The sequence below is a fragment of the Geomesophilobacter sediminis genome (assembly GCF_016458275.1).
GTDB classification, from domain to species: Bacteria; Desulfobacterota; Desulfuromonadia; order Geobacterales; family Geobacteraceae; genus Geomesophilobacter; species Geomesophilobacter sediminis.
Window position 1 is genome coordinate 1 of the sequence record NZ_JAEMHM010000010.1, and the last position, 57,161, is coordinate 57,161.

Genomic DNA, 57,161 nt, shown 5'->3' on the forward strand with positions numbered 1-57,161 from the left:
CTTCTACGCAGACGTCAAGAAAAAAATGACTGTACTGAACAACTTTTTTAAAGCAAAAAGCTAACCGGACAACACTGCCCCGGCCCCCCTTTTTCAAAGGGGGCCGGGGGAGTAATGGAACTATTTTTCCGTCTCGATGAGCAGCTCTTCCAGGATCTTGATCATCTCGTTAACTTCCTGCTTGGTAACGGTCAGCGGCGGAACGAAACGGAGCACCTTCTCCTGGGCACAGTTGAGCAGCAGGCCGCGCTCCAGGGCTTTCTTGACGATGTCCCCGCCCGCGATGTTCAGCTCTACTCCGATCATCAGGCCGATGCCGCGCACTTCCTTGATGCAGGAGTACCGCTTGCCGAGGGCTTCCAGCTCGCCCATCAGGTACTCGCCCATCTCCTCGCACCGGTTCAGGATTCCCTCTTCGAGGATCGCCCGCACCGTTGCGACACCGGCCGCGGTGACCAGCGGATTACCGCCGAAGGTGGAGCCGTGGGTCCCGGGGGTGAACGCCTCCGCGATCTTGTCGGTGGCGAGCATGGTCCCGATCGGAGCGCCGCCGGCCAACGCCTTGGCGAGCGTCATGATATCCGGGGTAATGCCGAAGTGCTCGTGGGCGAAGAGCTTGCCGGTCCGCCCCATCCCGACCTGGACCTCGTCGAAAATGAGGAGCAGGCCGTTTTCGTCGCAGATCTTCCGGACTTCCTGGAAGTACTCCGCGGACGGGACCACCACGCCCCCTTCACCCTGGATCGGCTCCAGCATGATGGCGCAGGTCAGCGGGGAGACCGCGTCGCGCAGGGCCTTGGCATCGTTGAACGGCACGTGCCGGAACCCGTGCAGCAGCGGGTCGAAGAATTTCTGGACCTTCTCCTGCCCGGTCGCGGACACGGTGGCCATGGTCCGGCCGTGGAAGGAGGAAATCGCGGTGATGATTTCGTAGCGGTCCGCGCCGTACTTCTCCCGGCTGTAGCGCCGGGCCAGCTTGATCGCCGCCTCGTTCGCCTCCGCGCCGGAGTTGCAGAAAAACGCCTTGTCCGCGAAGCAGTGGCTGCAGAGAATTTCCGCGAGCTCGATCTGCTGCGGGATGTGGTAGTAGTTCGAGCAGTGGATCAGCTGGGAAGCCTGGTGCTGAAGCGCCTTTACCACCGAAGGATGGCAGTGCCCCAGGTTGTTGACGGCGACCCCGGCGAGGAAGTCGAGGTATTTCTTGCCGTCCGCGTCCCAGAGGGTGCACCCTTCGCCGCGGACCGGGACCAGGGGATACCGCCCGTAGGTCTTCATGATGTACTTGTCCGCTTTGGCAATCCATTGTGCTGAGTTCATTTCTATGTCCTCCAGGGGGTCAGGGAACGGTAGTCGGGGATCGGGGGAAAACCGATCCGGATCCGCGCTCCGTGGCCGCGCTGTTTAAGGCCTTTATGTCCTGCCTTCCGGGAAAGAAACCAACAAAGTCCCCCATGGTGAAGGGGGCAGATAAGGACCGGTTACGCCAATATCTCGGTGCCGATCCCGACGTTGGTGAAGATCTCGAGCAAGATGGCGTGCTCGATGCGGCCGTCCACGATATGGGCCTTCTTCACCCCGGCGCTCAGGGCGTCGGTGCAGCAGGTGACCTTCGGGATCATTCCGCCGGTGACGGTGCCGTTTTCGATGAGGGTCGGGACGTCGCTGAGCGCGATGCTGGAAAGGAGATCGCCGCTCTTGCTCTTCACCCCCGACACGTCGGTCAAAAGGATCAGCTTTTCCGCGCCGAGCGCCGAGGCGACCTTGCCGGCCACGAGATCGGCATTGACGTTGTAGCTCTCCCCTTCTCGACCGACCCCGATCGGGGCAATGACCGGGATGAATCCTCCTCGTTCGACGGCGGTCAGAAGCGCCGGGTTCACCTCGACCACGTCACCGACGAAGCCGATATCCACCTGCTCCACACTCCCGTCTTCCTTTTTGACCTGCTTGAGCATCTTCTCGCAGATGAGCAGGCTGCCGTCCTTGCCGGACATCCCGGCCGCACGCCCGCCGTGCTGGTTGATCAGCCCCACCACTTCGCGGTTCACCTGACCGGTGAGCACCATCTCCACGACCCCCATGGTTTCCGCGTCGGTCACGCGCATCCCCTGGACGAACTCGGAGACGATGCCGTAACGCTTGAGGGTTTCGTTGATCTGCGGCCCGCCGCCGTGGACGACCACGGTGTTGATCCCGATGTATTTGAGCAGGATGACGTCCAGGGCGAAGGATTTGCGGAGCTTCTCTTCCGCCATCGCGTGGCCGCCGTATTTTACGACTATGGTTTTCCCCGAGAAGCGCCGGATGTACGGAAGCGCCTCCATGAGGGTACTTGCCTTTTCGATAAGTTTTTGCATGAACGGCCTCAATGAGAGCTGGCTATAGAAAGTCGCTAATATAACAGATGGGGTAGCGATTAATCAACTAAAAGAGGGGCGGTGCAGGGTTGTAAACGGAATCAGGAGGCGCCTTCGACGGAGGTGGGAAGGTCGATGACGACGCGGGTGCCGATCCCCGCCTCGCTTTCGATGTTGATGCTCCCGCCGTGCTTGCGCACGAACTCGCGGGCGTAGAAGAGTCCGAGACCGAATCCCCTGATCTGACCGGCCTTTTCGGCATCGACCTGGTAGAACTTCTCGAACACCTTGGGGATTTCCTCTTTGTCCATCCCGATCCCGTGGTCCTCGACGGTGATCTGGCAGCTCGCCCCCTGGTTGGAAACGGTGATCAGGTAGGTCCCCCCCTCGCGCGAGAACTTGACCGCGTTGTCCACGACCTGCTCCAGCGCGAACATGATCAGCTCGCGGTCCAGCAGCAGCGGCGGGACCTGTTCGATGTTCCAGGTCCCCTTCACGCTCGGCTTGACGCCGCGCTCGGCAACATGCTTCACCAGTTCCGGGATCATGGCGGCCAGGTCGCACGGCTCCCGGCGGAGCTCCCGTTCGGTGTCCATCACCTTGGAGAAGGCGAGGAGGTCGGTGACCAGGCTGCCCAGGTAACAGGCTTCGTCGGAGACCAGGCGGAGATTCTCACGGTCGGTCGGGCTGTCCGGGTCGTAGACCCCCGAGGCGAGGTTCTGCATGAAAAGCGAGATGACCGTGATCGGGGTGCGCAGCTTGTGGGAAATGAGGGAAAGGAAGCTGTTCTTGAGCCGGTCCAGGTTCTTGAGGTTCGCGATCTCTTCCTTGAGCGCCTTTTTGACCAGCGCTTTTTCGACCGCGCTCCTCAGTTGCAGGAGGTTGAGCGGCTTGGTGATGAAGTCGTCCGCGTCCTCCTTGAGGGCGTTCAGGATGATTTCCTTGTCGGCGTACCCGGTCATGATAAGGACGACCAGGGTCGGCTCGCGCTCCTTGAGTTTCCTCAGGAGCTCGATCCCGTTCACCTTCGGCATCATCACGTCGGTGAGGATGACATCGATGCCGCCCCGCTCGAAGATCCGGAGCGCCTCGTCACCGTCGCCGGCCTGGACCGTATTGTAGTCGTGGAGCGCACGCGCGCAGAGGTCGCGGATGACCGATTCGTCGTCGACGATGAGGATGGTCTTGGTCTCCCGCTCGAGGCGCTGGGACAGATCAGCCTGTTGGGTGAGTTGCATGCGCGCTCCGACTGCTTCGTTGATCCCGCTCCCGCGGGGAGAGGGCCATTACCTCCCTCTCCTTCAAGGAGAGGGGCGGGGTGAGGATGGGGTTCGTCCTCGTTCCCAGGCTCCAGCTTTGTAACCGATCTTGGAAGCTGGAGCTTCCGGAAGAAATTGCGTTCCCAAGGCTGACCTTGGGAACGAGAGTTGTGGTAATCGGCCTGTGTTACCCGATGATCCCGTACACCGCTTCCAGGGCCTCGCCGAGCTGTTCGGGACGGGTGCCGCCGGCCTGGGCGAGTTCCGGCTTGCCGCCGCCGTTGCCGCCGATGATCGGGGCAACCTGGCGGATGATGTCGCCGGCCTTGAAACGGGAGGTGAGGTCGGAGGTGACCGCCACGAGGAGGTTCGCCTTCCCGGCCTCGCCGCAGCCCAGGGCGATCACGCCGCTGCCGATCCGCTCCTTGAGCGAATCGGAGAGCTCGCGCAGCCCCTTGGCATCGCTTCCCTCGATCTTCACGGAAAGGACCTTTACCCCGTTCACCTCGCGGGCCTGCCCCAAAAGATCGGAAGACTTGGACGCGTTGATCCTGGCGGTGAGCGCCTCGACCTCGCGCTGCAGCTCACGCTGGCGCGCGACAAGCTTCTCGGCCTTCTCGACGACGGTGCCCCCTTCGGACTTGAACAGGGCGGACAGGGCGCGCTGCTCGTCTTCCAGGCCGTGGACATAAGATACGGCCCCGGTCCCGGTGGTGGCTTCGATGCGGCGCACCCCGGCGGCGATCCCCTGCTCGGAAAGGATCTTGAAGAGCCCGATCTCGCCGGCGCCGTGGACGTGGGTCCCGCCGCAGAGTTCCTGGCTCACTTCCCCCACCTTCACCACGCGGACGGTGTCGCCGTACTTCTCGCCGAAGAGCGCGGTAGCGCCGGCGGCGAGCGCCTCTTTCACCGGCATCTCGCGGGCGATGACTTCGTCGTTTTGCATGATGAAGCCGTTCACCAGGGTCTCGACCCGGCGGATTTCCTCGGCGGTCATCGCCGAGAAGTGGGTGAAGTCGAAGCGGAGGCGATCCGGGGCGACCAACGAGCCGGCCTGCTTGACGTGCTCGCCGAGCACGGTGCGCAGCGCGGTCTGGAGCAGATGGGTCGCGGTGTGGTTGCGGGCGGTCGCGGCGCGCAGCGCGGCGGCGATGGTCAGATCGGCGGCGTCGCCGACCCGCAGGGTGCCGGAGGTCACCTTGCCGCGGTGCACGATGAGGTCGGTGAAGGGACGCGCGGTCCCGGTCACTTCCAGGTGCCCCTTGCCGGTGGAGATGGTCCCGGTGTCGCCCGCCTGGCCGCCGGACTCGCCGTAGAACGGGGAGAGCGCGGTGATGACCTCGACCTCGTCACCCTCGTTGGCCTCCTCGACCGTGGTGCCCCCTTTGAGGAGCACGGCGATCTGCGAGTAGGCGGTCTGCTCGGTGTAGCCGACGAACTGGCTCCGGATCCCGTTGCCGTGGAGTTCCTTGTAAACCGAGGCCAGCCCTTCTTCGCCGGAACCCTTCCAGTTTTCGCGCGCCTTCACCCGCTGCCGCTCCATGGCCAGGGCGAAGCCGTCCTCGTCCAGGGTGAACCCCTCGGCGTCGACGATGTCGGCGGTCAGGTCGACCGGGAACCCGAAGGTGTCATAAAGCTTGAAGATGACCTCGCCGGAGATGACCGTCTCGCCCGCTGCCTTGAGACGCGCGGTCTCCTCGTTGAGGATGGCGAGGCCGCGGTCGAGGGTCTCGGCGAAACGCTCCTCCTCGGCCTGGATCACCTTCTTCACGTAGTGCTCGCGCTCGATGAGCTCCGGATAGGCGTCGCCCATCATCTCCTTCACCGCGTCGACCACCCGGTAGAGCACCGGCTCGGAGACCCCCAGCATCTTGGCGTGGCGCGCGGCGCGGCGCATGATGCGGCGCAGGACGTAGCCGCGCCCTTCGTTGCTCGGGAGCACGCCGTCGCAGATCAGGAAGGTGACGGCGCGGGCGTGGTCGGCGATGACGCGCATGGAGACGTCATCCTTGTCGCTGTTGACGTTTTCGCGGTACTTCTTGCCGGCCAGCCGCTCGATGTGACGGATGATCCCCTGCAAGAGGTCGGTATCGTAGTTGGAGGTCACCCCCTGCATGACGGCGGAGATGCGCTCCAGCCCCATCCCGGTGTCGACCGACGGCTTGGGAAGGGGAGTGAGGGTGCCGTCCGCGGAGCGGTTGAACTGCATGAAGACGTTGTTCCAGATCTCCATGTAACGGTCGCAGTCGCAGCCGACGGCGCAGTCCGGGCTGCCGCAGCCGGTGCCGGGACCGTTGTCCCAGAAGATCTCGGTGCAGGGACCGCAGGGACCGGTGTCGCCCATGGCCCAGAAGTTGTCCTTCTCGCCGAAGCGGTAGATCCGCTCCAGCGGCACCCCTTCCTGCTTGTGCCAGATGTCGGCGGCCTCGTCGTCATCGGTGTAGACGGTGACGTAGAGCCGGTCCTTGGAAAGGCCTAAGTCCTTGGTGAGGAACTCCCAGGCAAAGTGGATCGCTTCCTTCTTGAAGTAGTCGCCGAAGGAGAAGTTGCCGAGCATCTCGAAGAAGGTGTGGTGCCGGGCGGTCCGGCCGACGTTCTCGAGGTCGTTGTGCTTGCCCCCCGCCCGGACGCATTTCTGCGAAGAGACGGCGCGGATGTAATCGCGTTTTTCCAGCCCGAGGAAGCAGTCCTTGAACTGGTTCATGCCGGCGTTGGTGAAAAGAAGGGTCGGGTCGTTCTTCGGGATCAGGTTGGAGCTCTCCACCAGGGTGTGCCCCTGGGACTGAAAATACTGGAAGAACCGCGCCCGAATCTCTTTGCCTGTCATAGAAACCTCAGATCATAGTGGAATTAAGCTTAAGCTCTTTGCTGATCGCGCCCAGCGCGAAGCCGCGGCGCATTAGGTAGCTCACCACCCGCCGTTTTTCCTTGTCGGTGGCGGCTTGCGGGTCGAACCCGGAAAAGCGCCGGGCGATGAGGGCCGCCAGGGTCTCCTGCGCGGGAAACTCCTCCTCCAGCTCGCCCAGGGCCTCCCGGATCACGCTTTCGGCCACCCCGCGCATCTTGAGTTCGCGGCGCAGCCGCTCCCCGACGTAGCGCCCCCCCCGCAAGGCCCCCTCCGCGAAGATCCGGGCAAACCTCAGGTCGTCCAGGTAGGAAAGTTCCTTGAGCCGGGCGACGGCGCCGTCGATCCCGTCGGCGGGATACCCTTTCGTCTTCAGCTTGCGGCGCAACTCCGCCTCGCTGTGGTCCCTGAGGGCCAGAAGGCGCAGCCCCGCGTCGAAGGGGGTGGTGGACATCTAGTATTTCTCGATCACCGGCTCCTCGGCTTCGGGCTGCTCCTCGGCCTTGACGAAATCGTCCCAGCTCGAGTCCGAGGTGGAGGAGATCCCGGAGACCTTCAGGGCGAAGTCGTCCGGGTTCGAGGACTGGCGCACCGCCTCCTCGTAGGTGATCAGCTTGTGGGTGAAAAGCTGCATGAGCGACTGGTCGAAGGTCTGCATCCCGTAGGTGGTGAAACCCGCGGCGATCGCCTCCGGGATCTGCTTGGTCTTCTCCTTGTCGTCGATGCAATCCCGGATCCGTGCCGTCCCCATCATGATCTCGACCGCCGGCACGCGCCCCTTCCCATCGGCGCGCGGCACCAGGCGCTGCGAGACGACCCCCCGGAGGATGCCGGAGAGCTGCATCCGCACCTGCCGCTGGTGGAACGGCGGAAAGACCGAGATGATGCGGTTCACCGTCTCGGCCGCGTCCAGGGTGTGCAGGGTGGAGAGAACCAGGTGACCGGTCTCCGCAGCCATCATCGCGGTCTCGATGGTTTCGTAGTCGCGCATCTCGCCGACCAGGATGACGTCCGGGTCCTGGCGCAGCGCCCCGGTGAGCGCCTTGCCGAAGGTCAGGGTGTCGAAACCGACCTCGCGCTGGCTCACCAGGCTCTTCTTGTCCTTGTGCAGGTATTCGACCGGATCCTCGATGGTGATGATGTTGCAGGTCCGGTTCTCGTTGATGTAGTCGATCATCGATGCGAGCGTGGTCGACTTGCCGCTGCCGGTGGTCCCGGTGACCAGGATCAGCCCGCGCTGTTCCAGGGCGAGCTTCTTCAGTACCTGCGGGAGGTTCAGCCCCTCCAGTGACGGCACCGTGATCGGGATGGCGCGGAGCACCATGGCGACGGTGCCGCGCTGGGCGAAGACGTTCACGCGGAAACGCCCGAGCCCCGGGACCCCGTAGGCGAGGTCGACCTCGAACTGCTCCTCGAAAATGCCCTTCTGGCGCGCATTCATGATGTTCAGCGCCATGTTGCGCACCCCTTCCGCCGTAAGACGCTCCGCGTTCGGGATGGCGCGGAGCTTCCCGTCGATGCGCACGATCGGGGGGACGCCCGCCTTTAGGTGGACGTCCGACCCTTTGGCCTTCACGGCCACGGTCAGGATTTCGTTGAGTTCCATTTTTTTGGCCTTTGGCCGTTAGGCCGCCGGAGCCGCCTCCGGAGCGAGCAGTCGACCCCTGATCTCCTCGGTGATCTCCGGGTGCTCCTTCAGGAATACGCGGGAGTTCTCGCGCCCTTGCCCGATCCGCTCCTTGCCGTAGGAGAACCAGGCGCCGCTCTTGTCGATCACCCCGCGCTCCACCGCGAGGTCGAGGACGTCCCCTTCGCGGGAGATCCCCTCACCGTAGAGGATGTCGAATTCCACTTCCTTGAACGGAGGTGCCACCTTGTTCTTGACGACCTTGACGCGGGTGCGGGAGCCGATGACGTCGTTCCCCTGCTTGAGCGAGGCGATCTTGCGGATGTCCATGCGGACCGAGGCGTAGAATTTCAGCGCGTTGCCGCCGGTGGTGGTCTCCGGGTTGCCGAACATGACGCCGATCTTCATCCGGATCTGGTTGATGAAGATGACGCAGCAGTTGGACTTGGAGATGATGCCGGTCAGCTTGCGCAGCGCCTGGGACATGAGGCGGGCCTGGAGCCCCATGTGGGAATCCCCCATATCGCCTTCGATCTCCGCCTTGGGGACCAGGGCCGCGACCGAGTCGACGACGAGGACATCGATGGCGCCGGAGCGGACCAGGGTCTCGGCGATCTCGAGGGCCTGCTCGCCGGTGTCCGGCTGGGAGACCAAAAGGTCGTCGGTTTTCACGCCGAGCTTCCGGGCATAGCCGATGTCGAGGGCGTGCTCGGCGTCGATGAAGGCCGCGATCCCGCCGGTTTTCATCGCCTCGGCGATGATGTGCAGGGCCAGCGTGGTCTTACCCGAGGATTCCGGTCCGAAGATCTCGATGACGCGGCCGCGCGGCACACCGCCGACCCCGAGGGCGAGGTCGAGGGAGAGCGAGCCGGTCGGGATGGAGGCCACGTCCGGCAGCGCTTCTTCGGTACCAAGCCGCATGATCGCGCCTTTGCCGAACTGTTTTTCTATCTGGCTGAGCGCCAGGTCTATTGCCTTTTCACGGTCTTGCATGGGAAGGTCTCCTTGTTGGCTCACATTAGGCCAGCTATGACATGTAACACATCTGTTCCAGGCATTTCAAGCACATCCGTTGGAAATCACTCCCGGTTCCGGGAATGGTGCCACCCACGCCAATCGGTTCAACCGAAGCGCCTTTCGCTGCTTTAGGCCTGTGCCTTGTTTTACCTGTGGGAGCGCCATTCCTGGCGCGAATTCCGCTGGCGATTCGCGCCAGGAATGGCGCTCCCACCGGGTAAGCCGCGCGAACTCTGAACTCTGAACTCTGAACCTAGAACAGCTCCGGCTGGTGGGTTTCCTGCTCCAGGGGGAGGATCAGGTAAAAGGAACTCCCCTGGTTGCTGTCGGCCCATACCATGCCGCCGTGCGCCTCCACCATCCCTTTTACGATGGCGAGCCCCAGGCCCGCTCCCTTGCCGGCCAGGTTCCCCCAACCGCTCGAATGATGCCGGATGTCGCCGATCTCGTAGAAGATCTCGAAGATCCGGCGCAGTTCCTCCGGAGGGATGCCGATCCCGTTGTCCTTGACCGCGACTTCCATGAAACAGCGCCCGCCGGAGCGCGCCACGAAGCCGGGATTGAACCGCTCCAGGTCCTCGCGGCGCCGGGCCAGATCGTCCGGGTCGAGCACCCGCCCGGTCACCACGATCTCCCCACCTTCCGGGGAGAACTTGATGGCATTCAAAAGGAGCTCGCTGAAGACCCGCTCCAGATATTCCACGTCCCCCTCGAAGAAGGGGAGCTGGTCCAGTTCCCGGATGTGCAATTTCTGACGCCGCCCGCTGAGCAGGGGTTGGTACTGCTCCTTCAAGAGCTCGATGAGTACCTGCAGGTGCATCGGGGTTTTGTTGAGCTCGCCGCCGCGCGCCTCCAGCTTGATCAGCTTCAAAAGGTCGGTGACCAGTTCCTTCAGGCGCAACCCGCCGTCGCGCACCATCTCCAGGACCGCCCGGTTCTCCCCTTTCTCCACCGCCAGAAGGTGCTCGGCCCCGGAGATGATGGAAGTGAGGGGGGTGTTGAACTCGTGGGAGACCATTCCCAGGAACTGGTTCTTCATCCGGTCCAGCCGACTCAGCTCGAAGTTCGCCTGCTCGACCAGGGTAAGGTTCTCGCGGAGCTTCGACTCGGAAATCGAGAGGTTGTGGCTGGTCTTCTCCAGGAGGCGGTGCGACCGGAGCAGCTCGGTGCTCTTCCAGTTCAGCTCCTCGAACAGGCGCGCCTTCTCCAGGGCGCTCCCCATCTGCCGCCCCACCGCCGACAGGAACCGCAGTTCCTCATCCGAGTAGGTTCGCTCCGTCTCGTGGAGCAGCTGCATCACCCCGATGCGCACCTTGCCGGCCAGAAGCGGCACCTCGGAGAGGGCGGTCCATCCCGATTCACGCAGCTCGGCGGGAAGTCCAGCGCTCTCCCGCTGGGTCACCTCGAAGGAAATCCGGCTCTTGGAGATCCCCTCCCCCAAAAGCTGCACCAGCGGCTCGCTCACTCCCAGGGCGCAGGCCTCGCCCAGATGGCGGTCTTCCCCCTCGAAGAGGCGCACCGTCCCTCCGGTCGCCCCGAGGAGGTCCATCACCTCCCGCAGGGTCCGCTCCACGACCGCGGAAAGCTCCTCGCCGCCGTGCATCCCGGTGAGGATCGCGTTGAGCAGGGAGAGCTCGCGGTTGCGCTGCCGAACGGCCTGCTCGGCGGCGAGCTTCTCGGTGACGTCCCGCATGATGCAGTGCACCACCCGCTCGTTGTTGAGCGGGATCACCCGGGCGTCGATCTCGGCCTGGAAGCTCGTGCCGTCCTTGCGGCGCAAGGTGAGCCCCACCGCGTCGGCCCGCCCCCGGCGCCGAAGCCGGATCACCAGGGCGCGGAACTTGTCGTACTCCTCGGGGGGAACGAGGTCGGTCATCTTGAGGGCGTTCAACTCCCCCTTGCTGCAGCCGAAGAGCTCGGCCCCCTTCCGGTTCATCTCCTCCAGGGCGCCGGTGTCGGCGTGGAAGACGAAGATGGCGTTGCCCGCCCCTTCCAAAAGGCTCCAGTAGCGCCGCGCCGACTTTTCCACCTCGTCCTGCATCTCGTCCAGCTCGTGCCCCAGGCCGGCCCGGGCTTCCTTTTCACGGCGCCGCTGGCTGAAGACAAGCTTTCCGATCGCCCAGGCAAGCGCCAGGGTGGAGATGGTCAGAAGCCACCCCGGAAACATCAGGAAGTGCCCGACCAGCAGGATCAGGAGGTTGAGCAGGATGAAGAGCGTAAGCGGCGCCACGGTTCAAAGCTCCCTTCGATCGATGCGGTCGGCGTCTCCTCGTGAGACGGTTTACCCCTTCAGGGTGAGCAGACGCCGACGTAAAAGGTTGAGTGCGGTGTAGGTGGTGAAGACGCGGACCCGCTCGCGATCACCGGGAAAAAGGTAACCCCTGGCCTCGCAATCCGCGGCGTCGGCCAGGGCAATGTACACGGTTCCTACCGGTTTTTCCGGCGTCCCCCCGTCGGGCCCGGCGATGCCGGTGACCGAAAGGGCGAGGGTGCTCCCGCTGTTGAGTCGGGCTCCCTGCGCCATGGCGCGGGCGACTTCGGCGCTTACCGCCCCTTTCGCCTCGATCAGCTCCGCGGGGACCCGGAGCAGGCGGGACTTGGCGGCGTTGCTGTAGGTCACCGCCCCTTCCAGGAAATAGGCCGAGCTGCCGGCGCGGGCGGTGATGCGCGCGGCGATCAGGCCGCCGGTGCACGATTCGGCCAGCGAAAGGGTGGCGCCGGTTTCCAGGAAGAGCCGGGCCAGTACCTCGTCGATGGTGTCCTCGTCCTCCGCGATCAGGTACTCGCCGACCCGCTCCCGGACCAGCGCTTGGGCCGCATCGACCGCGGCGCTGCTTTCGGGAACGCCGCGGAGGATGATGTGCACCTCGGGGAACTTGAAGCAGTAGGCAAGCTCCACCCCGGGAGGAAGCTGGATCCCCTTGATCAGCGCCCCGGCCTCGGCCTCGGGGAGCCCGAACAGCTTGAGCACGCGTCTTGGGAGCGCGCCCGGGTCGCCGAAGGCTTCGATCAGGGCAGGGATGACGGAATCTTCCAGGATCCGCTCCATCTCGTACGGGACCCCGGGCATGAAATACGCGGTGGCCGCCTCGATGGCGACGGCAAACCCGAGGGCGGTGCCGAGCGGGTTGTCGAGCAGCCGCGCCGTCTGGGGGAGGAAGGTCTGCCGCTCGTTTTCGGCGTGGAGCTGCCGGTTCATGCGCCGGGCAAAGGCCTGCAGGTGAGCCAGGGCCTCGGGGCGGGAAGCGAGCGTGGTCCCGGCGGCATCGGCCGCGGCCGCGGCGGTGAGATCGTCCTCGGTGGGACCGAGCCCCCCGGTGACGATGACCGCGGCGTTGCGCCGGGCCAAGAAGAGGAGCGCCTCGGCAATGGCGGCGCGCTCGTCCGGGACGCTTTTGGTCTCCCGGACCCGGAAGCCGCGCGCGAAGAGGCGTGCCTCGATGTGGGCCGCGTTGGTGTCGACGATCTCCCCGCAGAGAAGTTCGTTTCCTATCGAAAGGACCGCGAGGTTCGGGAGGGTGGCGGTCACAGGTACCTCATGACGAGATGGGTGGCGGCACAGGCATAAAAGCCGGCGGCGACGTCGTCCAGGACCACGCCGTAGCCCCCTTTGAGGTTACGGTCCAGCCAGCGTGCCGGCTGTGGTTTCAGGATGTCGAAGACGCGGAAAAAGAAAAAGCCGCAGAGCACGCTGACGACCGAGACCGGGACGCCGGCCATGGTGAAGAGGTATCCCGCGACTTCGTCGATGACGATCTTGCCCGGATCGTGCTCGCCGAAAACCAGCTCGGCTTCCCCGGCCACCCAGCAGGCGAAGACGGTGAAGGTGACCGCGGTCAACAGGTAGATCCAGAGCGGCAGCGGCGAGAGGATGAGGAAAAACGGTATGGCCCCCGCCGTCCCGAAGGTTCCCGGGACGATGGGAGCGAGGCCGGTGCCAAACCAGGTAGCCAGGAGGACGATGCAGCGCTTCATCCGTTCTCCCTTCCCACGATCCGGTACACCTCGAGCAGGGGGATGCCCCTCTCCAGGGCAATGCGGCGGCATTCCTCGTATTCCGGCGCCACCCGTCCGTTGCCCAGCACCTTCACCCGCATCTTGCCAAGCGGAGTCTCCCGCTCCTCGACCCGGCGCGGGATCACGATCCGGCGCGCCGGATAATGGCGCAGCCCGATGGCGGTCGATTCGGCGAAGATGATCCCGGAGAGCCGATCCAGGTCCGCCTCCCGGGCGATCACGGTGAGCTTCGTCGCCGGACGGTTCTTTTTCATCTGGATCGGGGCGAGCGCCACGTCGAGCGCCCCCGCTGCCAAAAGCCGCTCCATGACGTAGCCGAAAACTTCGGCCGGCATGTCGTCGATGTGGGTCTCCAGCACCAGGACCTGCTCGGTTTCCGCAGTCGGCATCCCGAGCACCAGCCGGAGCAGGTTGGGGAGGTCCGGGAAATCCTTCTCCCCGGCGCCGTAGCCGATCTTTTCCACGGTGAACCCGGAGGGGGGACCGAACCCCTCGGCAAGCGCGGCGACGATGGCCGCGCCGGTCGGGGTCACCCGCTCTCCCGGCCCGATGGGACCGGTGACCGGAATCCCCTGCATGAGTTCGGCGGTGGCCGGGGCGGGAACGGGAAGAAGCCCGTGCGCCGTCTTCACGAAACCGCTCCCGTAGGGAAGCCCGGACGCCTTTACCTGTTCCACCCCGAGGTATTCCAGACCGATGGCGGTCCCCACGATATCCACGATGGAGTCGATCGCCCCCACCTCGTGGAAATGGACCCGCTCCAGATCGACGCCGTGCACCTTCGCCTCGGCCTCGGCCAGCCGCAGGAAAATCCGGCCGGCGCGCGCCTTGACGCCGTCGGGGAGCTGCGAGTCCTCGATGGTCCGGGCGATATCGCCGTAGTGGCGGTGCGGCTGGTCTTCCTGTTCCAGGATGACCCGGAAGGAGCTCCCGCCGATGTGGTGCCGCTCGGTCCGTTCCGATTCCAGCCGGTAGCCGGTGTAAGGGAGCGGGGCGAGCCCGTCTCTCAGCACGTCTAGGGGGAGCCCGAGATCGATCAACCCGGCCACGGTCATGTCACCGGCGATCCCGGCAAAGCAGTCCAGATACAACGTTTTCATAGAGAACCTGTTCAGAGTTCAGAGTTCTGAGTTCTGAGTTCGGAGTTGAAAGCTGGGGCACAACTTTGAACTCGGAACTTGGAACTCTGAACCGAATTTACCTTCGGTTGATGAGGCTCGCCGCGTAGGCCGCGCCGAACCCGTTATCGATATTGACGACGGTTACCCCCGCCGCGCAGGAGTTGAGCATGCCGAGAAGCGCCGCCACCCCCTGGAAAGAGGCCCCGTAGCCGACCGAGGTCGGCACCGCGATGACCGGCTTGTCCACCAAGCCTCCCACCACCGAGGGGAGCGCCCCTTCCATCCCGGCGACCACGATCAGCACCGACGCCTCCGCCAGGACCTTACCCTTGGCGAGCAGCCGGTGCAGCCCGGCCACCCCGACGTCGTAGAGCGCCGCCACCTCGTTTCCCATCAGTCGGGCGGTAAGGAGCGCCTCGGCGGCCACCGGGATGTCGGAGGTCCCGGCGCAGACCACGAGCACGGTGCCGGCGCCGCGGATCTCGATCTCGTGCTGCTCGATGGTGAGGGCACGGGCCTCGGGATGGTAGACCGCCTGGGGGAACTGCTCGCGCAGCTTGGCCCCCTTTCCCGGGGTGACCCGGGTGGCAAGGATGTTCCCCCCCTTGGCGAGGAGGGCGGTGATGATGGTCCTCATCTGCGGGACGGTCTTCCCCTGCCCGAAGATCACCTCGGGGAAGCCCTGGCGCAGGGTCCGGTGGTGGTCCACCGTGGCGCAGTCGAGCTCCTCGAAGGGGAGGTGCTTCAGGCTCTGCAGCGCCTGTTCCACCGGCAAGGTCCCATCCTTCACGCCGGTGAGTATCTTTTCAATACTATTTAACTGCATGGAATAACTCTCTATTCAGACACCGCCATGACTGAGCCGGCGCACTGTATGCACTTGATAGAAAAATGCCGTAAAGGCTAACACAGATGAGCCCGATTGGCTGCAAAAAAGTGTTCGTTTTCGGAAGGAAAAGCCGCTGCAAACAAATGCTCACCGTCCTCCCTGGCAAAGGGCTCCGCTCTCACTGTGGGAGCGACATTCCTGTCGCGATTGACCACTCCTGATCGCGACAGGAATGTCGCTCCTACAGGCAGTATGAAGCCGCGCCCGGAAGGGCGCTCCCACAGGGAAAGGCGAAGTTCTCCAATCCCCCTGGAAGTGCTCCACTTTTACTGGATCCGCTCCAGGTACCTCCGCACCTCGAGGGCCAGTTCGGGGGAGTCCAGAAGAACCGAGAGCTCGTTGTTGTGCCTGAGCGCGGCCTGGGTGAGGTTGTGGCTGCCGATGACCACGTAGCGGTCGTCGATGGCGATGGCCTTGGCATGGGTGACCCGCCGGCCGCGGGGATTGACCACCCGCACTCCGCCCCGGGCGAGCGCCTTCAAGGCGGCCTGGTTCTCCATCCCGATCTGGTCGGCACCTTCCAGGATCACGGTCACGTCGACCCCGCGGCGCGCGGCGCGAATCAGCTCGGCGGCTAGCTGCCGGGGGAGGTTCCCCGGCTTGTCGCCTATTTTGAAAAGGTAGTATGCGCAGATGACGCTCCGCCTCGCCTGGCTGATTCGCCCGGCGAGGACGGAGGAATATTGGTCGTTTTGCAGCAGGAGGACGCGCGCCGGAAGGTCCTGCGCGCAGAGGGGGAGCGGCACCAGCAGAAAGAGGAGGAGCGCCGCGCGACGGAGCCCCTTTTTCAACTGAAGAGGTCCATCATCTTGGAGAAGAAGTTCTTGCGCATCGGCGTGGCGTCTTCTCCGCTGATCCTGGCGAACTCCTCGAGGAGATCGCGCTGTTTCTGGTTCAGGTTGGTCGGGGTCTCCACCTTGGCAATCACCAGGTGGTCGCCGCGGCCGTATCCCTGCAGGGCCGGAACGCCCTTGCCCCGCATCCGGAAGATGGTGCCGGACTGGGTCCCTTCGGGGATTCTCAGGTTCACCCGGCCGTCCAGGGTCGGCACCTCGATCTCGCAGCCGAGCGCGGCTTGGCTGATGCTGATCGGGATCTCGCAGATGACGTCGTTGTCCTCGCGGCGGAAGATCGGGTGCTCGCGCACCGAGATCACCACGTAGAGGTCGCCGTTGGTCCCCCCCTTGGTCCCCTGCCCCCCTTCGCCGGAGAGCTTGAGGCGAATGCCGGTCTCCACGCCGGGCGGGACCTTGACCGAGATGGTCTTCTTGTCGCGGACGCTCCCGGTCCCTCGGCAGGCGGGGCAGGGGGTCTCGACGACCCGCCCTTCGCCGTTGCAGTGCGAACAGGTCTTGCTGACGCTGAAAAAGCCCTGCTGGAAGCGGACCTGGCCGGCGCCGCGGCAGGTCGGACAGGTTTTGGGCTCGGTCCCTTCCTTGGCGCCAGAGCCGTTGCAGGTGGTGCAGCGCTTGGCATAGGGGATGTCGATCTTCTTCTCCACCCCGAAGGCGGCCTCCTCGAAGCTGATCTCGAGGTTGTACTGCAGGTCGTCGCCGCGCCGGCCGCGGCTGCCGCGCGGGCGGGCACCGAAGACGTCACCGAAGATGTCGCCGAAGATATCCCCGAACGGGGAGCCGGCCCCGAACCCGCCGGAGGAGAAGCCGCCCCCGCTCACCCCGGCATGGCCGAACTGGTCGTAGCGGGCCCGCTTTTCCGCGTCGGAGAGGACCTCGTACGCTTCGCCGATCTCCTTGAAGCGTTCCTCGGCCTCCTTGTCCCCCTGGTTCTTGTCCGGATGAAACTTGACCGCAAGCCGCCGGTACGCCTTCTTGATCTCGGCGTCGGAGGCGTTCCGGTTCACCTCTAGAGTCTCGTAGTAATCCTGCTTATCCCCGTTAGCCAAATCGAATCCTTTTGTAACGCAAAGAGCAGCGCCTCGATTTCAAGACGCTGCCCGTGCGTGGTTTGGGTTGCTACGGCCCTTCGCAAGAAGGGTTACTTCTTCTCGTCTTTCACCTCTTCGAAGTCGGCGTCGACGACTTTCTCGCCCTTGGCGCCCCCTTCGGCTTCCGGGCCGGCCTGCGGCTGCTCGGCACCAGCCTCGCCCGGCTTGGCTTTCGCGTAGACCGCTTCGGCCAGCTTGTGGGAAGCCTCCATGAGAGACTCGCTCGCCTTCTTGATCTCGTCCGGGTCGTTTCCTTCCAGGGCCTTCTTGAGGGCGGCGACGCCGTCTTCGATCTTCTGCTTCTCGGCAGCGTCGATCTTGTCGCCGAACTCCTTGAGGGATTTTTCGGTCTGGTAGACGAGGCCGTCGGCCTGGTTGCGGGCTTCGATCAGCTCGCGCTTCTTCTTGTCGTCGGCGGCGTGCGCCTCGGCCTCGCGGACCATCTTCTCGACCTCTTCCTTGGAAAGACCGGAGGAAGCGGTGATGCGGATGGACTGCTCTTTGCCGGTGCCGAGGTCCTTCGCCGAGACGTGGACGATGCCGTTCGCGTCGATGTCGAAGGTGACTTCGATCTGGGGGACGCCGCGCGGTGCGGCCGGGATCCCGGAGAGCTCGAAGTTGCCCAGGGTCTTGTTGTCGGACGCCATTTCGCGCTCGCCCTGCAGGACGTGGATGGTGACCGCCGGCTGGTTGTCGGCCGCGGTGGAGAAGACCTGGGACTTGCGGCACGGAATGGTCGAGTTCTTGTCGATCAGCTTGGTCATGACGCCGCCCAGGGTCTCGATGCCGAGGGAGAGCGGGGTCACGTCGAGGAGCAGGACGTCCTTCACGTCGCCGCGGAGCACGCCCCCCTGGATGGCGGCGCCGATGGCGACCACCTCGTCCGGGTTGACGCCGCGGTTCGGGGTCTTGCCGAAGATGTCCTGGACCTTCTTCTGGACCGCCGGCATGCGGGTCATGCCGCCGACCAGGATGACTTCATCGATGTCGGAGGGGGAGAGCCCGGCGTCCTTGAGGGCGGTCCGGCAGGGACCTTCCAGCTTGCCGATCAGCTCGGCGCAGATCTGCTCCAGCTTGGCCCGGGTGAGCTTCATGGTGAGGTGCTTCGGACCCGAGGCGTCGGCGGTGATGAACGGCAGGTTGATGTCGGTCTCAAGCGACGTGGAGAGTTCGCACTTCGCCTTCTCGCCGGCTTCTTTGAGACGCTGCAGGGCCATTTTGTCGCCGCGCAGGTCGATCCCCTGGTCTTTTTTGAATTCGTCGGCGATCCAGTCGATGATCTTCTGGTCGAAGTCCTCGCCCCCCAGGAAGGTGTCGCCGTTGGTTGATTTGACCTCGAAGACCCCTTCGCCAAGCTCCAGAATGGAGATGTCGAAGGTACCGCCGCCCAGGTCGAAGACCGCGATCTTCTCGTCTTTTTTCTTGTCCAGGCCGTAGGCCAGGGCGGCCGCGGTCGGCTCGTTGATGATACGGAGCACGTTCAGGCCGGCGATCTTGCCGGCGTCCTTGGTCGCTTGGCGCTGGGAGTCGTCGAAGTAGGCCGGGACGGTGATGACGGCATCGGTCACGGTCTCGCCGAGGTAGTCCTCAGCGGTCTTCTTCATCTTCTGGAGCACCATCGCCGAGATTTCCGGCGGAGAGTACTTCTGGTTGCGCACCTCGACCCAGGCGTCGCCGTTGTCGGCCTTGACGATCTGGAACGGGGAGATGGCGATGTCCCTGCGGACCGCTTCGGTATCGAATTTCCGCCCGATCAGACGCTTGATGGCGAAAAGGGTGTTCTCCGGGTTGGTGACCGCCTGGCGCTTGGCCTGCTGGCCGACCAGACGCTCGCCGCTATCGGTCATGGCCACCATGGAAGGGGTGGTGCGGCTCCCCTCGGCGTTTGCTATGACAACCGGTTCCCCACCTTCCATAACTGCGACGCAGGAGTTGGTGGTACCGAGGTCTATACCTATAACTTTGCTCATGTAATGTTCCTCCTATGGTGGTAGCTGCAAGCGAAAGCTAGTCATCCCCTTTTGGAAAAACAAGGGGACGGTGAAAAAAAACGTTCTACGCTCGGCGTTCGACGTTTTGACCGATCGGGAAAGCAGCAGAATCAACCTCTTCGCTGCCCCAATCTCACGTTGTCCGGTGCTGTAAAGCGCCTCCAACGTCGAACGCCGAACGTCGAACGGGTTCTTTATTTCGGCGCGATCGCCACCGACACCATCGCCGGGCGCAGCAGGCGCTCGTTGATCAGGTACCCCTTCTGGAACTCGGCGACCACCGTGTTCGGTGCCTGCTCGGTGCTGACCACCTGGGTCATCGCCTGGTGCAGCGCCGGGTCGAACGGGGTTCCCGGCGGGGTCTCGATCGGGGTGACCCCGTGCTTCTTGAGCGCACCGAGGAGCATGGAGAGGGTGAGTTTCACCCCTTCGATGACCGGGCTCTCATCCTCGACGTGCGCCAGGGCCCGCTCCAGGTTGTCCACCGCGGGAAGGATCTCCATGATGAACGACTCGTTGCCGTACTTGAGGATCTCCTCCTTCTCGCGGCTCGCCCGCTTGCGGTAGTTCTCCAGATCGGCGCGTTCCCTCAGGAACTTGTCCCAGTTGGCCGCGGCCTCCTGCTCTTTCTGGGCCAGCGCCTCTTCGAGTTCCTTTATCCGCGCGGCCCCTTCGTGCGGGGGTTCCAGTTCCAGCACTTCCTCGTGCTCCCCGGGCTCGGCCGTAAGGTTCGGGTCCTTGGTTACTTCCATCAGCTTTCTCCTTTTCTATCTATTCAACTTCCAGCAATCTGCTGATGAGCTTCGCGGTGTAGTCGACGATCGGAATGACCTTGCCGTAGCCCATGCGGGTCGGGCCGATCACGCCGAGGACGCCGACGGTGTCCTTGCCGGTCATGTAGGTCGAGGCGATCAGGCTCATCCCCTCCATCCGAAGCAGCGGGGAATCGGCCCCGATGAAGATCTGCACCCCCTCCGCCTCAAGAGAGCGGTCCAGCAGATCCAGGAGCAGGTTTTTCTGCTCGAAGGCGCGGAAGATCTCCCGCATCTTCGCGGTGTCGGCGAATTCCGGCTGGTCCAGGATGTTCGCCTGGCCGTCCAGGAAAACCTCGCGGTCGTCGTCTCCGAGCACCTCCTCAGAAAGCTTCAGTGCCCGGGCGAAGAGGGAATCGTAGCGCGCCTTCTCGCTTTGCATCTCCTGCAGCAGCCGCTCCCGCACCTGGGCGATGGTGAGGCCGTGCAGCAATTCGTTCAGGTAGTTGGACATCCGGACCAGGTCTTCCTGGAGGATTTCCTGTTCGGTCTGGATCAGGCGGTTTTGCACCGCCCCGCTCTGGGAGACGAGAATGGCCAGGATGCGGTGGCTCCCCAGTTTCACGAACTCGATCTGCCGGTAGACGTGCGCCGCGAACCGGGGCGCCATGACCACCCCCATGTAGCTGGAGGTCGCCGATAAAAGCCGGGAGGTCTCCTTGAGGACGTCGTCCACGTCCTTGCCGGTGAAGTTGCACCGCTTCAGGATCTCTTCCTGGTTCCCCTGCTGGAGGTTGCCGGCGGAAAGGATGGAGTTCACGTAGAAACGGTACGCCTTGTCGGTCGGCACGCGCCCGGCGGAGGTGTGCGGAGAGACGAGAAATCCCATCTCCTCCAGATCCGCCATGACGTTGCGCACCGTCGCCGGGGAAAGCGAAATCGGGTGACTGCGCGTGATGGTCCGACTCCCGACCGGCTCCGCCGTCGCGATGTAGTCCTCGATCACCGCCTGCAGGATCTGCTTACTTCGTGCGGTAAGCTGCTCGTCCATATCCACGTCACCATCCAAAGGGCAGATTAGCACTCAAAAGTCCAGAGTGCTAACCCGCTTAAGTTAGCAATCGACCTATTTTTTGTCAAGGGGGTTGGGTCAGGGATTTCCAAGGCTTTACAGAAACTCGGCGAAGACGGTGTTGGCGAGAATGACGGCCTTCGGTGCCAGGCGCAACCGGTCGCCGTCGCGCTCCAGGAGGCCGCGCTCGATGAGGCCTTGCGCCCGATCCAGGTAAGGGGCCAGCGGACCGGCTCCGAAGCGGCCGGCGAGCTCACCGACATCCACCCCGGCCAGAAGCCGCAGTCCCAGGAAAAAGCTTTCGGCAAGGGCGTCTTCCAGGGTGAGGGGGATGCGGTCCCGGGTCGGCAGGATCCCCTGGCTAAGCGCGTCGCGGTATTGCTCCGGGGAGGGGGCGTTGCTCCAGCGCTCGCCGAGCCCGTCGGTATTGAGAAAGGAGTGCGCGCCGGCGCCGAAACCGAGGTAGCTTGCGCGGCGCCAGTAGACGCTGTTGTGCCGGGACTGCCGTCCCGGTCGGGCGAAATTAGAGATTTCATAATGCTCGTAGCCGGCGCCGGTCAAAAGCCGCGCGGTCGCCTCGAACATCTGCGCCCCCTCGTCCTCCTCCGGCAGGGGAAGCTCGCCGCGCCGCTCCAGGGCGGCAAAAGGCGTTCCCTCCTCGACGGTGAGGGCGTAGGCGGAGATGTGTTCGGGGGCCAGGACTGCGGCGGTGCGCAGCGCCGTCTCCCACTGGGCCAGGCTCTGTTCCGGAAGCGAGTGGATGAGATCGATGCCGAGGTTGTCGAACCCGCCGCAACGGGCGGCATCCACCGCGTCCAGGGCCTCGCGCACCGAATGGATCCGCCCCAGGCGGGCGAGGAGCCGGTTCTCGAAGGCCTGGATGCCGATGGAGATGCGGTTCGCCCCGGCGCTGCGAAAGCCGCGGGCCCGGTCGACCGAAAGGGTGCCGGGGTTGGCCTCCAGGGTGATTTCGGCATCGGGTTCCAGGCGGAAGAGCCGGTCCGCCGTCTCGATGACCCGCGCGAGGTCGCTGGGCTCCATGAGCGACGGGGTACCGCCGCCGAAATACATCGTCGGAACCTGTACCGGTCGGGAGAGGGTGCGGGAGACCGCCTCCAGTTCCCGGACCAAAAGCTCCGCATATTCGGCAGGAGAAAACCGCCGCTCGGCGCGGGAGTTGAAGTCGCAGTAGAGGCATTTCTGGACGCAGAACGGATAGTGCAGGTAGAGCGAGATGTGCATGCCGGTCATTGAAACACATCGGGCGCCGTAAACACAATGACAAAGGACGGATTGGACGGATCCGGCGGATCGGATCGATCCGTCCGATCTTGCTTTAATGATCTTCTTGAAATCGCCCTCTCATCCTATTACACTACCGCTTTCAATGACGCGGGAGGGACCATGGATCGCAAGATAAAAGCGGCAGCCGTGCAGTTCACCATCGCCCTGGGGGAGATCGAAAAGAACCTGGAGCAGGCCAAAAGCGCGCTGGCCCGTCTGGCAAAACAGCAGGTCGAGCTGGTGGTTCTCCCGGAAATGTGGGCCACCGGCTTCTCCTACAAGGATCTCAACCGGCTCGCCCAAAAGACGCCGGAGGTGGTCGCCGAGATCGCCCGGCTCTCTGCCGACTACGGCATGGTGATCGTGGGAAGCCTCCCGGAGCCGCACGGTGAGAAGGTCTACAACACCTCCTACGTCGCCGACCGCGGCCAGATCGTCGGCAGCTACCGCAAGATGCACCTTTTCTCCCTCATGGGTGAGGACCGCTCCCTCGACGCCGGCGACGCCGCCGTGGTCGTCCCGACCAGCGTCGGCAGCATCGGCCTCATGATCTGCTACGACATCCGATTTCCGGAACTCGCCCGGCGCCTCACCCTCGACGGGGCCTCGATCATCGCGGTCCCCGGGGAATGGCCGAAGCCGCGCCAGGACCACTGGCGCACCATTCTCCGCGCCCGTGCCATGGAAAACCAACTTTTCGTCATCGCCGCCAATGCCTGCGGCGTCACCGGCAAGCTCGACTTTTTCGGGGACAGCCTGGTGCTCGGGGTGAAAGGGGAGATCCTGGGCGAGGGGGGATACGAGCCGGGCGAGGTGGTGGCCGAGCTCGATCCCGCCGAGATGCTCAGCTGGCGCGGCCAGATCACCTGTCTGAAGGACCGGCGTCCCGACTGTTACTGACGCAGCCTTCGCGCGGCGTGCACTTTCTTTCCTGTTGACTTAGTTTTGCGGAAGGCCTATTTTTCTGTATTTGTACACACTTTTAGCGGAGGTACGCATCCTTGGGCATGCTCGCTTCGACCGGCCTGGTCGTTAAACTGGTCCTCGGCATTTTGCTTTATTTCTCCGTCGTCTCCTGGGGAATCATCTTCTACAAGCTGCTGCAGGTCTACCGCGCCAACAGCGCCTCCCAGCACTTCCTCGAATTCTTCTGGAAAGCCAAACGCTTCGACGCCATCGCCACCCAGCTGGACCGGTTTGAAAACTCGCCGCTGGCGGTCCTTTTCAACGAGGGTTACGGCGAGCTGAAAAAGCTGCAGGAAAAGGTGGTGGAAAAATCCGATCCCAGCGTCATCAGCACCGATCTGGGGGGGATCGACAACATCGCCCGCGCCCTGCGCCGCGCCACCACCAGCGAGATCACCCGCCTGGAGAAATATCTCACCTTCCTCGCCACCACCGGCTCCACCGCCCCGTTCATCGGGCTTTTCGGGACCGTCTGGGGGATCATGACCGCCTTCCAGGGGATCGGCCAGGCCGGATCGGCTTCGCTGGCCACCGTCGCCCCGGGCATCGCCGAAGCGCTCATCGCCACCGCGATCGGCCTGGTCGCCGCTATCCCGGCGGTAATGGGGTACAACCACTTCCAGCAGAAGATCAAGGTGCTCATCTCGGAAATGGACAGCTTCTCCACGGAACTGCTCAATATCGTTCAGCGTAACTTCGCGGGGAGATAATCCATGGAGCTCGGCAACAGGGATAACGGCAGCCGCTCCACCATGTCGCAGATCAACGTCACCCCGCTGGTCGACGTCATGCTGGTGCTGCTGGTCATCTTCATGGTGACCGCCCCGATGATGCAGCAGGGGGTCCAGGTGAACCTTCCCAAGGCGGACGCCAAGGCGCTCGCCCCCAAGGAGGAGACCGTCGTGGTCACCCTCGAAAAATCCGGGAGGACCAGCATCAACGCGAAGGAGGTTCCTCCGGCCCAGCTTAAACCCCAGCTGACGACGATGTTCGCCAACCGGACCAAGAAGGAGGTCTTCCTCAAGGCCGACACCAACGTGCCGTACGGCGAGGTGGTCAAGGTGATGGCGGAGATCAAGGGAGCCGGGATCGAACGTCTCGGCATGATTACGGAGTCCACGCAGCAGAAATGAAGCCGCTGCGGATGCGCAAAAACAGTTACCCCGGCCCGGGAGGAATGCTGGCATGTTCCTTCCTGCTGCACGTGGCGTTGCTAGCGATCGTGGTCACCTTCCGCCTCTATCCCGAGGCGCACCCTCTCGCCGAGGAGACCTATTACGTGGACATGGTGTCGCTGCCGGTCGCGTCCCCCGCCAAGGGGACTCCGGCGCCGACCGCCACGACCCAGCAGCCCGCGGCCCCGCAAGCGGCCCCGGAGCCCCCCCGTCCCGCGCCGCAGTCCCCGGCGCCGGCCAAGGCCGCCCCGCCCGCCTCGCGTCCCAGCATGACGTACCCCACGGCAAAAACGAAGCCGACCACCTCGAAACAGAAGCAGGTGCAGAGCGACGAAACGGCTCCGACCGGCGCCGAGGCCAAGGCATTCCAGGATCGGATGGCGAAACTCGAGCGCCAGGCTGAAGATCGGCGCCAGGCCGATGTGCTGGCACGGCTGCGCAAGGGAACCGGCGGGAAGAAGGGGGCCCCCACCGGGAGCGGCACCCAGGCGGGAAGCGACTACGCCGCCTACATCCACTCCCGGCTCAAGGACGCCTTCGTCGACACCATCGCCTCGCAAACCAAGAGTCCGCAGGTGACGGTGCGGCTGGTTATCGGCCCGGACGGGCGCATCGCCCAATACAAGGTGGAAAACAGCAGTGGCGACAAGATGTTCGAGGATGCCGTGGACCGCGCCGTCCACGTTGCCGAAAGATCGTTCCGCAAACCGCCGGGGGGAACCCCGTTCGAACAGGGGTTCGTATTCCGGCCCCAGGGGGTGGGCCTGAAATGAAAACCTGGATCCTGATCCTGCTCCTCTGCCTGGCCCCCCAGGTCGTGCTGGCCCCGCCGAAAACCTTCGCGGACGACCAGCCCTACCTCGAGGTGACCGCACCGGCCAACCGCAAGCTCCAGTTGCTGGTCGCCCCGCCGACCATCCTCTCCGGCGCCGCCGCACCGGAGGTGGCCAAAGAACTTGCCGATCTCTTCAGCTTCGACCTGAACCTGGCCGGCACCTTCGCTCTTGCCCCCGCCGGCACCCGGCCGGACAATGCCGATCTCGTCCTTTCCACGGCGTATTCGGCCTCGGTCTCCGGGCTCACCGTGGAATGCCGCCTTTTCGATCGCGCCCTCAACCGAGAACTGACCGCCAAACGGTTCACCGGGACCCTCAAGGACCTGCGCCGGATCGGGCACGCCTTCAGCGACGAGGTGCTCCGCGCCGTCACCGGCCTGCGCGGCCCCTTCACCGGCAAGATCGCCTACGTCGTCAAGTCCGGGCGGGGCAAAGAGATCTACCTGATGGATTACGACGGGCGCAACCCGCAGCGGATCACCAACAACGGGTCGATCAACATCAATCCCGATTTCGCCCCTTCCGGTCGCGAGATCATCTACACCTCGTACAAGAAGGGGAACCCCGACCTCTTCCGGCGCGAGCTCTTCACCGGGCTTGAGGCCCGCATCTCGGCGCGCAGCGGGCTCAACGCCACCGCGGCCTACGCCCCGGACGGCAACCGCATCGCGCTGACCCTGACCAAGGACGGCAACTCCGAGATCTACGTGATCAACAAGGAGGGGCGGGAACTGGCGCGGCTGACCCACAACGCCGCCATCGACGTCTCCCCCGCCTGGTCGCCAGACGGACGCAGGATCGTCTTCAATTCCGACCGCCTCGGCAAGCCGCAGCTCTTCGTCATGGACGCCGACGGGACCAACGTCCGGCGCCTGACCACCTCGGGGAACTACAACGTCACCCCGCGCTGGGCTCCCAAGGGGGACCGCATCGCCTACGCCCGCCAGGAGTCCGGCGGATTCCAGATCTACGCGATCAACTCCGACGGCACCGGGGACACCCAGCTCACCACCGCCGGGAGCAACGAGCATCCCCGCTGGTCGCCGGACGGCCGGTTCATCGTGTTCAGCTCGACCCGGGACGGCGGAAGCGCCCTCTACATCATGCGTGCCGACGGCACCGGCCAGACCCGCGTCTCCCCCGGGAAAGGGGGAGACAGCCATCCCTGCTGGTCGGCACCGTGGTAACACATTAGTAACAGATGCATCCTTGAAAAAGAAATCGAGATATGTATAATTAACGCCTCATCCTCGCCGCTATAACGAAGGATGCGCCAATGCTTTCTTTCATTCCAGGAAAAAAAGGAGAACATGAGATGCGCAAGGTGCTGGTAGGTTTTTTATGCTGTCTTGTCTTTGCCGGGTGCGCCAGTCAGGAAGCCGCAAAGAAATCTGAGCCGGTAGCTTCGTCGGCGACGACGGCCCCCGCGGCTCCCGAGGCGAAACAGGCCCCGGCCATCGTCGAATCCGCGCCTGCTACGCCCGCTCCTGCGCCGACCGCCGTCGCGCCGAAGGCTGAGGCCCCCGCCCAGGCGGTCGAAACGCCCGCACAGCCGGTCGTGTCCGACTCCGGGAACAAAGCCGCTCCGGCCGCGCTCCAGGAAGAGCTGCAGAAAATCTATTTCGCCTTTGACTCTGCCGAGCTGACCCAGGAGTCCCGGGATGCGCTCTCCAAAAACGCGGATTATCTGAAGAACAACACCGCCGTCAAGATCCGGATCGAAGGCAACTGTGACGAACGCGGCTCCGACGAGTACAACCTCGCGCTGGGCGAGCGCCGCGCCAAGGCCGCCAAGGACTACCTCGAGACCCTCGGGATTCCCTCCGACCGTCTTGCCACCATCAGCTACGGCGAAGAGCGCCCGGCCGATCCGGGCCACAACGAAGAGGCGTGGACCAAGAACAGAAGGGACGAATTCGTCATCATCAAGTAACGAAACGACGCAGCCGTAAAAAAAGGAGCTCCTTTCGGGGCTCCTTTTTTTACGTGACGGTCGATTTGGGGGAACCAACATGCAGTCATTGCGGTTAGCGCTCATCTCGGTACTGGTCCTTTCCTGCGTGGGGTGCGCCACGAAAGATGACCTGGATATGGTTAAGCGTGATTCGGACGAGATGAAAAGCCGCATCTTCACGCTGAACAAGAGCCTCGGCGAAGTCCGGGGTGAAATCAAGGACGGCATCGACAAGTCCCTGGCCAACTACAAGCAGAACATGGATACCCTGCAGAAGGAAATGGAGGGGTACCAGAAGGACATGGCGACGCTGCGCAAAGGGAGCGCTGATCTGCAGGCGACCCTCGACGCGGCACGGGTCGACATGCAGGTCCTGACCGGCAAGGTCGACGACGTGCGCCTTTTGGCCCAGAAGCCGGCCGACGACCTCGCGCTTTTGCGCACCGACACCAACAAGCGGCTCGCCTCCTTCGACGAGCGGCTGACCAAGCTGGAGCAAGCGATCGCCGATCTGCAAAAAAGCACCGCGCAGGTGCGTCAGGACCAGGCCGCGCTGCAGCAGACCCCGGAGAGCCTGTACCGAAAAGGGGTGGAGTCGATGAAAGGCGAGGGGGCCGCGGCCAAGGCACGCGAGATCTTCGCCAAGTTCCTCGAACTCTACCCTAAGCACAAGCTCGCCGCCAACGCCCACTACTGGACGGGGGAAACCTACTACGGCGAAAAGAACTACGAACAGGCCATTCTCGAGTACCAGGAAGTGATTCAGAACTATCCCGAAAGCGAGAAGGCGCCGGCGGCCCTGCTGAAACAGGGGATGGCGTTCAAGGCCCTCGGGGACAAGAAGAGCGCCCACTACGATTTCAAACGGGTGATCGAAGAGTATCCGAAATCCGACGAGGCAAAGAGCGCCCGGGAGCGCCTGGGCGGCAGGTAGGGGGAGTTCAGCAGGTTTTTCTCTCAAAAGGCTCTTTCGTCACGCGGAAGGGCCTTTTTTCATCGTCGCCCCCAAGATGGGGCGGCACCCCCCTCAGGGGAGAGCGTAAAGGAGATCGCATGCAGAAAACAGCATTGGTTACCGGCGGCAACAAAGGGATCGGCCTGGAGACAACCCGGCTCCTGCTGGAGCTGGGCTTTCGGGTGGTGGTCGTGGCACGCAGTTTCGCACCGGATCAACTGGGGGAGCTTCCCGCATTGGTGAAGAAGCCCTACGACCTGACCGATATCGAGGGAATCCCGCAGCTCGTCGCGGAGATCGGACCGGTCCAGGTCCTCATCAACAACGCCGGGGTGATGCACTCCCTCCCCTACGACGCCTACCCGCAAGAGAAGCTGCGCGGCCTGATGCAGCTCAACATCGAGGCCCCGGTGGCCCTGATCCGCGAGGTGTCGAAGAGCATGCTCGCTGAAGGTGGGGGGCGCATCGTGAACAACGCCTCCATCGCCGGGCAGATCGGCCATCCCGACGTCTGGTACGGCATCGCCAAGGCGGGACTGATCAACGCCACCAAGAGCTTCGCCAAGATTCTCGGCCCGGGAGGGATCGTCATCAACGCCGTTGCCCCCGGCCCGGTCGACACCGATATGCTGGAAGTGATTCCTCTGCCGCGCCGGGAGGCGATCAAGAGCATGGTCTACAGCAACCGTTTCGCCCGCGCCGACGAAGTCGCCCGTACCATGGTCTGGCTGGCAACCGAGAGCCCGGAATATATCAACGGGACCTGCCTCGACATCAACAACGGCGCCTTCCCGCGCTGACGAAGAAGAGAAGCTGAAGATCCTGGCCCCGCCGCCGGTGAGGGAAAACTACAGGTGCAGGGCGGGTTTCAAATCGGTGGGGGTGTAGCTTTGGGAGACGACCCATCCCTTGTGCGGGACGAAGACCGGCTCCAGCTTGCAGGCGATGTAGCCGATGAGGCTTGCCTCCTGGGGGAGATCGGAGGCGATGGTGACGATCCGGAAACCGACCAGGTCCCCGGGGCGGGGATAGGTCGTCGCTTCCTTGAGGGTGCAGCTCCAGAAATTCATTCCTCCCCCGACTCCGGCCAGCGAGATCAGGAAAAGGTGCTCGCCGTCGTTGCCCCGGCCGCCGTCCTCCCGGATCAGGGCAGGGACGACGGCCCCGAGGAGGTGACGATACCCGATGCCGCAGGCGTGGGCAAAGGCGGCTTCGTTGTCGGCAAAGCTCAATACCGGTCCTTTTTTCTTTTTCAACCAGGAAAACATGAGGACCCCCTTTTCAGGCAGGTAGAGTTGGTCAAATATACCAGCTGCCCCTCGGCTTGGGGCGCAAGGACAAAAAAAGGCGGGGATTTTCTTCCCCGCCTTTCTTCTATCGCATAATGCCCGCGCTAGGCCTTTTTCTCGGCAGCCTCCGCCTTGTGCGGCTCAGCAGCCTCCGCCTTGTGCGGCTCGGCTGCTTCGGTTTTGTACGGATCAGCTGCGGCCGCTTCCTGATGCTGCGCCGCTACCGGCTCCTCAACCACCTTGGCGAGGCGTTCCTTCTCATCCTGGAGCCGGGTCTCGGCCTCGATCCCCTGTTTGAAATCATCGGTGGCCCGCTTGAATTCAGCAAGTCCCTTTCCCAACGACTTCGCCAACTCCGGGAGCTTCTGCGGCCCGATGACGATGAGCGCGATCACCATAATGATGATCAGTTCCGGCATCCCTATCCCAAACATATCTACACCTCGTTTGCTACGCAGCATAATGCTGCTAGACCGGGGAAAATAATGAAAAAAGCATAGAGGTTTTACGAAGCGGTGTCAAGCGTGGATGCCCGTCGGTCTCCCGGCCGATCCGGAGCGAAGGGTTGGCCCTTGAACCTGGGGCGTCCAGACTCAAGATCGGAGCCCAACCCCCCTTCCATCCCTTCGGTGCCACATCCCTTCGGCATCCCTTCGGCATCCCTTCATCCCTTCATCCCTTCATCCCTTCATCCCTTCATCCCTTCATCCCTTCATCCCTTCATCCCTTCATCCCTTCGGTGCCAGGTCTTGAAAAATCACTTCGAAAGGTGATATTTCAAGACCTGGCACCCGGGTTGGGGTGGCACCCGGGTTGAGATTCAAGATCTGAGCCCAAAGAGGCGTCAAAGGGTTTGACATGGTTGTTTACATTGTCTACTATCGGATTTTCCTGCCCCAACCGGGCAGCGCAAAGAACCTACACGGCGGTGAAGGAAATGAGTCTGGAGTCGATCAAACTCGAAATTCGTGAGTTGCTCGCAAAGCGCAAGGGGGTTCTCCTGGCGCATAACTACATGAGGGATGAGGTTCAGGAAATCGCCGACATTACCGGTGATTCGCTGGCGCTTTCCATGGAAGCAGCCAAAACCGACGCGGAAGTCATCGTCTTTTGCGGGGTCCATTTCATGGCGGAGTCGGCGTCGATCCTCGCGCCGGACAAGACCGTGCTTCTCCCGCGGCTCGATGCGGGGTGCCCAATGGCGGACATGGTGACCGTGGAAGGGCTTCGGGAACTGAAGGCGAAGCACCCCGGCGTGCCGGTAGTAACCTACGTCAACTCGTCGGCCGCGGTCAAGGCGGAAAGCGACATCTGCTGCACCTCGGCAAACGCCATGAAGGTCGTGCAGTCGCTGCCGGACCAGGAGATCATCTTCGTCCCGGACCGCAACCTCGGCAGCTACGTCGCCAAGTTCACCTCGAAGAAGTTCCACCTCTGGGAAGGTTACTGCCCCACCCACGAGCGCCTGAGGCCCGAGGCGGTGCAAAAGCTCAAGGAGCAGTATCCGGACGCCCCGTTCGTCTGCCATCCCGAATGCAACCCGACCGTGGTCGCGCTTGCCGACCACGTCTGTTCCACCACCGGGATGTACGACTACGTCAAGAAGAGCAGCGCCAAGCGCATCATCATCGGGACCGAGGCGGGGATTCTCTTCCGGCTCAAGCGGGAGAACCCGGATAAGGAATTCATCCTGGCCTCCCCGGCCCTCATCTGCCCGAACATGAAGCTCACCTCGCTGGAGGACATCCTGGAGGCCCTGCAGAAGATGGCTCCGGTGGTCAAGGTCCCCGAGGAAATCCGGGTCCCCGCCAAACGCGCCCTGGACCGGATGCTCGCGGTGCCGAGGGACTGACTTCGAGGGGGACAGGCCCCTGCGGTGCCGGCCCCCTGTACCCAAAAAGGAGAGACTGCCATGATCCGTCCGTTCAAAGGGGTAGCGCCGAAAATCGACGAAAGCGCCTTCATCGCCGAAGGGGCGGTGGTCATCGGCGACGTCACCATCGGCAAGGAATCGAGCATCTGGTACAACTGCGTGGTGCGCGGGGACGTGAACTTCATCTCCATCGGGGACCGGACCAACATCCAGGACCTCTCCATGCTCCACGTCACCCACAAAAAAAATCCCCAGGATCCGGGAGCCCCTTTGGTCATCGGCAACGACGTGACCGTCGGGCACAGCGTGACGCTGCACGGCTGCAAGATCGAGGACGGCGCCTTCATCGGCATGCAGGCGATCATCATGGATAACGTGGTCGTCGGCAAAGGGGCGCTGGTCGGGGCGCGGGCCCTGGTGACTGAAGGAACCGTGATCCCCCCGGCGACGCTTTGGGTCGGCTCGCCGGCCAAATGCAAGCGTGACCTGACCCCAGACGAGGTGGCCTGGCTTTCGCGTTCGGCCGGTAACTACGTCAGGTATTCGAGGGAATTTCTCGAAGATGGCTTGTCGGAACAGCGCTAGGTGCGGCGGCAGGGGTGCGGCATCCTACGCGGCCCACCGTGAAGTGATGCCAGACGCCGGAGTGCGGGGCATCTGATGCGCAACCGGCTGATGGAAATCTTTGACCTTCTCCTTGCTTACTACGGTCCACTCCACTGGTGGCCGGCGGACACCCCGTTCGAGGTCTGCGTCGGCGCCATCCTCACCCAGAACACCAACTGGGGGAACGTGGAGAAGGCGATCGTCAACCTGAAGCAGGAAGGGGTGCTGTCTGCAGCAGCCCTTTGGGACCTGGAGCCGGAGCGCTTGGCGGAACTCATCCGCCCCTCCGGCTTTTTCAATATCAAGAGCACCCGCCTCAAGGACTTTCTCCGCTTCGTCATCGAGCGCTATGGATCCCTCGATGCCATGTTCGAGAGGGACTGGCGGGAACTGCGCGAAGAACTCCTCGGGGTGCGCGGCATCGGCTGTGAAACCTGCGACTCGATCCTCCTCTACGCCGGCGGCAAGCCCTCCTTCGTCGTCGACGCCTACACCCGCCGTCTCTTTTCCCGCCTCGGAATCGTGAAGGAAAACGATGATTACGAGACGGTGCGCGCGCTTTTCATGAACGCGCTCCCCTCCGACGCCGATCTCTTCAACGAATATCACGCCCTCATCGTCCAGCACAGCAAGGACCACTGCCGCAAGAAGCAGCGTTGCGGCGGCTGCCCCCTCGGCGCCCGTTGCTGCTGCCACTCGCTCCACTAATTCTCCGGTAGGAGCGGACATTCTTGTCGCGATTGCAGCCAAAGATCTCGACAGGAAGGCCGCTTCCAACCTTACGACGGCGTACCTTTTCCTGTGGGAGCGCCATTCTTGGCGCGAACCGCCGCAGGCGGCGACCTCGGTTGCAAATATTCGCGCCTGGAAAGGCGCTCCCACAGGGTAGGCAGCAACCGAGCCTATGGGGCAGGCCGATATAACAAGTGGAATGTTTCGATCGCGACAGGAAAGTCGCACCTACGGAATGATCGCAGGTTGTGATGGGGGAGTGCGGGAGTCTACGACGGCGGGCGACAGGTAAGGATTACTACAGCATCTCCACCGGATCGACGTCCGCCACCAGACGGACTGTGGAGGGGTGCGTGTAGACGGCGCGGAAATGGAACAGAATGCGGTGCAGCTCCATGCGTTCCTTTCCTTTCAGGAGGATCTGCCACCGAAACCTCCCCCGCACCTTCCCCAAAGGAGCGGTTACCGGCCCGAGGACCTCGACCCGCAGCTGGCAGTCCCTCTTGATCCGGCGCAAAAGCTCGGCGGCGTCTTCGGAGGCCTTTTCGGCCTGGGTGTGGGAGGTGCTGGAAATGGTAAGGGCGACCAGGTGGGTGAAGGGGGGATAGCCTACGTCGCGCCGGTAGACGATCTCCTGCTCATAAAACGCGTCGTAATCATGGGCCACCGCCGCGGTGAGGGCATAGTGCTCCGGCGCGAGGGTCTGCACCAGCACCCGTCCCGCACGGTCTCCCCGGCCTGCCCGACCAATCACCTGGGTGACCAGCTGAAAGGTGCGCTCGGCGCTGCGGAAATCGGGGAGATTCAGGGAGGCGTCCGCGGAGACGACGCCGACCAGGGTGACGCCGGGAAAGTCGTGCCCTTTGGCAATCATCTGGGTTCCGATCAGGATGTCGATGGAACCGTCCTCGACCCCCTTGAGGACCCGGGCGTGCCCCCCCTTGCCGCGGGTGGTATCGCGATCCATCCGCGCCACCGAGGCCTCGGGGAAAAGCTCTTTCACTTCTTCCTCGACCCGCTCGGTGCCGCGGCCAAGCAGGGTGATCTCGGGCCCCTGGCACTTGGGACACAGCGTCGGGGCGGGGAGGGTGAAATCGCAGTAGTGGCAGACGTGGCGCCCGCGGGACCGGTGATAGGTGAGGGTAACCTCGCAGTTGGGACAGCGCAGGACGTGGCCGCAGTCCTGGCATACCAGGTAGGTGGCGAAGCCGCGCCGGTTCAGGAAGAGCAGGGTCTGCCCGCCCCCCTCCAGGTTCGCCCGCATCGCCTCGACCAGCGGCTCCAGAAACGTCGCCCCCTTCTGGCCGCGCGCATCCAGCAGGGTCGTCTCCGGCATGGGAAGTTCGCGTACCCGGTTGGCGAGCCTCAGATACCCCAGCCGCCCCTCGCGGGCCGCATACAAGGTGGTGATCAGCGGGGTCGCCGAACCCAGGATGACCACCGCGCCGGCCAGTTTGCCGCGGACCAGGGCGAGGTCCCGCGCGTTGTACCGGACCCCTTCCGACTGCTTGTAGGAAGCTTCGTGCTCCTCGTCCACCACGATCACCCCGACCCGCTCCAGCGGGGCGAAAAGCGCCGAGCGTGCCCCGATCACGATGGAGGCCTCGCCGCGCCGGATCCGGCGCCACTCGTCGTAGCGCTCCCCGTCGGAGAGCCCGGAATGCAGCACGGCGATGCCGCAATCGAAGCGGCGCTTGAAACGCCCGACGAGCTGCGGGGTGAGCGCGATCTCCGGCACCAGGACCAGCGCGGTCTTACCCTCCGCCAAGGTGGCGGCGATGGTCTGCAGATAGACTTCGGTCTTGCCCGAACCGGTGACCCCGTGCAGCAAAAACGGGGCGAACTTCCCGGTTTCCAGGGCCGCGTGCAGTGCGCCAAACGCCTTTTCCTGCTCCGCGTTGAGCGGCAGAGGGGCATCCTTACCGAAACTCTCGTGGTGGAACGGATCCCGATACACCTCCCGCTCCTCGACGGTCACCGCCGCGATCTTCACCAACCGGTTCAGGACCTCGGAGCAGGAGCCGAAGCGCTCCCTAAGCTGGGACGCCGAGCACTCCCCCTCGCTTCTGAGGTGGTCCAGGATCTCCCTTCCTTTCCCGCGCACCTTTTCCTCACCGTCGAAACGCAACCGGTAAAACTTCTCGGTCCGGACGTGTTTGCCCCCGGCCAGAAATTCCGTCACCACCGGGACCCCGTCCTCGTCAGTCTCCAGGCGCGTCTTGGAAACGAGGTTGATCCCGGCCGGGAGCGCCATCTTGATCACCTCTCCCAGCGGATGGAGGTAGTAATTGGCGATCCAGCAGTAGAACTCGAGCTCGTCCGCGTTGAATAGCGGCGCCTCGTCGAGGATCTCGATGACCTCTTTCAGTTCGTTTTGGTGGTTGTCGGAGCTTCCCAGAAGGTAACCGGTGACTTTGCGCTTGCCGAAAGGGACCAGGACGCGCTTGCCCGGAACGACCAGGGGCCACAGATGCTGGGGAACGAGATAGTGGAAGCTTCCCTGCAGCGGCAGGGGGATGGCGACCTCGACTATGTGTCGGGATAAGGTGGGCATGTAGGAGGCACGCGCCCCTCTCCGGAGCGGAGAGGGGCGGAGGTGAACAGCACGGACTACTTCTTGAGGACTTCCTCGGCGACGGTGCGCCCAAGCGCCTCGCACTCGGCGATGACCTCAGGCTTGGGAAGAAACGGGGTCCTGACGAACGGCGCGGGGAGCTTGAAGCCGATCCCCTTCAGCCGCTCCTCCACCATCTTGCACGCCTCGCCGCTCCAGCCGTAGCTGCCGAAAGCGCCGCCGATGGTCCCCTTCAGGGTCACCGTGGAGAGGTAGGCCAGAACGTCCCACATCGGCTTGGGTATGTCGCGGTTGATGGTCGGGGTCCCGAAGATCAGCGCATCGGACTCTTCCATCAGGTCGCGGATATCGGAGATCGAGGCGTGGTTGATATGGCAAAGCGTCACCTGCACCCCGGCATCCGAGGCGCCGCGTACCACGGCCTCGGCCATGGTTTCGGTATTGCCGTGCGGGGAGAGGTAGAAGACGGTCACCTTCTTGCCCCCCGCTTTCGGAGCCGCCCATTTCTTGTAGTTGAGGATCGGCTCGGCGGTTTCCTTCCGGTAGATGGGACCGTGGCTGGGGCAAAGCAGGGTCAGTTCCATCCCTTCGACCTTCGCCACCGCCTGGGTGATCCGCTCCTTGAAGGGACGCATGATGCAGTCGAAATAGAAACGGGCCTCGCCGGAGAAATCGGGGAGCTCGTCGGCGAAGATGCTGTCGGCCGAGAAGTGGGCACCGAACGCGTCGCAGGAGAAGAGGACCCGATCTTCTTCGAGGAGGGTGAACATGGTATCGGGCCAGTGCAGAAACGGCGCGGCCAGGAACTTGAGGGTCCGTCCGCCGAGATCGACGGTGTCGCCGTCCTTCACCACCTGGGCCGCGAACGGGGTGTGGATCTGGTTGCCGAGGAAGGTCCGCGCCGCCTGGCTGGAGACCACGGTAGCCTTGGGGCAGTGCTTAAGCAAAAGCGCGAGCGACCCGGAGTGGTCCGGCTCGGAATGGTTCACCACGATGTGGGTTACCTCGGCCGGATCCTGCACCGAGCGGAGTTTCTCCAAAAACTCGTCGAACCGCTTGCGCTTGACGGTATCGATGATCGCGCAGCCGGTGGCGCCCTTGACGACGTAGGAGTTGTAGGTGGTACCGAACTGGGTCGGAAAGAGGTCGTCAAAGACCTGGAGGGTCGGATCCTTCACCCCGATCCAGTAGAGACCTTTGCCGAGCTCGATAGCTTGCGTCATTTTCTCCCCCTCCAAGCTTGCATTACGGCGCTGAACAGCGCTTGGCGCCCTTTCCGGTCAAAACCGGAAAGTCGACGATATCAAAAAGGCTGCGTCAAGGCAAGGAACTACTCAGCCGCGGTTGCCGCGGCGGTATTCCACCACCACCTGCTGATCGCGGCCCGGGCGGCTGGCGGGACCCGGACGCCCCTTTCCCTGGCCCGACGGCTTGTTGCCGGCGGCGAAAGGCTTCTTCCCCTGGGCAAACGGCTTCTTGCCGAACCCTTTGCGCGGGCCCCCCGCGTTGGCCCGGCGCAGCGGCCGGGAGGGCTCCAGCCCCGGGATCACGTGAACCGGGAGCTGGTGGCCGGTATAGCGCTCGATCCGGTCCAGGTAAGCGACCTCGTTCATGGAGCAAAAGGAGATGGCGACCCCGGAAGCGCCGGCGCGGCCGGTCCTCCCGATACGGTGCACGTAATCCTCGGCGAACTTGGGGAGGTCGAAGTTGATGACGTGGCTGACGCCGGTTACGTCCAGACCGCGGGCGGCGACGTCGGTCGCGACCAGAAGCCGCACCTTGCCGCGGCGCATCATGGTGATGGTCCGGTTGCGCGCCCCCTGCGACATGTCGCCGTGCAGCGCCGCCGCAGCGTGCCCCTGCGAGTAGAGATCGAGGGCCAGGGCATCGGCGTCCTTCTTGGTGGCGGAGAAGATGATCGCCTTGGTCACGCTCGCGTCCGAAATGAGGTGCTGCAGGAGGCGGGCCTTGTGGCGCAGGTCGTCGGCGACGTGGAGCCGCTGCTCGATCTGGACCTGGGACACCTCCTCGCCCGGGATGTCGATCCGCTCCGGATCCTTGAGCAGCCGGCGGGCGATCTTCGCCATCGGGTCGTCCATGGTGGCGGTGAAGAGCAGGGTCTGACGCTCAACCGGCGCCGCGGCCGCGATCTTGTCGATGTCCTCGGAGAAGCCCATGTCCAGCATCCGGTCCGCCTCGTCGAGAATCAGCAGTTCCAGGCGGTTCAGGTTGAGGCGCCCCCGCTCCAGGTGGTCGATGAGCCGGCCCGGGGTGGCGACGATGAGGTCGACCGGCTGCGAGAGGAGCGCGTGCTGCTCGCGGTAGGGCATGCCGCCCAGGATGGCGCCGCAGCGCAGCCGCATGAACTTGCCGTAGGAGCGGGCGGCGTCGATCACCTGGGTGGCGAGTTCGCGGGTCGGGGTGAGGACCAGGATGCGCGGCCCCTTGCCGCGGGCCTGCGACGGAACCATCAGGCGCTGCAACGCGGGGAGAACGAAGGCGGCGGTCTTGCCGGTGCCGGTCTGGGCCGAACCGATCAGGTCCCTGCCCTCCAGGGCGACCGGAATGGCCTGGGCCTGGATCGGCGTCGGTGCGCTGTAGCCGCAGGTTGCGAGAGCTCTGAGAATGGGGGATGCGAGATTGAGTGCTTCAAAAGACATGCAGATTCCTTTTCCCTTCCCGGAGATGCTGCCATGGGCAAAAGCGCGCAGATGCAGGAATGCTTCCGTAAGGGGATGCAAAAGATAGGCGTGCCGAGACGTTTTGCGGCAACGGCGCCGCAAGGCAAAGGGACGACAACACGCATATGACTGGTCAACCAGAACATCGTTGCCAACCAAAAGCTAGTGCCGCATTTTCGAGGGGATTAATCTGAATGCGAGGGGTTGGATCGATGGGGGGGGAGTGGTCTCCCCAGATAAGGACAACAGTCAGCCCGTCACCATTACTACAGGCGACGGGAAATGGCAAGAGGTTTTTTAGAGGCCGGGGCCAGGAACTGGTGGCTAGGGGCTGGAAAAACCAACGAAATCGCATCCGGAACGGACCTTCCGGAAGCCAAGGCGCCGTGGCAGGCGAAGCCATTTCACGGTGTTGGCACACCTCGCGCCCCAGCCCCTGGCCCTTGTCCTTCTCCCTAACCCCTCAAGTTCAATGATGGAACCGGCCCATCCGTCCCTTGTGCGCCTCGTCGGGGGACTTGTGACATTCGAAGCAGCGCAGTTCCTCGACCTTGCGCTGCTCAAGCGGCGACTTACCCCGCTCCTGGCGCCCCATGGTGTACTGCTCGGTCTGAAAGTAGTTGCGCCCCCGTTCATCGGTCAGGTTGGGAGCCTGGTAGGAAACGACCCAGTTGTTGGAGATGGGCACCGTGTGACATTGGTCGCACCCTCCGGGAGGAGGAATGCTCTTCCAGGACTGCATCATGGCACAACCGGAAAGATAGATGACGAACGAGAGACCGACGGCGATGCGCGGCAGGTTCATGGAGTCCCCTCCTCGCCCCGGATGGGGCAGAATGAATGGCAGAGTTCGAGGGTGCCACGAAAAAGCCCCGCGGGATGCGGGGCTTTTCGGTTCAGCTGCTATTGGAAAGATCCTGGATCGGACGGCAGCTCGCTTAAGAAGAATTACTTCTTCTTCGCGGCAACCGCATCCTTCAGGGCCTTCCCCGGGCGGAACTTCGGCACGTTGGCGGCGGCAATCTTGATCTCTTTGCCAGTCTGCGGGTTGCGACCGGTACGCGCCTGACGGCTCGATACCTCGAAGCTCCCGAAACCAACCAGGGTGACCCTCTCGCCTTTCTTAAGCGCACCGCTCACACTGTTGATGAAAGCGCCGACAGCTTTCTCGGCTGCCCCCTTGGACAGGTTGGCGGATTTCGCTACCGCATCAACGAGTTCTGCTTTGGTCATGTCAAGCCCTCCCTTTAAGAATTAAAATTAACGCCACTATAGTCATAAAAATGCAATTTGCAAGGCTTTTTTTGTGGCGCGGATTTTTTATCCCGCACTGGGCGCGGCGGGAGCTCACCTACCCCCTCCTGAAACGGCTCCCAGAGCGGCTTTAGCGTCGGACCGTTCCGCGCGTAAAAGCGCGGAATCCTTTCATAAAATCACTGCAATGTCGCCGACTTATCCTCCGCCGGGGGAGTTTCCCCCTCTGTCGGCGCTTCGCCGTCGTAGGTGGTCGGCTCGGTCCCGTTGACGAAACATTCGGTCATCGCGCCTTCCTCCCCATCCTTGGCAAGATGGCCGGTGCGGGGGTTGATCTGGGCAAAGGTGACGTTGGAGGGGACGGTAAAACGCTTGACCGGCATCCCGGCCACCGCCCGCTGCATGAACTCGGTCCAGATCGGCGCGGCGGCCTGCCCGCCCGACCCTCCGGCGCCGAGGCTCCGTTCCTGGTCGTAGCCGACCCAGACCCCGGCCACGAGTTGCGGGACGTACCCCACGAACCAGGCGTCCTTCATATCGTTGGTGGTACCGGTCTTGCCGGCGACCGGACGGCCCAGGGCCCGGGCCCTGCCGCCGGTACCGCTGGTGACGACGCTCTCCATCAGGTTGGTCATGATGTAGGCGGTATCGGACGAAATGACCGGCACCGCATTGGCGGGGACCATCCCCGGTGCAGCGGGTGCCGCCGGGACCGCCGGAGCCGGCTGATCGCCGGAGCCGTCGGGGTTGGCAGCGGCGCTCGAGACCGGTGCAAACACCGGAACCTTGGGTGTCTGCACCTCTTCGAGGACCTGTCCCTCGCGGTCCACCACCTTGGTGATGAAGTACGGGGTCATGCGGTAGCCGCCGGACGCGAAGACCGCGTAGGCGCTGGTGAGCTCCATCGGCGTGAGGCTGGACGAACCGAGCGCCAGGGTGAGGTTCGCCGCCAGCGGCGAGGTGATCCCCAGCTTCTTCGCATATTCGATCGCCGAGTTGACCCCGATGCTTTCCAGGATCTTGACGCTGACGATGTTGATCGAGTTGGTCAGCGCCTCGCGCATGGTGACCGGCCCGCGGTAAATGTTGTCGTAGTTTTTCGGCTTCCAGGCCCGGTCCCCGCCGCTTTCGTATTCCACGGGGGAGTCATCGATGATCGTAGCCGGGGTCATCCCCTTGTCGATGGCGGCGGCGTAGATGATCGGCTTGAAGGCGGATCCGGGGTTCCGCTTGGCCTGCATGGCCCGGTTGAACTGGCTCTTCTTGAAGTCGTAGCCGCCGACCATGGCCCGCACCCCACCGGTCATCGGGTCGATGGCGATCAAGGCCGCCTGCGCCTCGGGCGCCTGGTCCAGGGCGAAGACCGCCCCCTGCTTGTTGGTGTCCGGCTCCTTCACCTGTACGTCGAGCACCGAGCCCAGGGCGATGGCGCGTTTTTCGCCCGGATTGCCGAAGGCGCTCACCAGTTTCACCTGCCCGGCCCAATCCATGTTCTTTTTCGAGAGGGTCCCGGTCCGGTCGCCTACCCGCACGGTCAGCTCACGCTTTCCCTCGGCGATCGCGGTGACCACCCCCGGATAGGTCGCCCCCTGTTTCATGGAGACCGTGTCGATGGAATCCTCGATCTTCTTGCAGAAGCCGTCAACCTCGGTTTCGGCGAGGAACTTCGCCGGCCCGCGGAAGCCCTGCCGCTTGTCCACTGCCTTGAGCCCGTTCACCACCGCCTCGTAGGCACCCTTTTGCATTTCGGCATTCATCGTGGTGTAGATCTTCAAGCCGTCCTTGTAGAGCCTCTCCTCGCCGTACTTCTCCTCCAGCTGCTGCCGGACCTGCTCCAGGAAATAAGCCGACTGTTCCGGGTTCACCTTCTTCAGCGAGTGGATCTCGATCGGGGTCGCCTTCGCGTGGTCCGCCTCGGCCTGCGTGACGTAACCTTCCTTCACCATCCGCTCCAGGACGTACGCCTGGCGCTCCTTCGCCTTGTCGAGATGCTTGATCGGGGAATAGGTGTTGGGCGCCTTGGGGAGGCCGGCCAGCATGGCCATCTCCGCCAGGTTGAGCTTGTCGACTTCCTTGCCGAAGTAGGTTTCCGCAGCGAGCTCGACGCCGTAGGCGCCGGCCCCGAGATAGATCTGGTTCAGGTAGATGTAGAGAATTTCGTCCTTGGAGAGCCGCTCCTCCATGCGCTTGGCGAGGATCGCCTCCTTGAGCTTGCGGGAGAACTTCTTCTCCGGGGTGAGAAGCATCGACTTCGCCACCTGCTGGGTGATGGTCGAAGCTCCTTCCTTCTTGCGCAGCGAGATCACGTTTTTGACCACGGCCCGGGCAATCCCCAGGTAGTCGATCCCTTTGTGCTGGTAGAAGTTGGAATCCTCGGCGGAGACAAACGCCTGGATCAGGCGCCGCGGGATCTTGTCCACCGCAACCACGGTGCGGCGCTCGAGATAGAACTCACCCACCAGGCTGCCGTCCTCGCCGTAAACCTGCGAAACGATGGGGGGACGGTAGTCGGCAAGCCGGTCCACCTTCGGAAGCGCGCCGAGGAGGTAGAAGAAATAGCCGGCAAAAGCAAGCAGCACCAGTACCAAGATGCCGGCGATGACGGTAGCAACGGTCTTCCCGGTGGAGGAGCCTTTTTTCCTGCGGTGAGCTCCCTGCTGCGGACCCGTGTAAATCTCCATAGACTAAGGTTCTCCGATCCCTCTTAGCTTAGATTTTTCTATAGCACCAAAGCTGCAGAGTAACGCATAACGAGGCAGGAATTCAAGGGGATTGTGCTTTTGGGCGGAGGCGGAGAGGACTCCTTGCAGCGCTGCTTTATGAGGGGCGCGTCGGGGAAGAGAGCAAGTCGCCTTGATGCTGCGCAATTGGTAATAACACTGTCAGAGACCGGCGGGAACGATACAAAAATACTATTTAATTTACCGTGACAAACTCAATCCTTGCCGTTTTATTACACTTACAGTTTGTTGCTGTCAGGAATTCTCCACCTTTCGTAGATATCCAATTTCAGAAATGCAAAACAAAATTGACCTATGCTAAAGCACCGCCCTTTTCAGCAATTTTGTTTTGGTTTTACTTTATGTATCGGAACAAATAACAGACAGAGACACTGTCGCTTTTGCCAAGCTGGATGCGGGTTTCCAATTTGGTCTGACCAGTGGGGGCGCCCTGAAAAAGAAAAAATCGTGAAAAATCTAAAGTTTTCCCCTGCCATCCCGATAGTTGGCATCAGGTTCCAATTAAAACGTCCACCATCACCTCTTAATTATAGTCGGAGGATTTGCCTATGAAAAAACCCCACCAAGTATTGGCCATCACGGCAGCCCTGCTGTCATTTGCAGGCGCCGCACACGCTGCCGAATGGCAGCCGATCGGGACCCTCGGGATCGGGGGCGCCGGAGTCGCCCGCCAAAACGGCGCCTTCACCGCCTACTGGAACCCCGCCGGCGGCGCCTTCAACGACAAGACCTTCTCGTTCATGACCGGCGCCGAGTTCGGCGTCCGGGGCAACGACGCGCTGACCGACAACGTCGACAAGCTCAGCAAGATCAAGTTCGACCAGATTAAAGATCTCGGCAACAACGCCACTCCAGATACCGTCGCCAACGCGGTAAAGCTCATTGGTATCCTCGATGACATCAGCAAACGAGGAGGCAATCTTTCTATTTCCGGCGGGGTACCGGTTGGCTTCGCGATCAAACACCTTTCCTTCGGTGTCTTTGGGAACTTCGAGGGATCGGTGGTCCCGGTGGCCGACACAACAAACATTCTCCCGAACCAGACTTCGGGCAACACCGTCACGCCGACTGACATCTACAACGCTTTGTCCCACACCCCTGGCTTCGGTAGTCTCACCAACAACGGATTCTTCACCGACGCCCAGCGTTCCATTCTGATCGCCAACCTAACCACACCTACGGTAACCGCACCGCAGGCGACCCAGGCAGTCGATGCACTCCAGATTACCCTGGCGGCCCAGGGTCAGTCCGCGGATGTGGCATTCGACGCTGCCAGCAAGCTGACGCAGAGCATCGCTTCCGGGTCCAACAGCTCCATCAGCAACAACACCTCATCGGTGGTATCCAAGGCACTTTTGTATGCCGAAGCGCCGATTGCGTATGGTCACCCTATCAACCTCGGCCAGTTCGGAACCCTCGGTGTCGGGGTTGCGGTGAAGGCGATAGCCGGCTCCGTCTACCAAAATCAGGTTCTGCTCGTCAACGACCCTTCGGGTAAAGCCATCAGCTCCGGCGACTTGGGGAAACAGCTGACCAAAAACCACGAACAGTCCAACAACATCGGCGTCGATGCCGGTGTCCTCTGGAAAAAGAGCATCCTGAGTGTCGGTGTCGTGGGCAAGAACCTTAACAAGCCGACGTTTAAAGCCCCGAACTACCAGAAATACACCAACGATCCGACCACCGGCGCGATCGTTACCACCACGGTCAAAGGGGAGGATGTCGCCCTTGACCCGATGGTTCGCGCGGGTATCGCACTTGACCCGTGGAAGTGGCTCACCATCGCTGCCGACATGGACCTGACCAAGAACAAGTCGGTCGGGCCGCTGAACAACGGCGTCAAAAGCCAGAATATCGGCGGCGGGGTTGAGATCCACCCCTGGTCCATTCTCAAGGTGAGAGCGGGCGCCATGAAGAACATCGCCGCTGTTGACGGAAGCACCAACCCGCTGATCCTCACCGCCGGCCTGAGCTTCCTGTTCCTCGATCTTGATGCGGCGGCTGCCACCAAAACCTTCAAGGTCGACAACAAAACCATCCCCGAGGAGCTCAGGGTTCAGCTGATGGCGGGCTTCAGCTTCTAAAAGCACGGAAAGGGACCGGCACCTTCGAAGCCAGTCCCCCTTCCCCACTCACTGCCTGCTAAAAAAGAAGCTGCCGGACCTGATGGTTCGGCAGCTTTCTTTTTTCCGTGTTTTACCTTATAATCCCCACCCCATGATGATAACCCAATCTTACCGACGTATTAGCGTCTTCCTTACCGCCGTGGCACTTGCTTGCCTCACCCTTCCTGCGGCGCGTGCGGCGGAAATCACCCCGTTCAAAACCTTCAACCAAAGCCCCATCATCCAGATCTACGGCCTTCCCGCCCCCGAAGAGGCCCGGGTCCTCCCGGCGGGACACAGCAAAGCAAACCTCGCCCTGGACCTGGCCAGTAACTTCGCCCACGAATCAATCGGGTCGGAAAAGATCCTTCTCGACGGCGAAAGCCTGCGCACCACGCTCTCCCTAAGCCGCGGCTTCGGCAGCCGCTTCGAAGCGGGGATCGAGATACCGGTGGTGAACCAAAGCGGCGGCTTCCTGGACGGCTTCATCGAGGGGTGGCATTCCTTTTTCCACCTCCCCGACGGGGGACGGCCCGACTATCCGCGCAACCAGCTCGTGTATTGGTACCAGGACAGCTCGAAGGCACAGCCTCAGCGCTTCAACTACACCCGAAGCGAGCTGGGCATTGGGGATCTGAGAGTGACAGGGGGAATGCAACTGGTGCAAAACGAGAATTGGGCGCTGGCGCTGCGGGCACTGGTGAAATTACCGACCGGAGACAGCTCGGGACTCATGGGAAGCGGAAGCACCGACACGTCGTGGTGGTTGACCGGTCAGCGTGACTGGCGCTTCGCCGGTGGGACGCGTACGGCGCTCTTTGGACAGCTGGGGGCGTTGGCGAAGACCAGGGGGGACGTGCTCCCCGACCAGCAGCGCTACCTGGTGGGATTCGGAAGTCTCGGCGCCGGTTGGAGCCCTTGGGAACGGGTCGCTTTCAAGGTGCAGTTCTCATCCCACACGCCATTTTACAAGGACAGCGAACTCCCGGAATTGAGCGGGTTTTCGACCCTGATGGTAATGGGGGGAACCATCGCCTTCTCGCCGAACACCGCCCTCGACATTGGGGTCTCCGAAGACGTGATGGTGGACCGATCCCCCGACGTCGCCTTCCACCTGGCGCTGACCAGGAAGTTCTGACCCCTCAAAAACCGGAGTGGCTGTCCTGCATCGGTATGCAATCGGATAGAGGAAGATGGTGCTCAACAAACACTGTGGGAGCGCCTTTCCAGGCGCGATTACCGCTGCTGATCGCCCCTGGAAAGGCGCTCCCACAGGATGAGGCCGGTTCCGCTTGTTTTTTTGCTTCAGTCCTCGTCCGACCTTGGGTTTTGCTACTGCAGCCCGATCTCCGCTCCCAACGCATTCCGTGAGGAGGCCAGCGCCGGTTCCGAGGCGGTGGGCAGGCTCTCCTTAGGCTTCGCGTCGGTCGGAGCCGGTGGGTGCGCCAGTACCTCCTTGGGTACCGGCACGTAGGCCCGATCCTTGACCACGAATTCCCGCGCTGCTCCCTTCTCCTGGGCGGTCTGCTCAACCCATCCGTCGACCTTGCTGCGCACCACATTTTCCAACTGGTCCTTCACCGGGGCGTAGGATGCCTCTTCGGCCACGGGATGGACCCGCTGCAGCTGTTTGAACACCATCCGCGAATAACGATCCCGCTTCTCCGGCGTCTGGCTGTTGTAGCAGCCGATCGCCTTCCAGGTGTAGCCGTACTTATTCATGCATTGGGCGAGGATCCATGCTCCCGTTTTGGTGTTGTAACAGGCATCCCCCTGGGCCTTCCAGCGCTCTTTGCCCAGCGTAGAGGCCCAACTCGAGTTGATCTGCATAAGACCCACGTCGTAGGTCCCGTTGGTGTTGACGTTGACCGCAACCGGGTTGAAATTCGATTCCACCTTGGCAATCGCCCGCAGGATCTGCGGGTTGATGCCGTATTCCCGCCCGGCCTCTTCAAAGCAAAAGGCACGGGCGGAGGTCGCCGCGGCCATGGTTAGCAACATAGCTACTGTCAGCACCGAAACGATGGCCTTGCTCCGGCCGACGGCGCCTTTGATATCGGATATATGCATGGGTCTCCCTGACAGCGCGGGACGGTTTGGCCGATCAGCCGCGTCTGCGCCGAAAGTGGTAGGTATGGGGCGTCGGCACGGTAGGTCCGGCGCTGAAGCGCGCTGCCGGCAGAGCCGGACGGGGCGCGAGAACATTCCGGCAATTTTACCGTTTCTGGCTGGTGCTTGTCACCCCTAAAACGACCCGTCACCGCCGGGTCAAAAACCGTCCCGATGGTAGGGGGGGGCAGCATGAGTCTGAACAGAAGAGGCTTGCATTGACATGCTGCGGGAATGCCGTTAGCATGCGGCAGCCGGAACAGTGCACCGGCTCATTGATCGGAGAGGACCCACATGAAACTCAACCTGACCGAACTCGAGATCCGGATCCTGGGCAGCCTCATGGAAAAGGAGCTGACCACGCCGGAGAATTACCCGCTGAGCATGAATGCCTTGCAAAGCGCCTGCAACCAGAAGTCAAATCGTGACCCGGTCCTCAATCTCGGGGAAGCGGAGATCAATCAAGGGCTTGCCGGACTGGCGGCCAAGGGCCTTGCCCGCAGAACCACCACCGGCGGACGGGTCGATCGGTATTGCCACAGCCTCGGCGACAAACTTGGGCTCGATCCTGCCGCGCGGGCGATCCTGACCGAGCTGATGCTGCGCGGCCCGCAAACGCCAGGCGAACTGCGCAACCGATGCGAACGCATGGTGCAGATTGCCGATCCGGAGGGGGTGGAAGGACTCCTGGCGAAATTGATGCAGTTTGGCCCCCCGCTGGTGATCCGTCTGCCCCGGCAGCCGGGTCGCAAGGAAGCGCGGTACCTGCAGGTTTTTGCGGGTATGCCGGAAATCACGGAAGAGGAGCCCCTGGAAGACGCGGAGAAGGGGCCGGCGCAGGTGCGCCCGAAGACGCCGCCTCGCCGAGAACGGGTTTTGCAGCTCCAGGAGGAGGTCGCGAGCCTGAAGGGAGAGCTTGGTGACCTGCGCCAACAGGTGCAGGGGGTAATTGCTGCGTTCAAATAGGTGGCGGTTGCCACATGGGCGGGAAGATAGACCAATATTTGTGCTCTCGTCAGCTCTGTGGGAGCGCCCTTCCGGGCGCGATTGATCCCTGCTGATCGCGCCCGGAAGGGCGCTCCCACAAGGCCAGCCAACCCTGATACATAAAAAGGGGCACAGTTCGCTGTGCCCCTTTTTCCGTTTCCATGTCGAATTACCGGCTAGTTGCCGCCGCACCCGGCGGCCAGCACCCGTTTTTGATCCTGGGCCACCGACTCCCGGGTCACCACGATCCTCCTGCCGCCGGTGTCATCCTCCCCAAGCAGAAAGCCTTTCTTGGCCCCTTCGGTGCCGCCCACGAAATGGTTGCCGAAGGCGGACGGTATCCCGACCAGACGCAGCAGCTTCTCGCCAAGCACCTCGAATCCCTCCCCCTTTTTGAGACGAAGCACCTTGTAACCCGAGTTCTCCAGAAGCCGGAGCAAGGTGTAGTTGTAGGGGTCGATCTCGCCGGCCGTGATTATGTAGCGCTTCCCTTTCAGTTCGAAGTACCGGTCGACCATCACGCTGAAGGCAGTCTTCGCCCCTTCGTCGGAACGGACCACGTGGTTTTTGCTCCACTTCAGGGAGAGCGCGTTCATCATCGCGTCCACGACGTGGTGCGGGTCGCTGTCCGGCACGCTGCAGATCCAGGTTGGCACCGCGAGCGGAGCTGCCACCGCAACCGGCAGAGCCGGAGGTGCCAGAGGTGCCGGCGGCGCCGGGACTTCCTTCTTTGCCACGACGGGGGCCGGTGCCGGAGCACTTTTGGGAATCACGGGCTCGGCATGCACCGCCGGCTTTTCTGGGCGGGGCGGGGCGGGTGTCGCGGCAACCGGGGCACTTTTCACCGGTGCCGGTTTCAGCGGGTCGGCAACGACCGGCGACACGACGACCACCGGCGGTGCGGCTGGTTCGGCATGCTTGGGCGGGGGGGCGATCGCAGCCAGCGCAGGCGCCGGTTCTGCTCCCTTGGCGGGAGCCGCTTCCGCCTTTTTCGCGGCAGTCGTTTCCGCCGGCTTCGCGGGTGCGGCTACCGGCGGCGCGTTGGCCGGTTTCACCTCAGCTTCCGTCTTCTTGGCGGCTACCACCTCTTTCACCCGCGCAACTCCGACCGGCTCGGTTTCTTTGGTGTGGGTCGGCGCCGGCTCGCGCCGCGGCTGGGCCGCCTCTCTTTTGGCAGTCTCGCCGCCGTGCGACCGCTCCAGCGGAATCAGGATAACCTTTCCGACCGTCAGCCCCTTGATGTTGTCGATGTGGTTTACCCGCAGGATTTCCGGAATCAGGTGTTCGGCCTTCTCGTTGGACATCCCGAACTGGGTGATGAGGATCTTGAACAGGTGGTCGCCCGGCTTGATGGTGTAACGGACGAACCCGTCCGGTGCGGGCGAGTGTTTGGCGGGATGCCCCTGGTGCTGCGTTTTGCGGGCCGGCTCCTTACGGGGCTTGGGCGTCTTCGCCTTCTGCGGGGCAGCCTTTTCTCCGTCGAGTTCCTTCACGTCGATGTCGAAGGCGTTCGGGGCCGCCAGGACGTGAGTCGGCTGGGACAAAAGAGCGAGAAGCGCCAACAGGAGCGCTCCCCTTATTTCGAAACGGACCATGATTACTCCATACTGCTGCGCGGCAGTTCCACACCCTGGCCAGGCAGTGGTGCGATTAAAGCGGGATAAACCTGCATCACCGGTAGAACAGTACCAACGCCCTCATTTTCTGGTCACCCTTCTTCCGGTAGACCGTCACCCCCACGCCAGCCTTGGCTTCCCCGCGTTCCACGAGGAAATTCGCCTGGACCGCACGGGTCTGCACCCGGTAGCCTTCGGTTCCGGCAAACTCCTTGAGGACCCGCTTGAGAAGCGCATGGGGGATGGTGTCTCCCTTGGCGATAACCTGGAGCGCCTTGACGTTGCCACCTTCGCGGTAGACCTTGAATTCCGCGGCGGGGCTCACGTATTTCTGCCAGCCGGGATGCTTCTTTTCGTAGGTTGCATCGAGCACCCCTGCGGTAACTATCGGCGGTACCGGGCGTCCGGTATGGGGAGCGGCCGGCGTCGCGGGAGTAGCGGGGGAGGCGGGCGCGGCTTTCGGCGCCTTCGTCGCCGGAGCGGTTGCTGCGGGCGGGGCTGGAACCGGGGCCGGCTTAGTCGATGGCGTTTTCGCCAGCGGCGACGGAGCCGGCTTGGCCGGAGCGACCGCGACCGGGGGCGCCGGAGTTAGGGGGACAGGCACCTGCGGAGCCAGTCCCTTTGCCTGTGCCGGCCCTTTTGCCGCAGCTTTGGGCGGTTGGGTCGTCGGAGCCGGAACCGGGGATTTTTCGAGATCTTTGATGGCGAGAGAGCCCACATCCACCGCTCGAGGCGGGGCGGGAGCCGGGGTGACGATCGGCGCCGGGGCCTTGGCAACTTCCTTGTGGCTTCCCTTGCGCAGGGTAAAAAAAAGTACCCCAACCAGGACGATCGCTCCCACCGCTACCGGCACCACCCAACTGCTGCGGCGCTCCTGCTCTGCGGAACGCATCGCGTCGGCCAGCGACTGGGCATGGGAGAATTCCCCCGTCAGACGCGGATATTCGTAGGTCGAGGAGGATTCCTCTTTTCCCTTGAGCAGGTCCTGGAAGTCAACCTTGGGAGGCTCGGGCTCCTCCGCCCGGGAAGGCTGCGGCTCATGACTCGGGGAAAAGACTACGAAATCGTCGGGTTGGTCGGGTTTCGGGGCAACCGTGCTGAGGCGCACCGAATCCTCGATGACAAAGTCCTCAACCACATCCTTGCCGCCGGGTTCCGTTACCTGGGCCGGCTTGGCCGCCGGCGCCGCGCCTGAAGGAGCGGTGAAGACGCCGGAGAGCGCATCATGAATGGCGGCGATGACCTCGTCATCGGAAAGGGCCAGGTCGAGCGAGTGCAGTTGCTGGCGGCCGGCCGTTTCCAGTTCATCCCGATCTGCGGCGGCCACCACGATCCGCGCCCCCTCCGGCAGCATCTTTCTCAGGTGCAGCAGAACAAGATCTACCGAAAGGCCGGAGATGCGGCTTTGAATGAAGGTGACGGCGGGGAGTTCGACGGCTATTTCCTGCTCCGCCTGGGCAAGGGTGGCGGCGGATCGGAGGATGAGGATCCCGGTGCCGTCGACGGCTTCGAAGATCTGTTTTAAACGAGGGGAATCGGCAATGAGCAGAACGTTGGGCATGGCAACCTTTGTTTCCTTGGGTTACCGGCCATTCTATGAAAGGAAAGCGGAATAATCAACACCATTCCGCTTGGTATTACCTTTTCCGTGGTTGCGACCGTTCTTCTGCGTCTATCGGGGTCCAAACAAGTTGTGCCGCTTGCAGCGGGGAATGCAGCTGTGGTAGATTACCGCCTTCGCCGCAACCCGGTGAAGTTACCGATGTCTGAGCTGATGGCTCGGGCTCGCCACAGGGAAAGGACCCGGACCCAATGAGAATTCTCGACGCTCTGGAAAAAAAGCTGGGGCGCTTCGCCATACCGAACCTCACCGTCATCCTCATCGCCGGCCAATCGCTTTTCTACGTGGCCTTCATGACCGGGAGAATCGAACGCCAGTCCACCGAGCTGACGGCCCGTTACGTAATGGAGGGGGAGTGGTGGCGCATCGTCGCGTTTCCGTTCGACCCGCCGCGGCAAAGCATCATCTTCGCCTTCTTCGCCTGGTACATCTTCTACCTGATGGGAACCGCGCTGGAGCAGCACTGGGGGAGTTTTCGCTACAACGTCTACCTTATCCTCGGCTGCGCCATCACCGTTGCCACGTCCTTCATTACCCCGGACCTGCCGGTCAGCAACGCCTTCCTGGCGGGCTCCGTCTTCCTTGCGTTCGCCACGATCTTCCCGGATTACGAGTTCCTCCTGTTCTTCGTCCTGCCGGTCAAGGTGAAATGGCTCGCGCTGCTCGCCTGGGGCGGCTACGCCATCAAGTTCATCTTCGGAGACTGGGGAACGCGGCTGACGGTGCTCGCGGCAACGGCAAACTTCCTGCTTTTCTTCGCCCGCGACATCTCCTTTTCCCTCAAGCAGGGGAAGCGCCGGGTGGTGCAGACCGCGGCCGCCGCGCCGCGCCGGCGCGTGAGCGAGCCGATCCACCGCTGCGCGGTCTGCGGCATCACCGACAAGACCAATCCCGACATGGATTTCCGCTACTGCCCGAAGTGCGAAGGGCAGCAATGCTATTGCCAGGAGCACATCTTTACCCACCAACACAAGACGAAATAGCGCACCAGACCTGACGGCAGGGTGATCGATGTGCCGAAACTTACCGGGGAGACTACATGCTGGGATTTGGAACCGAAGTTTTCAAGAGCTGGAGCGACGAGCAACGCCGCGATGAAATCGGGAAGCTGGTCCAGGGATACCGGAATGGGTTTCCGATCCAGCTGCTCTGCCAGATGGCCACCGATATCGCCGGGAGCGAGTCGTCCGCAAAGCAACACCTTTGCGCCCTGCTGACCAGGAAAGAGCGGAAGGACATCATAAAGAAGGAAGCCGGGACCAACGATGATCTTCGGGGACTGCTGACTACTTTCTTGCTGTAACTGAAGCGGGCTTAGCTGGGGGGGATGTACCTGGAACAGCAGAGGCGGGAATGGCCGCTACATAGACAATCGTAGCGGCCACAACAGTTAAGCGGAGAGGGATTCAGACATCTTCCTCTTCGGGCAACAGCCTTTCGACGTTAATCAGGGTGTTGCGACAGACATTGGTCATCTTCTCGATCGTTTCGGTGCAGTCAACGACCCTCATCTTACCGGATCGCAGTCCTTCGATGCAGTCATTGACCTGCCCTATGCCGTTCTGCATTGACTGCTTCAACTGAGTCAAATCAACGATGGCTTTTTGTACCGTGGCATCCATGATTTCCTCCTTGCCTGGAATGCCTAGTATTAAATCACGCTCAGCTCCCTTTTCAAGAAAGGCGGGCATTTACCTACATGACCCTTACCGAGCACATCGTCCTTACCGGCGTCGCAGCCGCCGCGCTCTCCCCCTTTTTGCCGGCGACCGAACTGGCGCTTTTTTCCGTGGGCGGGGTGCTGATCGACGTCGACCACTACTTCCTCTTCGTGGGGCGAACCCACCGGCTGAGTATTCCCGGGATGTTCCGCTGGTTCGCCGACCTGCTGCCGGTTGAAAAGGAGATTCCCTACGTCGGACTCTGTCTCTTCCACACCGTAGACTTTTTTCTCCTCCTGGCCTTCCTCGCCTTTTTCTATCCGGTCCTTTTCTCCCTGCTCGCCGGAGCCCTCTACCACTTCGTGATCGATCTCTTCTGCCTGCGCCGCAAGGGTGTCCTCTACATACGCCCCTTCTTCCTGCTGGAGCACCTGATCCGCCGCCGCGCCAAGGGATACCCCTGGTACCGGTAAAGCCGGGGGTCGGGGGTCGGGGGTCGGGGAGTGGCTTACTGCGGTTCCCTGCTTCCCAAGGGCGGCCAACTCCCAACTCCCAACTCCCAACTCCCAACTCTGAACTCTGAACTCTGAACTCTGAACTCTGAACTCTGAACTCTGAACTCTGAACTCCTCAGCGCCGCCGTTACAGCAGCTGCAGCGGTTCTTCGGACAGGGCGGCCACCTGCTCGCGCAGTTGCAGGATGTGTTCGCCCCAGTAGCGCAGGGTGTTGAACCAGGGGAAGGCCAGGGGAAAGGAAGGATCTTCCCACCGGCGGGCGAGCCAGGCGTTGTAATGCAGCATGCGCAGGGCGCGCAGCGGCTCGACCAGGCGCAGCTCGCGCGGGTCGAAATCGTTGAACTCCCGGTACCCTTCGATCAGGCTGTCCAGTTGCTGGGTCTGCCGCTGCCGGTCTCCCGACAGCATCATCCACAGGTCCTGCACCGCCGGGGCCGTCCGTGCGTCATCAAAGTCGACGAAATGCGGGGCGCCGTCGCGCCACAGGATGTTTCCGGCATGACAGTCGCCGTGCACCCGCAGGCGGCGCACCGTGGAAACCTCGGCAAAGGCGGCCTCGATCCCACTCAGCAGCTGTTCGGTCACCGCAAGATAGCTCTCCCGATATTCCGCGGGAATGAATGATTCCGCGATCAGCGCCACGCTCTCCGTCCCGAAAGTCTCCGTATCGAGCACCGGACGATGGCGGAAGGGAGCCAATGCTCCGACGCTGTGCATCCGCCCCAGCATCCTCCCCAAGATCAGCAGGTTGTCCAGGTTGTCAAATTCCGGGGCGTGTCCCCCCTGCCTCGGGTAAAGGGCAAAAAGAAGGCCCTCATATCCGAAAAGCGTCTCACCAGCCGGATTGCGCCAAGGCGCCACCACCGGGAGTTCCCGTTCCGCAAGCTCCAGGCACAACTCATGTTCTTCGCGGATCTGTTCCTCGCTCCACCGTTCCGGGCGATAGAACTTCGCGATCAGCGGGTTCCCCTCCTCGATTCCTACCTGGTAGACGCGGTTTTCGTAGCTGTTGAGTGCAAGGGTGCGGCAGTCGCAGCGAAAGCCCTGGCTCTCTACCGCGTCCATGATGAAGTTCGGTGTGAGTATCTGGAACGGGTGCTGTGAATCGGCCATGTCAAAAGCTCCTGTCTTGTCGAGGCGACCAGCATATCATCAATCGTCCTGCGAACCAAGGAGGAGGTTCGGGGTGGCAATCCTTTGCTGCCGGGCTCTGCGAGAACGGATGGCCGGGGTGGTTGGGGAACGGCTGGAGATGTTCGTAACGAGAAAGGAAAGGGAGATGAACTCTAGCGCAAGGCAGTCCAGGGGGTTGAAACCAGGGAGGGTTGCGCAGAGGCGGGGAGGGGGGAGCTAGGGGACGATCTTGTAGAAGAGCTGCGCCGGCTCCTGGAGCGGTCCGAGCGGATTTTTCTGGTCGTGGAGGGTGTTGATCTGCGGTTCACCGCTGGAGAGCTTGTAGGCTACGTGGCTGTTGACGAAAACGATGAGCGCCTTGAATCTCCAGCCCGTCTCCTGAGTCTTGCGCCGAAAGCTCATGATATCGAGCCAGAAATTGCCGTTTCTTTGAGTGTTCACCCGGTTCGGCTCGAATACGTAGGCACGGCAATCGGAGCGTGCTCTGAGGCACGCCTGCAACCCGGGATCCAGCTCCTGAATGGGGATCGATTGCACCGTCGCGGCTACGTCGAGATAGCTCAAAAGTTTTATGTTGGGGGAGTTCTTGATGTTGAAGCCGAGACTGCTCAGATCGTCAACGGTGGTCTTGCCGATTTCGATCTTGTCGAAGGCATCTTTGACCTCCGCGTAGGTCTGCCACGGAGACTCTACTACCGCTTTTCCGCTGGGAAGGAGGGTGGTGCAGCCGGTGACGCAAAAAAGAAACGCGAACGAAAGGGTCAATATCTTCGAAGTGCTTCGCATGGCGGGATCCGGTACTGACTATAATTTTCAATTATTTCTAATAAATTATAGCTGCCATTTCCCGTATTTATATGCCCGTCACACCGATAGCGCCAGATTATCGACCAATATCTTTCCGTCCCCGGCTCGGCGGGATCATTTCCTGTCGTCAGGGCGTCTGCTCCGGGCCTTCAGCCCGCAAAACGGGCACCTTTTCTCGGCGACCGCCCGTCCGCAGGTTTCGCACCAGTAACGGAAGATGTTATCGGCACAGGAGCCGCACCCACTGGTCTCGTGCCCGACGCCGCAGCCGCATTTTTCCTTTTCCATGGTCTCCTCACTCGCCCGGGAGGGGCCCGCTCGCCGGATCGATCAGCCGAATCCGACCGATCGATCCGATCGGAGCCGGCGTTAAGAGAGCAGCTTTTTCAGGAAGTGCCCGGTGTAGGAGCGCGGCACCTGCGCCACCTGCTCCGGGGTCCCGGTGGCGATGATCTCGCCGCCGCGGTCGCCCCCTTCCGGGCCGAGATCGATGATCCAGTCGGCGGTCTTGATCACATCCAGGTTGTGTTCGATGACGACGATGCTGTTGCCGGCGTCGACCAGTTTCTGGAGGACCTCCAGGAGCTTCGCGATGTCGGCGAAATGCAGGCCGGTGGTCGGCTCATCGAGGATGTAGATGGTCCGGCCGGTCGCCCGGCGCGAGAGCTCCTTGGCAAGCTTCACGCGCTGCGCCTCGCCCCCGGAGAGGGTGGTTGCCGACTGCCCGAGCTTGATGTATCCCAGGCCGACCTCCTCCAGGGTTTTCAGCTTGGACTTGATCTTCGGGATGTGCTCCAGGAAGGTGAGGGCTTGGGAAACGGTCATGTCCAGGATCTCCGCGATCGACCGCCCCTTGTAACGTACCTCCAGGGTCTCCCGGTTGTACCGTGCCCCCTTGCATACCTCGCACTGGACGTAGACGTCCGGCAGAAAGTGCATCTCAATCTTGATGATCCCGTCCCCCGAGCAGGCCTCGCAGCGCCCCCCCTTCACGTTGAAGGAATAGCGCCCCGGCTTGTAGCCGCGCATGCGGGACTCCGGGAGCTGGGCGAAGATCTCCCGGATCTCGGTGAAGAGTCCGGTGTAGGTCGCCGGGTTGGAGCGCGGGGTCCGCCCGATCGGCGACTGGTCGATGTTGATGACCTTGTCCAGCACCTCGAGGCCGTGGATTGCCCGCACCGCGCCGGCCTTTTCCCGGCTCTTGAACAGGCGCTGGTGCAGCACCATGTAGAGGGTGTCCAGGATCAGGGTCGATTTCCCGGAGCCGGAAACCCCGGTGATGCAGGTCATCACGCCGAGCGGGATGTCGACGCTCACGTTTTTCAGGTTGTTCTCGGTCGCCCCCTCGATCCGGAGGAAGCGGTCCCCGGTCCGCCGCGTTTTCGGCACCGGGATGACGAGCTTGCCGCTCAGGTAGCGCCCGGTGAGCGAATGCGGGTTCTCCATGATCTGCGCCGGCGTCCCCTGGGCGACGACCTCGCCGCCGTGCACCCCGGCCCCCGGCCCCATGTCGATCACCCAGTCCGCCTCGGCGATGGTCTCCTCGTCGTGCTCGACCACGAGCACGGTGTTGCCGATGTCGCGCAGGTGGCGCAGGGTCTGCAAAAGGCGGGTGTTGTCCCGCTGGTGCAGGCCGATGGAAGGCTCGTCCAGGATGTAGAGGACCCCCACCAGCGACGACCCGATCTGGGTAGCGAGCCGGATCCGCTGCCCTTCCCCGCCGGAAAGGGTGCCTGAGGAACGATCCAGGGAGAGGTAGTCGAGCCCGACGTTGACCAGGAAGTTGAGCCGTTCCCGGATCTCCTTCAGGATGCGCCGGGCGATGTCCTCTTCCTTCTCGCTCAGCGCCAGCGTGTTGAAGAAGGTCAGGGAATCCTTGATGGAAAGGGCGGTGACCTGCTGGATGTTCTGCCCCCCGACCAGGACGAAGAGCGCCTCCTTCTTCAGCCGGGCGCCGTTGCAGGTCGGGCACGGCATCACCGTCATGTAGCGCTCCAGCTCCTCGCGGACCATCTCCGACTCGCTCTCGCGGTGGCGCCGCTCCAGGTTGTTCAGTACCCCTTCGAACGCCTTCTGGTAGTAATGCCGTTTTCCCCCCTCGTCCTCCCACCAGAACTCGACCGACTGTCCTTGGGAGCCGTTGAGGATGATCTCCTTGGCCTTCGCGCTCAGCTTCTTGAACGGCGTGGTGACATCAAACTTGTAGGCCCGCGCCAAGGCTTCGAGGGTCTGCTGGTACCACCCGGAAAAGCGCTTCTCCCAAGGGGCGATGGCTCCCTCGCGAAGGGATAGCTCCGGGTCCGGAACGACCAGCTCCGGATCGAGGTACATGCGCGTCCCCAGGCCGGTGCAGTCCGGGCAGGCGCCGTACGGGTTGTTGAAGGAGAACATGCGCGGGGTCATTTCCGGATAGGAGATGCCGCACTCGATGCAGGCCGAGGATTCCGAGAAGAGCAGGGTCTCCCCCTTCCCGTTCTCGGCATGCAGCTGGACCTTCACGATCCCCTCGGCATGGGAGAGTGCCGTCTCCAGCGAGTCCGCCAGGCGCTTCTCGATGCCGGGTTTCACCACCAGCCGGTCCACCACGATGTCGATGTCGTGCTTTTTCTTCTTGTCCAGCACGATCTCCTCGGCCAGATCGCGGGTCTCGCCGTCGACCACCACGCGGACGAAGCCGTCCTTGCGCAGCTGCATCAGCTCCTTGCGGTATTCACCCTTGCGGCCGCGCACCATGGGGGAGAGCAGGGTGAGCTTGCTCCCCTCCGGGAGGGCCAGGATCTGGTCCACCATCT

General features: G+C 62.8%; 51 protein-coding genes (1 of these 51 running past the window's edge). 17 read left to right on the plus strand and 34 right to left on the minus strand.

Features of this window, described 5'->3' with window-relative positions; genetic code table 11:
- Positions 1–120: 120 nt before the first annotated feature.
- The 18 genes from JFN93_RS12855 to hemW all read right to left on the minus strand — a co-directional run bounded on the left by JFN93_RS12855 (position 121) and on the right by hemW (position 22,134).
- Entirely contained in the window at positions 121–1,317 is a 1,197-nt protein-coding gene (locus JFN93_RS12855) for an acetylornithine transaminase (protein ID WP_199384497.1), read from the minus strand.
- A gap of 161 nt (positions 1,318–1,478) precedes the next feature.
- Complete coding sequence (gene argB / locus JFN93_RS12860; protein WP_199384498.1) at positions 1,479–2,357, minus strand: acetylglutamate kinase; 879 nt, start codon at positions 2,355–2,357, stop codon at positions 1,479–1,481.
- Between the two features lie 101 nt (positions 2,358–2,458).
- Entirely contained in the window at positions 2,459–3,595 is a 1,137-nt protein-coding gene (locus tag JFN93_RS12865; RefSeq protein ID WP_199384499.1) for a hybrid sensor histidine kinase/response regulator, read from the minus strand.
- Between the two features lie 208 nt (positions 3,596–3,803).
- Positions 3,804–6,443 (minus strand): alanine--tRNA ligase, encoded by a 2,640-nt coding sequence (gene alaS, locus JFN93_RS12870; RefSeq protein ID WP_199384500.1) that lies wholly within the window; start codon positions 6,441–6,443, stop codon positions 3,804–3,806.
- Positions 6,444–6,450: 7 nt separating this feature from the next.
- Positions 6,451–6,915 carry a regulatory protein RecX gene (locus JFN93_RS12875; protein ID WP_199384501.1) on the minus strand — a complete coding sequence of 155 codons (465 nt, stop codon included), beginning with the start codon at positions 6,913–6,915 and terminating at the stop codon, positions 6,451–6,453.
- Positions 6,916–8,067, minus strand: coding sequence for a type IV pilus twitching motility protein PilT (locus JFN93_RS12880; RefSeq protein ID WP_199384502.1), 1,152 nt, complete (start codon positions 8,065–8,067; stop codon positions 6,916–6,918).
- 18 nt (positions 8,068–8,085) lie between these two features.
- The gene (recA, locus tag JFN93_RS12885) at positions 8,086–9,081 is read right to left on the minus strand and encodes a recombinase RecA (RefSeq protein WP_199384503.1); all 996 of its coding nucleotides are present in this window, start codon (positions 9,079–9,081) and stop codon (positions 8,086–8,088) included.
- Positions 9,082–9,358: 277 nt separating this feature from the next.
- Positions 9,359–11,335, minus strand: coding sequence for a sensor histidine kinase (locus JFN93_RS12890; RefSeq protein WP_328753916.1), 1,977 nt, complete (start codon positions 11,333–11,335; stop codon positions 9,359–9,361).
- Positions 11,336–11,386: 51 nt separating this feature from the next.
- Positions 11,387–12,634: a CinA family nicotinamide mononucleotide deamidase-related protein gene (locus JFN93_RS12895; RefSeq protein WP_199384504.1), complete on the minus strand. Its 1,248-nt coding sequence runs from the start codon at positions 12,632–12,634 to the stop codon at positions 11,387–11,389.
- Positions 12,631–13,080, minus strand: a complete 450-nt coding sequence (locus tag JFN93_RS12900; protein WP_199384505.1) for a phosphatidylglycerophosphatase A family protein — start codon at positions 13,078–13,080, stop codon at positions 12,631–12,633. Before JFN93_RS12900 ends, JFN93_RS12895 begins: the two co-directional genes overlap by 4 nt.
- Complete coding sequence (gene larC / locus JFN93_RS12905; RefSeq protein ID WP_199384506.1) at positions 13,077–14,222, minus strand: nickel pincer cofactor biosynthesis protein LarC; 1,146 nt, start codon at positions 14,220–14,222, stop codon at positions 13,077–13,079. The genes JFN93_RS12900 and larC overlap by 4 nt, the downstream gene beginning before the upstream one ends.
- A gap of 97 nt (positions 14,223–14,319) precedes the next feature.
- Complete coding sequence (gene larB, locus JFN93_RS12910; RefSeq protein WP_199384507.1) at positions 14,320–15,069, minus strand: nickel pincer cofactor biosynthesis protein LarB; 750 nt, start codon at positions 15,067–15,069, stop codon at positions 14,320–14,322.
- A gap of 329 nt (positions 15,070–15,398) precedes the next feature.
- On the minus strand, positions 15,399–15,923 hold the full coding sequence (locus JFN93_RS12915; RefSeq protein ID WP_199384508.1) for a phospholipase D-like domain-containing protein: 525 nt from the start codon (positions 15,921–15,923) through the stop codon (positions 15,399–15,401).
- Complete coding sequence (dnaJ, locus tag JFN93_RS12920) at positions 15,920–17,035, minus strand: molecular chaperone DnaJ (protein ID WP_199384509.1); 1,116 nt, start codon at positions 17,033–17,035, stop codon at positions 15,920–15,922. Before dnaJ ends, JFN93_RS12915 begins: the two co-directional genes overlap by 4 nt.
- A 92-nt stretch (positions 17,036–17,127) precedes the next feature.
- Positions 17,128–19,047, minus strand: coding sequence for a molecular chaperone DnaK (gene dnaK / locus JFN93_RS12925; protein ID WP_199384510.1), 1,920 nt, complete (start codon positions 19,045–19,047; stop codon positions 17,128–17,130).
- Positions 19,048–19,262: 215 nt separating this feature from the next.
- Entirely contained in the window at positions 19,263–19,820 is a 558-nt protein-coding gene (grpE, locus tag JFN93_RS12930; RefSeq protein ID WP_199384511.1) for a nucleotide exchange factor GrpE, read from the minus strand.
- Positions 19,821–19,839: 19 nt separating this feature from the next.
- Positions 19,840–20,871 (minus strand): heat-inducible transcriptional repressor HrcA, encoded by a 1,032-nt coding sequence (gene hrcA, locus JFN93_RS12935; RefSeq protein WP_199384512.1) that lies wholly within the window; start codon positions 20,869–20,871, stop codon positions 19,840–19,842.
- 117 nt (positions 20,872–20,988) lie between these two features.
- Positions 20,989–22,134 (minus strand): radical SAM family heme chaperone HemW, encoded by a 1,146-nt coding sequence (hemW, locus tag JFN93_RS12940; RefSeq protein WP_199384706.1) that lies wholly within the window; start codon positions 22,132–22,134, stop codon positions 20,989–20,991.
- Between the two features lie 162 nt (positions 22,135–22,296).
- Here hemW and JFN93_RS12945 point away from each other — a divergent pair, with 162 nt between their 5' ends.
- The 8 genes from JFN93_RS12945 to JFN93_RS12980 all read left to right on the plus strand — a co-directional run bounded on the left by JFN93_RS12945 (position 22,297) and on the right by JFN93_RS12980 (position 28,862).
- Positions 22,297–23,076, plus strand: a complete 780-nt coding sequence (locus JFN93_RS12945) for a carbon-nitrogen family hydrolase (RefSeq protein ID WP_199384513.1) — start codon at positions 22,297–22,299, stop codon at positions 23,074–23,076.
- Between the two features lie 101 nt (positions 23,077–23,177).
- Positions 23,178–23,852 carry a protein TolQ gene (gene tolQ / locus JFN93_RS12950; protein ID WP_199384514.1) on the plus strand — a complete coding sequence of 225 codons (675 nt, stop codon included), beginning with the start codon at positions 23,178–23,180 and terminating at the stop codon, positions 23,850–23,852.
- 3 nt (positions 23,853–23,855) lie between these two features.
- On the plus strand, positions 23,856–24,275 hold the full coding sequence (gene tolR / locus JFN93_RS12955; RefSeq protein ID WP_199384515.1) for a protein TolR: 420 nt from the start codon (positions 23,856–23,858) through the stop codon (positions 24,273–24,275).
- 44 nt (positions 24,276–24,319) lie between these two features.
- A complete protein-coding gene (locus tag JFN93_RS12960) occupies positions 24,320–25,090 on the plus strand; it encodes an energy transducer TonB (RefSeq protein WP_236021711.1) in 771 nt (256 codons plus the stop codon).
- Entirely contained in the window at positions 25,087–26,340 is a 1,254-nt protein-coding gene (tolB, locus tag JFN93_RS12965; protein ID WP_199384517.1) for a Tol-Pal system beta propeller repeat protein TolB, read from the plus strand. Before JFN93_RS12960 ends, tolB begins: the two co-directional genes overlap by 4 nt.
- Positions 26,341–26,468: 128 nt before the next feature.
- Positions 26,469–27,086 (plus strand): peptidoglycan-associated lipoprotein Pal, encoded by a 618-nt coding sequence (gene pal / locus JFN93_RS12970; protein WP_199384518.1) that lies wholly within the window; start codon positions 26,469–26,471, stop codon positions 27,084–27,086.
- A 79-nt stretch (positions 27,087–27,165) separates the two neighbouring features.
- Positions 27,166–28,041, plus strand: a complete 876-nt coding sequence (ybgF, locus tag JFN93_RS12975) for a tol-pal system protein YbgF (RefSeq protein ID WP_199384519.1) — start codon at positions 27,166–27,168, stop codon at positions 28,039–28,041.
- 119 nt (positions 28,042–28,160) lie between these two features.
- The gene (locus JFN93_RS12980) at positions 28,161–28,862 is read left to right on the plus strand and encodes an SDR family NAD(P)-dependent oxidoreductase (protein WP_199384520.1); all 702 of its coding nucleotides are present in this window, start codon (positions 28,161–28,163) and stop codon (positions 28,860–28,862) included.
- A gap of 48 nt (positions 28,863–28,910) precedes the next feature.
- On the opposite strand, the gene JFN93_RS12985 is transcribed toward JFN93_RS12980, so the two are convergent.
- Both JFN93_RS12985 and JFN93_RS25950 read right to left on the minus strand, forming a co-directional pair.
- Positions 28,911–29,330 carry a hypothetical protein gene (locus JFN93_RS12985; RefSeq protein ID WP_199384521.1) on the minus strand — a complete coding sequence of 140 codons (420 nt, stop codon included), beginning with the start codon at positions 29,328–29,330 and terminating at the stop codon, positions 28,911–28,913.
- Between the two features lie 125 nt (positions 29,331–29,455).
- Positions 29,456–29,785 (minus strand): twin-arginine translocase TatA/TatE family subunit, encoded by a 330-nt coding sequence (locus tag JFN93_RS25950; protein ID WP_199384522.1) that lies wholly within the window; start codon positions 29,783–29,785, stop codon positions 29,456–29,458.
- A gap of 503 nt (positions 29,786–30,288) precedes the next feature.
- Between JFN93_RS25950 and nadA the strand changes: the two genes are divergently transcribed.
- From nadA to JFN93_RS13005, 3 genes are all read left to right on the plus strand, one after another.
- Complete coding sequence (gene nadA / locus JFN93_RS12995) at positions 30,289–31,203, plus strand: quinolinate synthase NadA (RefSeq protein ID WP_199384523.1); 915 nt, start codon at positions 30,289–30,291, stop codon at positions 31,201–31,203.
- Between the two features lie 60 nt (positions 31,204–31,263).
- Entirely contained in the window at positions 31,264–31,809 is a 546-nt protein-coding gene (locus JFN93_RS13000; protein WP_199384524.1) for a gamma carbonic anhydrase family protein, read from the plus strand.
- Between the two features lie 75 nt (positions 31,810–31,884).
- The gene (locus JFN93_RS13005) at positions 31,885–32,538 is read left to right on the plus strand and encodes an endonuclease III domain-containing protein (RefSeq protein ID WP_199384525.1); all 654 of its coding nucleotides are present in this window, start codon (positions 31,885–31,887) and stop codon (positions 32,536–32,538) included.
- Positions 32,539–32,860: 322 nt separating this feature from the next.
- Here JFN93_RS13005 and priA read toward each other — a convergent pair whose 3' ends face one another.
- The 6 genes from priA to JFN93_RS13035 all read right to left on the minus strand — a co-directional run bounded on the left by priA (position 32,861) and on the right by JFN93_RS13035 (position 41,753).
- On the minus strand, positions 32,861–35,116 hold the full coding sequence (priA, locus tag JFN93_RS13010) for a replication restart helicase PriA (protein WP_199384526.1): 2,256 nt from the start codon (positions 35,114–35,116) through the stop codon (positions 32,861–32,863).
- Between the two features lie 56 nt (positions 35,117–35,172).
- Positions 35,173–36,360 (minus strand): FprA family A-type flavoprotein, encoded by a 1,188-nt coding sequence (locus tag JFN93_RS13015; RefSeq protein WP_199384527.1) that lies wholly within the window; start codon positions 36,358–36,360, stop codon positions 35,173–35,175.
- A 111-nt stretch (positions 36,361–36,471) separates the two neighbouring features.
- On the minus strand, positions 36,472–37,797 hold the full coding sequence (locus JFN93_RS13020) for a DEAD/DEAH box helicase (RefSeq protein WP_199384528.1): 1,326 nt from the start codon (positions 37,795–37,797) through the stop codon (positions 36,472–36,474).
- Positions 37,798–38,287: 490 nt separating this feature from the next.
- Positions 38,288–38,623 (minus strand): cytochrome C, encoded by a 336-nt coding sequence (locus JFN93_RS13025; RefSeq protein ID WP_199384529.1) that lies wholly within the window; start codon positions 38,621–38,623, stop codon positions 38,288–38,290.
- Between the two features lie 143 nt (positions 38,624–38,766).
- Complete coding sequence (locus JFN93_RS13030) at positions 38,767–39,051, minus strand: HU family DNA-binding protein (RefSeq protein ID WP_199384530.1); 285 nt, start codon at positions 39,049–39,051, stop codon at positions 38,767–38,769.
- Between the two features lie 200 nt (positions 39,052–39,251).
- On the minus strand, positions 39,252–41,753 hold the full coding sequence (locus tag JFN93_RS13035; RefSeq protein ID WP_199384531.1) for a penicillin-binding protein 1A: 2,502 nt from the start codon (positions 41,751–41,753) through the stop codon (positions 39,252–39,254).
- A gap of 608 nt (positions 41,754–42,361) precedes the next feature.
- On the opposite strand from JFN93_RS13035, the gene traF reads away from it, so the two are divergent.
- The gene (traF, locus tag JFN93_RS13040; RefSeq protein WP_199384532.1) at positions 42,362–43,897 is read left to right on the plus strand and encodes a conjugal transfer protein TraF; all 1,536 of its coding nucleotides are present in this window, start codon (positions 42,362–42,364) and stop codon (positions 43,895–43,897) included.
- 181 nt (positions 43,898–44,078) lie between these two features.
- Positions 44,079–45,056, plus strand: a complete 978-nt coding sequence (locus tag JFN93_RS13045; RefSeq protein WP_199384533.1) for a DUF3187 family protein — start codon at positions 44,079–44,081, stop codon at positions 45,054–45,056.
- Between the two features lie 194 nt (positions 45,057–45,250).
- Here the strand turns inward: JFN93_RS13045 and JFN93_RS13050 are convergent, their stop codons facing one another.
- On the minus strand, positions 45,251–45,988 hold the full coding sequence (locus tag JFN93_RS13050) for a lytic transglycosylase domain-containing protein (RefSeq protein WP_199384534.1): 738 nt from the start codon (positions 45,986–45,988) through the stop codon (positions 45,251–45,253).
- 333 nt (positions 45,989–46,321) lie between these two features.
- On the opposite strand from JFN93_RS13050, the gene JFN93_RS13055 reads away from it, so the two are divergent.
- Positions 46,322–46,993, plus strand: coding sequence for a YceH family protein (locus tag JFN93_RS13055; RefSeq protein ID WP_199384535.1), 672 nt, complete (start codon positions 46,322–46,324; stop codon positions 46,991–46,993).
- A gap of 197 nt (positions 46,994–47,190) precedes the next feature.
- On the opposite strand, the gene JFN93_RS13060 is transcribed toward JFN93_RS13055, so the two are convergent.
- Together JFN93_RS13060 and JFN93_RS13065 are read right to left on the minus strand one after the other, a co-directional pair.
- Positions 47,191–48,609, minus strand: a complete 1,419-nt coding sequence (locus JFN93_RS13060) for a LysM peptidoglycan-binding domain-containing protein (protein ID WP_199384536.1) — start codon at positions 48,607–48,609, stop codon at positions 47,191–47,193.
- A 76-nt stretch (positions 48,610–48,685) separates the two neighbouring features.
- A complete protein-coding gene (locus tag JFN93_RS13065; RefSeq protein ID WP_199384537.1) occupies positions 48,686–50,191 on the minus strand; it encodes a hypothetical protein in 1,506 nt (501 codons plus the stop codon).
- Between the two features lie 251 nt (positions 50,192–50,442).
- Here JFN93_RS13065 and JFN93_RS13070 point away from each other — a divergent pair, with 251 nt between their 5' ends.
- Together JFN93_RS13070 and JFN93_RS13075 are read left to right on the plus strand one after the other, a co-directional pair.
- Positions 50,443–51,234, plus strand: coding sequence for a rhomboid family intramembrane serine protease (locus tag JFN93_RS13070; protein WP_199384538.1), 792 nt, complete (start codon positions 50,443–50,445; stop codon positions 51,232–51,234).
- A 56-nt stretch (positions 51,235–51,290) separates the two neighbouring features.
- Positions 51,291–51,554 (plus strand): hypothetical protein, encoded by a 264-nt coding sequence (locus JFN93_RS13075; protein WP_199384539.1) that lies wholly within the window; start codon positions 51,291–51,293, stop codon positions 51,552–51,554.
- Between the two features lie 103 nt (positions 51,555–51,657).
- On the opposite strand, the gene JFN93_RS13080 is transcribed toward JFN93_RS13075, so the two are convergent.
- Positions 51,658–51,873 carry a hypothetical protein gene (locus tag JFN93_RS13080; protein WP_199384540.1) on the minus strand — a complete coding sequence of 72 codons (216 nt, stop codon included), beginning with the start codon at positions 51,871–51,873 and terminating at the stop codon, positions 51,658–51,660.
- Between the two features lie 77 nt (positions 51,874–51,950).
- Here JFN93_RS13080 and JFN93_RS13085 point away from each other — a divergent pair, with 77 nt between their 5' ends.
- Positions 51,951–52,385: a hypothetical protein gene (locus tag JFN93_RS13085; RefSeq protein WP_199384541.1), complete on the plus strand. Its 435-nt coding sequence runs from the start codon at positions 51,951–51,953 to the stop codon at positions 52,383–52,385.
- Between the two features lie 169 nt (positions 52,386–52,554).
- On the opposite strand, the gene JFN93_RS13090 is transcribed toward JFN93_RS13085, so the two are convergent.
- The 4 genes from JFN93_RS13090 to uvrA all read right to left on the minus strand — a co-directional run.
- Positions 52,555–53,541, minus strand: coding sequence for a serine/threonine protein kinase (locus JFN93_RS13090; protein WP_199384542.1), 987 nt, complete (start codon positions 53,539–53,541; stop codon positions 52,555–52,557).
- Between the two features lie 237 nt (positions 53,542–53,778).
- Positions 53,779–54,348, minus strand: coding sequence for a hypothetical protein (locus JFN93_RS13095; protein ID WP_199384543.1), 570 nt, complete (start codon positions 54,346–54,348; stop codon positions 53,779–53,781).
- Between the two features lie 135 nt (positions 54,349–54,483).
- Positions 54,484–54,657 (minus strand): hypothetical protein, encoded by a 174-nt coding sequence (locus tag JFN93_RS13100; RefSeq protein WP_199384544.1) that lies wholly within the window; start codon positions 54,655–54,657, stop codon positions 54,484–54,486.
- Between the two features lie 81 nt (positions 54,658–54,738).
- Positions 54,739–57,161, minus strand: partial view of an excinuclease ABC subunit UvrA gene (gene uvrA / locus JFN93_RS13105; protein ID WP_199384545.1) — the 3' portion only. It continues 406 nt past the right edge of the window; the window shows 2,423 of its 2,829 coding nt (coding positions 407–2,829); its start codon lies off the right edge, out of view — the gene reads right to left on this strand; the stop codon is at positions 54,739–54,741.

Bases quoted from the DNA above. Each gene is read 5' to 3' on its own strand.
- JFN93_RS12855 (WP_199384497.1), bottom strand. From the start codon at position 1,317: ATGAACTCAGCACAATGGATTGCCAAAGCGGACAAGTACATCATGAAG.
- argB (WP_199384498.1), bottom strand. From the start codon at position 2,357: ATGCAAAAACTTATCGAAAAGGCAAGTACCCTCATGGAGGCGCTTCCG.
- JFN93_RS12865 (WP_199384499.1), bottom strand. From the start codon at position 3,595: ATGCAACTCACCCAACAGGCTGATCTGTCCCAGCGCCTCGAGCGGGAG.
- alaS (WP_199384500.1), bottom strand. From the start codon at position 6,443: ATGACAGGCAAAGAGATTCGGGCGCGGTTCTTCCAGTATTTTCAGTCC.
- JFN93_RS12875 (WP_199384501.1), bottom strand. From the start codon at position 6,915: ATGTCCACCACCCCCTTCGACGCGGGGCTGCGCCTTCTGGCCCTCAGG.
- JFN93_RS12880 (WP_199384502.1), bottom strand. From the start codon at position 8,067: ATGGAACTCAACGAAATCCTGACCGTGGCCGTGAAGGCCAAAGGGTCG.
- recA (WP_199384503.1), bottom strand. From the start codon at position 9,081: ATGCAAGACCGTGAAAAGGCAATAGACCTGGCGCTCAGCCAGATAGAA.
- JFN93_RS12900 (WP_199384505.1), bottom strand. From the start codon at position 13,080: ATGAAGCGCTGCATCGTCCTCCTGGCTACCTGGTTTGGCACCGGCCTC.
- larC (WP_199384506.1), bottom strand. From the start codon at position 14,222: ATGAAAACGTTGTATCTGGACTGCTTTGCCGGGATCGCCGGTGACATG.
- larB (WP_199384507.1), bottom strand. From the start codon at position 15,069: ATGCAGTTAAATAGTATTGAAAAGATACTCACCGGCGTGAAGGATGGG.
- dnaK (WP_199384510.1), bottom strand. From the start codon at position 19,047: ATGAGCAAAGTTATAGGTATAGACCTCGGTACCACCAACTCCTGCGTC.
- grpE (WP_199384511.1), bottom strand. From the start codon at position 19,820: ATGGAAGTAACCAAGGACCCGAACCTTACGGCCGAGCCCGGGGAGCAC.
- hrcA (WP_199384512.1), bottom strand. From the start codon at position 20,871: ATGGACGAGCAGCTTACCGCACGAAGTAAGCAGATCCTGCAGGCGGTG.
- hemW (WP_199384706.1), bottom strand. From the start codon at position 22,134: ATGCACATCTCGCTCTACCTGCACTATCCGTTCTGCGTCCAGAAATGC.
- JFN93_RS12945 (WP_199384513.1), top strand. From the start codon at position 22,297: ATGGATCGCAAGATAAAAGCGGCAGCCGTGCAGTTCACCATCGCCCTG.
- tolR (WP_199384515.1), top strand. From the start codon at position 23,856: ATGGAGCTCGGCAACAGGGATAACGGCAGCCGCTCCACCATGTCGCAG.
- JFN93_RS12960 (WP_236021711.1), top strand. From the start codon at position 24,320: ATGCTGGCATGTTCCTTCCTGCTGCACGTGGCGTTGCTAGCGATCGTG.
- tolB (WP_199384517.1), top strand. From the start codon at position 25,087: ATGAAAACCTGGATCCTGATCCTGCTCCTCTGCCTGGCCCCCCAGGTC.
- pal (WP_199384518.1), top strand. From the start codon at position 26,469: ATGCGCAAGGTGCTGGTAGGTTTTTTATGCTGTCTTGTCTTTGCCGGG.
- ybgF (WP_199384519.1), top strand. From the start codon at position 27,166: ATGCAGTCATTGCGGTTAGCGCTCATCTCGGTACTGGTCCTTTCCTGC.
- JFN93_RS12980 (WP_199384520.1), top strand. From the start codon at position 28,161: ATGCAGAAAACAGCATTGGTTACCGGCGGCAACAAAGGGATCGGCCTG.
- JFN93_RS12985 (WP_199384521.1), bottom strand. From the start codon at position 29,330: ATGTTTTCCTGGTTGAAAAAGAAAAAAGGACCGGTATTGAGCTTTGCC.
- JFN93_RS25950 (WP_199384522.1), bottom strand. From the start codon at position 29,785: ATGTTTGGGATAGGGATGCCGGAACTGATCATCATTATGGTGATCGCG.
- nadA (WP_199384523.1), top strand. From the start codon at position 30,289: ATGAGTCTGGAGTCGATCAAACTCGAAATTCGTGAGTTGCTCGCAAAG.
- JFN93_RS13000 (WP_199384524.1), top strand. From the start codon at position 31,264: ATGATCCGTCCGTTCAAAGGGGTAGCGCCGAAAATCGACGAAAGCGCC.
- JFN93_RS13005 (WP_199384525.1), top strand. From the start codon at position 31,885: ATGCGCAACCGGCTGATGGAAATCTTTGACCTTCTCCTTGCTTACTAC.
- priA (WP_199384526.1), bottom strand. From the start codon at position 35,116: ATGCCCACCTTATCCCGACACATAGTCGAGGTCGCCATCCCCCTGCCG.
- JFN93_RS13015 (WP_199384527.1), bottom strand. From the start codon at position 36,360: ATGACGCAAGCTATCGAGCTCGGCAAAGGTCTCTACTGGATCGGGGTG.
- JFN93_RS13020 (WP_199384528.1), bottom strand. From the start codon at position 37,797: ATGTCTTTTGAAGCACTCAATCTCGCATCCCCCATTCTCAGAGCTCTC.
- JFN93_RS13025 (WP_199384529.1), bottom strand. From the start codon at position 38,623: ATGAACCTGCCGCGCATCGCCGTCGGTCTCTCGTTCGTCATCTATCTT.
- JFN93_RS13030 (WP_199384530.1), bottom strand. From the start codon at position 39,051: ATGACCAAAGCAGAACTCGTTGATGCGGTAGCGAAATCCGCCAACCTG.
- JFN93_RS13035 (WP_199384531.1), bottom strand. From the start codon at position 41,753: ATGGAGATTTACACGGGTCCGCAGCAGGGAGCTCACCGCAGGAAAAAA.
- traF (WP_199384532.1), top strand. From the start codon at position 42,362: ATGAAAAAACCCCACCAAGTATTGGCCATCACGGCAGCCCTGCTGTCA.
- JFN93_RS13050 (WP_199384534.1), bottom strand. From the start codon at position 45,988: ATGCATATATCCGATATCAAAGGCGCCGTCGGCCGGAGCAAGGCCATC.
- JFN93_RS13055 (WP_199384535.1), top strand. From the start codon at position 46,322: ATGAAACTCAACCTGACCGAACTCGAGATCCGGATCCTGGGCAGCCTC.
- JFN93_RS13060 (WP_199384536.1), bottom strand. From the start codon at position 48,609: ATGGTCCGTTTCGAAATAAGGGGAGCGCTCCTGTTGGCGCTTCTCGCT.
- JFN93_RS13065 (WP_199384537.1), bottom strand. From the start codon at position 50,191: ATGCCCAACGTTCTGCTCATTGCCGATTCCCCTCGTTTAAAACAGATC.
- JFN93_RS13070 (WP_199384538.1), top strand. From the start codon at position 50,443: ATGAGAATTCTCGACGCTCTGGAAAAAAAGCTGGGGCGCTTCGCCATA.
- JFN93_RS13075 (WP_199384539.1), top strand. From the start codon at position 51,291: ATGCTGGGATTTGGAACCGAAGTTTTCAAGAGCTGGAGCGACGAGCAA.
- JFN93_RS13080 (WP_199384540.1), bottom strand. From the start codon at position 51,873: ATGGATGCCACGGTACAAAAAGCCATCGTTGATTTGACTCAGTTGAAG.
- JFN93_RS13085 (WP_199384541.1), top strand. From the start codon at position 51,951: ATGACCCTTACCGAGCACATCGTCCTTACCGGCGTCGCAGCCGCCGCG.
- JFN93_RS13090 (WP_199384542.1), bottom strand. From the start codon at position 53,541: ATGGCCGATTCACAGCACCCGTTCCAGATACTCACACCGAACTTCATC.
- JFN93_RS13095 (WP_199384543.1), bottom strand. From the start codon at position 54,348: ATGCGAAGCACTTCGAAGATATTGACCCTTTCGTTCGCGTTTCTTTTT.
- JFN93_RS13100 (WP_199384544.1), bottom strand. From the start codon at position 54,657: ATGGAAAAGGAAAAATGCGGCTGCGGCGTCGGGCACGAGACCAGTGGG.